The sequence below is a fragment of the Micromonospora sp. NPDC049004 genome (assembly GCF_040649315.1).
In the GTDB taxonomy this organism is placed as follows: domain Bacteria; phylum Actinomycetota; class Actinomycetes; order Mycobacteriales; family Micromonosporaceae; genus Micromonospora.
The window spans coordinates 1-55,816 of the sequence record NZ_JBEZFG010000007.1 but is presented as its reverse complement, the minus strand read 5'-3'; the positions used below and the strand labels follow the sequence as shown (position 1 = coordinate 55,816).

Genomic DNA, 55,816 nt, shown 5'->3' with positions numbered 1-55,816 from the left:
CATCCGCTCGCCGTAGTAGATGCGGGGCTGCTTGGCCGGGATCTGCTCGGTCTGCGAGGAGCACGCCTCCTGGGTCCGCTCGCCGAGGAAACCCGAGACGAAGAACGGCTGCCCGCCGCACACCACCTGGTTCGCCGGGGCGGCCACCAGGCCGTACCCGTGGGTGTAGACGGTGTGCCGGTTGATCCAGGTGTTCTGCTGGTCGGTCAGCTCGCCGTAGTTGATCTCCCGGACGCCGACGACGTAGTCGGAGGTCTTGCCGTTCACCCCGTACCTGTCGATGTCCAGCTTGGGGCCGAAGTCGTAGAAGCCGCGCACCTGCTGGAGCTGGGTGTACGTCTCGCTGACCAGCTGCGGGTCGAGCAGCCGCACGTTCGACACGACTGACGTGTCGGTGGCCAGGTTCGCCGGTGGGGTGAGGTTGCTCGCCGCGTACGGCGTGGTCTCGGTGGCGCCCAACCCGAACGCCGCACGAGTCGCGTCGATGCTGCGCTGGATGTACGGCGCCTCCTTGTCCTTGGCGCTCGGCTTCACCTCGAAGGTCTGCACCGCCCAGGGGTAGATGCCGCCGATCGCCACGGCGGAGACGCCGAGCAGAGCGAGCGAGATGCCCGGCCACACCAGGTTCCGCATCCAGGCGTTGGAGAACACGATGATCGCGATCGCCACGACGATCGAGATGTACGCCAGGATCTCCTTCGCCGGCAGCAGCGCGTTGACGTCGGCGTAGCCGGCGCCGTACAGCTTGGCGCCCTCGTTGTACTCCAGCAGCATCGCCCGGCGGTCCAGCACGTACGCCAGGGCCTTGAGCAGCACGAACACCGCGACGAGGGTGCTCAGGTGAGCGCGGGCCGCGTTGCTCATCCGGTCGCCGATGCCCTGGAGGCGGACCCCGCCGAAGAGGTAGTGCACCGCCAGCGCGCCGATCAGGGCCAGCACCACGGCGGTGAAGCCGACACCGAGCAGGTAGCGCCAGAACGGCAGCTGGAAGACGTAGAAGCCGATGTCGACTCCGAACTCCGGGTCCTTGACCCCGAAGTCACCGCCGTTGCGGAAGAGCAGCCACTGGTTCCACCGGCTCTGCGCGGACAGGCCGGCGAAGAGCCCGACCACGGCGGCGGTGAGCGCGATCCAGGTGCCGAGGCGCGGGCTGAGCGCCATCCGGTAACGCTCCAGGGTGGCCTGCTCCACCGAGTGCGGCCGCAGCCGCGGACGCAGCCGGTGCGCCAGCCACAGGTTGCCGCCGACGATCACCGCCATGGCGAGCCCGATGACGAGGAACAGCGTCAGCCGGGTGAGCAGCACACCGGTGAAGACCTCGGTGTAGCGGACCTCGTCGAACCAGAGCCAGTCCGTCCAGGCCTGGACACCCCAGCCGAGCAGGGTGAAGAGCACGAACACCCCGACCAGGACAGCGATGGTGACGCGGCCGCGCCGGCTCATCCTCGGCAGGGGGCTGCTGCTACGCATTACCACTGTTGGCTCCGCACGCTCGATGTGATCGGCTCCGATCAGGCACCCAGAGTACGGGGTGTTCCTGAGCGTGTCGGGGCACGGTCACACCGGTCAGCAGCGGGTCGGCTGACCACCGGCGCGCAACGTCTCCAGAGCGGTGAGCGCCTCGTCCAGCGAGCCCACCTTCAGCAACGGCAGGTCGGGCTGCGGGTTGCGGACCGCCTCGGCGCAGTTGTCCGCCGGCACCAGGAAGACCTTGGCCCCCGCCTGCTTCGCGCCGACCAGCTTCTGGGCGATCCCGCCGATCGGGCCGACAGTGCCCTCGTCGTCGATGGTGCCGGTGCCCGCGATGACCTTTCCGCCGGTGAGGTCGGCCGGGGTCAGCTTGTCCACGATGCCCAGGGCGAACATCAGGCCGGCGCTCGGGCCGCCGATGTCCCCCAGGTCGATGCCGAGCGTGAACGGGTGCGGCTGCTGCTGGTCGATCTCGACGCCGATCCGCGGCCGACCGTCCTGCTCACGGCTCGTCACCGTCGCGGTGGCCGCCGCGCCGTCGCGCGTGTAACCGATGCTCAGGGCCGTACCGGCCGGCTTGGCGCGGATCAGCTCGGTGACCTTGGCGGCCACCGGCACCGGCTTACCGTCGACCGAGGTGACCACGTCGCCGACCTTGAGCACCCCGGCGGACGGGCCGTCCGCCGCGACCGTCTTGATCACCACCTGCACGGGGAAGCCCAGCTCGCGCAGCGCGGCGGTCTCGGCGCTGGTCTGCGACACCTTGAAGTCCTCGGCGTTGCGCTGCTCGACCTGCTCCGTCGACTCCCCCGGCGGGTAGACCAGCTCGCGCGGCACCACCGCCTCGTCGTCGGAGAACCAGCCGGCGATGGCCGAGCGGAGCCGCACCGTCGGCTGCACGCCCACCGTCGTCAGCCGGAGCTGGCCGGCGGAGGTGGAGGTCTCCCGGCCGGTGACCTGGATGACCTCCTTACCGTCGGCCGTGCCGAGGGTGTTGACCGTCGGGCCCGGGCCGAGCACCACGTACGGGATCGGCACCCGGAGCACCCCGATGCTGAGCAGGGCGGTGAACAGGGCACCGAGCAGGACCGTCAGGCCGCGACGTCTCATGCGCCAGAGCGTACCGATTGCGTCGGGCCCACCCGACGGATGCGCCGCGCGACTTCGCCCTCAGCGCAACGCCAGCGGCGGCTACCTGGGGCGCGGCCCGCGTACCGTAGACGTCGTGCCTGATATTCCGTTCGGTTTCGCGCTCCCGGGTGGGCAACCACCAGACCCCAACGATCCCGCGCAGATGCAGCAGTTCATGTCGCAGTTGCAGCACCTGCTCTCCGCGCCGGGCAGCGGGCCGGTCAACTGGGACCTGGCCCGGCAGGTGGCGGCCAGCCAGCTCGCCGCCGCTGGCGACCCGGCGGTGTCGCCGTACGAGCGCAACGCGGTGGAGGAGGCGTTGCGCCTGGCCGACCTGTGGTTGGAGCCGGCGTCGTCCTGGCCGTCGGGCATCCAGTCCCCGGTCGCCTGGAACCGCAATGAGTGGATCTTCAAGACGCTCGACGTGTGGCGCAAGCTCTGCGACCCGGTGGCCAGCCGCATGGTCGGCGCGATGGGCGACCTGGTGCCGCCGGAGGCGCGCGCCCAGCTCGGCCCGATGCAGTCGATGGTGGCGACCCTCGGTGGCGCGCTCTTCGGCGGTCAGCTGGGGCAGGCCCTCGGCTCGCTCGCCGCGGAGGTGCTCTCCGCCGGTGACATCGGGCTGCCGCTCGGCCCGGCCGGCACGGCCGCGCTGATCCCGGCCAACATCCGCGCGTACGGCGAGGGCCTGGAGCTGCCCGAGGACGAGGTCCGTCTCTACGTGGCGCTGCGCGAGGCCGCCCACCAGCGGCTGTTCCAGCACGTCCCGTGGTTGCGCGGGCACGTTCTCAGCGCCGTGGAGATGTACGCCTCGGGCATCCGGGTCAACCGCGAGGCGATCGAGGAGGCGATGGGCCGCGTCGACCCGACCGACCCGGAGTCGATGCAGGCGATCGCCCTGGAAGGCATCTTCACCCCGGAGGACAGCCCGGCGCAGAAGGCCTCTCTGGCCCGGTTGGAGACCGCGCTGGCCCTGGTCGAGGGCTGGGTGTGCCACGTGGTGGACAGCGCGGCCAGTGACCGCCTGCCCAACGTCGTCCGGTTGGGCGAGGCGTTCCGTCGCCGCCGGGCCGCCGGCGGCCCCGCCGAGCAGACCTTCGCCGCGCTCGTCGGCCTGGAGCTGCGCCCCCGCCGGCTGCGCGAGGCGGCTGCCCTGTGGGCGGCGCTCACCCAGCACCGCGGCATCGAAGGCCGGGACGCCGTCTGGGGTCACCCGGACCTGCTCCCGTCGGACGACGACTTCGCCGACCCGGTGGCCTTCGCGATGAATGACATGGACCTGAGCGAGCTGGACAGCTTCGACTTCACCGCGCCCGGTGGCGCAAAGGAGAAGGCGCCGGGCCAGCCCGACGACACCGAGGGCGACACCAACACCGACGGCGACGGCAGCACCGACGGCGACAGCAAGGCCTGACGCGCGAGCCCGGGTGCCCGCGCCACGCGGTGGCGGGCACCCGGCCCATGTCCGCGCCAGGTTGCCCGGTCCGCAAGGCGGCTGATCGGGCGGGGTGCCCGGTTGCCTGGTCAGGCCGGACGGCCCGAGCCGGACAGCAACGCGCGGGTGGCCTCCCAGCCCTCGAAGGCCGGGTCCAGGCTGGCGAGGTCGGCCGGACCGCGCTGCCGCCGCCAACCGGCCGTGACTGCGACGTCCCCGGGCGCGGAAGCACCGGCCCGGGCGTCCGCCGGCATCGACGTGTCCAGGTCCAGCGGAGGCAACCACACCGGCACGGGCAGTCGTACGGCCACTCCGAGCAGACCGGGGCCGCCGCCCTCCACCGGCGCCACGGCGACCGACCGGGTGGTGAGCGGGCGCAGCAGCTTGCCGACGGTCAGCGCGGGCAGGTCGGGCACGTCAGCGGAGAGCACGGCAGCCTGGTCGTAGCCGTCCAACGCGGCGAACACGGCGTTCGGCGTCGGCTCGGCCACCTCGTGGACAGCGGTGCCGGGCCAGACCAGCGCGTCCGCCAGCGGACGGTCGGCCGGGGTCACCGCGACGGCGACGTCCACCTCGTTGAGGGTGGCGACCAGGTCAATGACGTCCTCGGCGAGCGCCGCCCGCCACTCCGCCCGGTCGACGCCGGGGGGCGACCAGTGCACCCGCCCGAGCATCACCACCACAACCCGCGCCATGACCCGACCCTAGCGCCCCGCCTCGGCCGACTCGATCCCGCCGCACGACCACCTGATCGGGTCCCCCCGGAAGTCGGGGTGTCCCGGTGGCCCGGATGCCCCGATTTCCCGAAACCCGAGTCGATCAACGTCGGCCAGCCCTCGCCCGGGCCGAATCTTGGACAGTTTCCGTTCGAAGCTGACGGAAACTGTCCAAGATTGCCAATCACGGCGCGCTGCAGCGCGCACGGCTGCGCCCGCACGGCCCGCCGCACAAACGGCCCGACGCACGCGCAGAGCGGCGCGCAGCCAGAGCGCGCGACCAGGGCGTACGCAGGCGGGGTGCTCGGGGGCGTCTGTCGATCAGGTGGGGACGGGGGCGCAGGAGGCGGCGGCGACGCCCTCCAGGTAGCCGCGGGCGCGCTCCGACTTGGGGTAGCGGCCGACCAGCGCCCAGAAGCGGGCGTTGTGGCTGGGCACGATGAGGTGCGTCAACTCGTGCAGCAGCACGTAGTCGATCACCCAGTCGGGCATGTCCTGGACGCGGTGCGAGATGCGGATGCTGCGGTCGGCGGGGGTGCAGGAGCCCCAGCGACCGTTCTGGTTGGTGACCCAGCGGACGCTGGCCGGCACCGCCTTCGCGCCGTACCCGCCGAGGTAGAGATCGATCAGCCGGTTGGCCCGGGCGACCAGCTCGTCGTCCGAGCGGGCGAGCCGGCCCTCGCGGGCGGCGAGTCGCGCCAACATGCGGTCGACCCACTCGCTCTCCTCGGCCCGGGAGAACTGGTCCGGGATGAGGACGACCACCCGCTCACCGTCACGGTACGCAGACACCGTGCGTCGCCGACGCTGGCTGCGCCGCACCTCGACGACCGGCTTACGCGTCCCCGCCATCACTGGCCCGCGCAGCCTCGGCTACGTGTCACGAAGGAAAGCTAATGCGTACTGACCAGGGGTCCGCAAGAGTCAACCGCACGACACGCGCCCAAAAAATGGTGTTTGGTCGCCCAGCGTCCCGAAAATTTCTTGGGCCGGTCGTCGCCGGGACGCCGCCGGGACGTCTCGTCACCCACCGTGTACGTCGTCGGCGCGGCACCGCGCGGGCTCCCCTCCACCGTAGGTGATCACTGTGCTCCGCGCTGCCTCGGGGGCACTCGCACGGGTGGCTGTGAGGGTTTGGTCGGCGTGTCCCCGCCAAACTGACTTATCCGACCTAATTCGCCATGCACACTCTCGACGTCGACTTGCTCACAGGCCGATGCACAGCTGACATGGAACTGCCCAGACCTGGGTAGGGTCCGCGGACCAGCGGTCACGAAGGTGACCGTGGAGTGAGACCCAGCGCCGGCGCCCCGTGTGGCCCGCCGCCGGGCACCCCGCCGGGACCGTATTGACCGGCGGACGAGACGAGGAGGGCACCGTGGCCGACCAGGCCCAGACCTACAACGGTTACTGCGTGAAGTGCAAGGAGAAGCGGGACTTCGAGGGGCACGTGGAGGTCTCGAAGACCGGAATGAACATGGCCAAGGGCAAGTGTCCGGTTTGCGGCACAACAGTGAACCGGATTCTCGGCAAGGCGAAGGTCTGACCGTACGGATCGACGGGGGCGGGACGGCCGTGGTGGCCGTCCCGCCCCCGTTGCGGTTCCGAAGAAGGGCCACTGCGGACGCCGGCCAGGCTGTCGGGTGGCGGACAACACGCCCGGTGGCCTGTGGATAACCCGCCAGATCCTGTGGACAAGGCTGGATACCGCCCCGGCCGCCTGTGGACAACGATCGACCGAGCGCAGGGATGCGGTCACGATTCGTCACCATGAGTCGTACCCCGCTGCCCCGCCCCACGCTTCTTCCCGGCCTCAGCCGGCTCTGGCGGGATCGGCACACCCTCCAGATCGGTGTCGGTCCGGGGCCCGCCGTGCTGGTGGAGCTGGCCAACCCGCGTACCGCCGCCCTGCTCGACCTGCTGGACGGCACCCGCAGCGAACGCGACGTGCTGACCCAGGCGCTCGCGGCCCAGGTCGGCACCGACGACGCGCGTACGCTGCTGGACGCCCTGCGCGCGGCGGGCCTGCTGGTGCCGGCGCACAGCCTGCTCCCCCGCGACCTGGCGGGACCGGTCCGGGCCCGGCTCGCCGCCGAGGCCGGTGCGCTGGCCCTGGCCGCGGCCCGGCTGCCCGGCACTCCCGCACAGGTTCTGCGTCGTCGGCGGGCGGCCCGGGTGCTGCTCACCGGCGCCGGTGCGCTCGGCGGACCGCTGGCGGTGGCGCTGGCCCAGGCCGGCGTCGGGCAGGTGATCCCGCACCTCACCGGCCCGGTACGGCCGATCGACCTGGTCGGTACGGGCATCCCCGCCACCGAGCTGGGCCGACCGCTGGCCCCGGCGATCCGGGCGGCGATCGAGCGTGTCGCGCCGGGTACCGGCACTCACCCGGTCCGGGCCGCCCGGGTGGATCTGGTGATCCAGCTCGGCACGGACCGTCCGCCCGCGCTGCTCGCCGCCGGTCTCGCCCAGCGCCGTCAACCGCACCTGCTGGTGACCCTGCGCGAGGGCGTACCCGTCATCGGGCCGTTGGTCCGACCACCCGCCGGACCCTGTCTGCGCTGCGTCGAGCTGCATCGCGCCGACCGCGACCCGGCCTGGCCGGGGCTCGCCGCCCAGCTCGCCGCGGCTGAGCCGATGGCCGCCGGCGCGACCGGCACCCTGCTCGCTGCCATCGGGTACGCGGTCGCGGAGGTCCTGGCGCACCTCGACGGCGGCCACCCCGAGACACTGGGTGGCGCCATGGAGATCACCGGGGCGGGCCGATTCCGCCGCCGGGGATGGCCGCCGCATCCGGCGTGCGGGTGTTCGTCGAGCCGGGTGTACGCACCAGCCCGGCCGCACAGCAGCAGCGGACCCCTCCGGTCGGTAACAATGGCGAAGTGACCGACATCCCGCGCCGGGCCGTGTCCCGGACCGCCAAGCTCGCCGCTCTGCCGCTCGGCTTCGCCGGCCGGACCGTCCTCGGCATGGGTAAGCGCGTCACCGGGCTCGCCTCCGACGTGATCTCCGCGGAGATCCAGCAGCGCACCGCCGAGCAGTTGTTCAGCGTGTTGGGCCAGCTCAAGGGCGGGGCGATGAAGTTCGGCCAGGCGTTGTCGGTCTTCGAGGCGGCCCTTCCGGAGGAGATCGCCGCGCCGTACCGGCAGGCCCTGACCAAACTTCAGGAGGCCGCGCCGCCGCTGCCGGCCGCGAGCGTGCACAAGGTGCTGGCCGAGCAGCTCGGCCCCGACTGGCGCGACAGGTTCGTCGAGTTCAACGACACCCCGGCTGCTGCGGCGAGCATCGGTCAGGTGCACCGGGCCCGGTGGCGTGAGCCGGGTTACGGCCCGTCCGGCGAGCCGAACAGCCGCGACGTGGCAGTCAAGATCCAGTACCCGGGTGCCGGCGACGCGCTGCTCGCCGACCTCAAGCAGCTCTCCCGGCTGGGCGGCATGTTCCGGGCGATCCAGCCCGGCCTCGACGTCAAGCCGCTGCTGGTCGAGCTGCGCGAGCGGATCACCGAGGAGTTGGACTACGAGCTCGAGGCCGAGTCGCAGCGCACCTTCGCCGCCGCGTACGCCGACGATCCGGAGATCTTCATCCCGGAGGTGGTCTCCGCCTCACCCCGGGTGCTGGTCACCGAGTGGGTGACGGGCACCCCGCTGGCGGACATCATCCGCGAGGGCACCGAGGAACAGCGGGACGAGGCCGGCCGCCTGATGGCCACATTGCACCTCTCCGCGCCCCAGCGGGCCGGTCTTCTGCACGCCGACCCGCACCCGGGAAACTTCCGGCTGCTGCCCGACGGCCGACTCGGGGTGATCGACTTCGGTGCGGTGGCCCGGATGCCCGAGGGCACGCCGGAGCCGATCGGCCTCATCGCCGGGCGGGCCCTGCGCGGCGACGCGGACGGGGTGGTGGCGGGACTGCGGGACGAGGGTTTCATCGGCCCCACCGACGAGATCGACGCCGAGGGGGTCCTCGACTTCCTCCGTCCGATGCTGGAACCCATCGCGGCCGACGGGTTCCGCTTCACCCGGGCGTGGCTGCGGGCCGAGGCGGGCCGGCTGGCCAGCCCTCGCTCCCCCACGTACCAGCTGAGCAGGCAGCTCAACCTGCCCCCGTCGTACCTGCTCATCCACCGGGTGACGCTCGGCTCGATCGGGGTGCTCTGCCAGTTGGAGGCCAAGGCGCCGTACCGCAGCATCCTGGAACGCTGGCTGCCGGGCTTCGCGCCGGTCGCCTGAGGATGTGCGGAAGGGCGGGTGCCGGTCGGCACCCGCCCTTCTGTGTGGGGTGGTACTAGAGAACGCCCAGGTCGCGCGCCGACTGGTTGCGGCTGTTCATGGCGACGGTACGGGCGGATCGGGTTGCCTCAGTGCTCGTGGTGGTACGACCGGCCTGAGGCCGGCGCATTCGAGCCCTGGTCAACGCTTCGTGGAGTAGTTGCATCTCGAAGGCTCCACTCGGAACGTTCAACATCGTTTTCTCACTCACTGCCGGTGTGCCACCGGCGTAGTTGGTACGGGTCGGGAACATGTCAGGCTGCCAGCCGGACCGCGCCACGCACCTCGGACAGCCCACTGGCCGCCAAGCGCGCCTCGGCCTCGACCCGGAGCTCGGCGTCACGAGCGACGTCCTCCTTGCGCGGACGGCCACGGGGCCGCTTGCGCGGAACGACCGCGCCACGCTCGAAGATCTCGCCGCCCCAGACGCCCCACGGCTCCGCTCGCTCCACCGCCCCGGCCAGGCACTCGACGCGCAGCGGGCAGTCCCCGCAGAGCGACTTGGCCAGCTCGAGCTCGGCAGGCGAGTCGGAGAACCACAGGTCGGGGTCGAACTTCCGGCAGGGCAGGTTCGCCTCCAGCTCGACGCTCACATCGAGGGGGGCCAACGCCAGACTCATCTCCCGGTCACCTCTCTCTCACTTCGATCTCGTGGATCGCATTCCGACGTACTTCGGCGGGGCAAAAAACTGAGGCCGCGGATCCCGGTAGCGGGTTCCGCGGCCTCGAGGTGAGCCGGTGTCTGAAGATCAGACCGGTCTACCTCGAGGTGGAACGCCGCGGACATCCGTGCGCTTCTTGGCGCCATCGATGTCCATGCCCGTGAAGCCACTGGTCCCCTCGACTCCGGCGATCGGCGCAACGGTCAGATTCAGCTCGGCCTGAACCTGGTGCACCTGCGGAACCGACGGTCGTGCGGCCGCAAGGGCCACCCGGACAGCCGACAGCGGAGCGTGGACAGACGGCATCGCCGTCAGACGCTCATAGGTGAAGATCTCCACGGTGGCCACCTCCCTCACGTTCCTCGAATCGACCGGACCAACCCCCGTGAGCAGCCGGAATGGCGCCGCTCGCGTGGTGTGTTCTGAGGCTATTCCTCGCCCGGGGGCGAGGGCAAACGAATTTACGACGAGATTTCGAAAGTTTTCTCCGGGCAGACGTCGTCCACCCCCGCGCCCTGCACGAGCGCCAGCACCGACTCCCCGTAGAGGCCCAGTTTGCGGGGGCCGATGCCGGCGATGGCGATCAACTCTTCCGGCCGGCCGGGACGCCGTTCGGCCAGCGCCGTCAACGTCGCGTCGGTGAACACCACGTACGCCGGGACCTTCTGCGCGCCGGCCACCCGCTGCCGCCACTCGCGTAGGCGTTCGTGCAGCTCATCGTCGATGTCAGACGGACAGGTGGGGCACCGACCCAGCTTGCGGTCGGGGCCGGCGAGCAGGGTGGCGCCGCAGATCCGGCAGGACACGATCTGCGTCCGGCGCCGTTCGGGACGGCGCGCGGGACCGGTGGAGGCGCCGGCCCGCTCGGTGCCGCCGGAGCGGTCCAGTTGGGGCAGGAACCGCGACGGCCGCCGGGCACGCCCGCCCGGCGAGCGTGCGGCGGCGTACGACAGCCAGAGCCACTGCCGCGCGCGGGTGATGCCGACGTAGAGCAGCCGGCGTTCCTCCTCGACCTGTTCGACGGTCTTGGCGTACGTGGTGGGCAGGGTTCCCTCGGCGAGGCCGATCAGGAAGACCGCGTCCCACTCCAGGCCCTTGGCCGAGTGCAGCGACGCCAGGGTGACCCCGTCCACCGTCGGCACGTGCTGCTGGGCGGCCCGGCGGGCCAGTTCCTCGGTGAAGTCGGTGAGGGTGACCGGACGCTCCACCGACGCCGCCTCGCCGATCGGCACCACCTCGGGGGTGGCCGCGTACTCCTCGGCGAGCTGGACCAGCGCGGACAGGGCCTCCCAGCGCTCGCGGGCGGCGCCACCGGCCGGGGGCGCGTCCGGGGCCCAGCCGACCGCGGTGAGCGCCTCGACCACCGCCGTCGGCAACGGGGTCTCCCCGGGGATCGAGCGGGTGGCCGACCGCAGGGCGACCATCGCCTGACGCACCTCGGTCCGCTCGAAGAACCGCTCCGCGCCCTGCACCACGTACGGCACGGCGGCCTCGGTGAGCGCCTTCTCGTACGCCTCGGACTGCGCGTTGACGCGGAACAGCACGGCGATCTCCTTCGCCGGGGTGCCCGCGTCGATCAGCGACCGGCAGCGCGCGGCCACCGCGTTCGCCTCGGCCGGCTCGTCGGTGAAGATCCGCAGGTCGGGTTCCGGTCCCGGGGGGCGCTGTCCGCTCAACTCCAGTCGCAGCCGCGCCTCGACGCCGCGGGCCTGGGAGATCACCGCGTTGGCCAGCCCGACGACCTGCGGGGTGGAGCGGTAGTCGCGGACCAGCCGGACCACCGTGGCGTTGCGGTGCCGGCGCGGGAAGTCGACAAGGTACGACGAGGTCGCCCCGGTGAACGAGTAGATCGTCTGGCTGGCGTCGCCGACCACTGTCAGGTCGTCGCGGCCGCCCAGCCAGGCGTCCAGCAACCGCTGCTGGAGCGGGTTGACGTCCTGGTACTCGTCGACCACGAAGTGCCGGTACTGACTGCGGACCTGCTCGCCGACGTCCCGGTGCTCCTCGATGCCCCACACGGCGGCGCGCAGCATGTCCTCGAAGTCGATCACCCCGTTGGAGCGCTTGAGCTGCTCGTACGCGGTGAACACCTCGGCGACCTTCGCCGGCTCGTGCGGCGTGTCCCGCAGCGCCCGGGCCGCCGACACGACGTAGTCCCCCGGCTCCACCAGCGACGACTTGGCCCACTCGATCTCGCCAGCCAGGTCCCGTGCGGCGGCCCGGTCGGTACGCAGGCCGACCCGGGCGGCGGCGAGGGTGACCAGGCGCACCTTGCTGTCCAGCAGCTCGGGCATGGCCCGGCCAGCCAGCAGGCGGGGGGCGAAGTACCGCACCTGGCGCAGCGCGGCGGAGTGAAACGTCCGCGCCTGGACACCGTGCGCCCCGAGGACTGTGAGCCGGTGTCGCATCTCGGCGGCTGCGCGGGCGGTGAAGGTGACGGCGAGCACATGCCGCGGGGAGATCTCCCCGGACAGCGCCCGGTGGGCGATCCGGGAGGTGATCGCGCGGGTCTTGCCGGTGCCGGCGCCGGCGAGGATGCAGACCGGGCCGGCGGGTGCGGTCACCGCGGAGCGCTGCTCCGGGTCCAGCCCGGCAAGGACGCCTTCCGACGCTGAGTGAACCACCACAACCAGGAATCATCTCAGCTCCTCCGGACGTTGTAGCGGACAGCCTCGGCTTGATCCGCAAGCCGGTGGTCAGAGGAGTTGGAGGATCCGACCATGCTGACGATGTATTCCACCCCCTGGTGCGGCTACTGCCACCGGTTGAAGTCGCAGCTCGACCGGGAGGGCATCGGGTACGAGGTGGTCGACATCGAGCGGGATCCGGAGGCCGCGGAGTTCGTGATGAGCGTCAACGGCGGCAACCAGACGGTGCCGACGCTGCGCTTCACCGACGGCAGCGCCCTGACCAACCCCTCGATCACCCAGGTCAAGCAGCACCTGGCGACCCTCAGCGCCTGACCCGGCCCGGGTCACCTCTGGACGAACGGCCGCCCACCTCCGGGCGGCCGTTCGTCGTGTCCGGCATCCGTCACCGTCGGGGCGGTCGCCGGGGCCCGGTGGCCACCGGCGCGTCGATGTCGGCGTCGACCGGGCGGCGCGGCGCTGGGAGGGTCGGACGGGTAGGCGGTGTGGGCCCATGACCGTCGGCCGGCGCGCTCAGGTGCCGGCCCCGCCAGAGGTAGACGCCAGCGGCAAGCGTGGCCACCCCGACCAGCAGGAACAGGGCCCGGTAGTCGAGGACGCCGACCAGCAGGGCGCCGGCGCCGATGGAGAGCGCCTGCGGGCCGCTGACCAGCGCCTGGGTGGCCGCCGCGACCCGTCCGACCAGCCCGGCGGGCGTACGTCGCTGGATCAGCGTCTGCAGGCCCACCATCGTCAACGGCAGCGAGACACCGGCCAGCAGCACCGCCACGACCCCCAGCCGCAGATCGGGGTACGCGAGCGCGAGCGCGGCCGGGGAGAAGAAGGCCACCCCGGCGGCCAGCGTGCCGATCTCGCCGAGTCGGCGGACCAGCGCCGGTGAGCAGATCCCACCGAACAGCCCGCCGACGCCCTGCACCATGACCAGCACGCCCACGAACGCGGCGTCCCGATCCAGACCCTGGTCGACATAGGCGAAGATCAGCGACTCGCTGAAACCCATCACCAGCGACCCGAGCCCGTAGCCGAGCAGGGCCCGGCGCAGCGCCGGCTCGCCGGTCAGGTGCCGCAGGCCGGCGCCCAGCTCGGCGGGCCACCGCAGCCGCGCGCTCGGCGGCGTCAGCGCCGGGCTCGGCACCGCGGTCACCACCAGGGCCGCGATCACGAAGCCGACCATGCCGATCCCGGCCAGCGCCCACCCGCCGAGCGCCGCGTAGAGCGCCGCGCCGACCAGCGGGCCGACCAGCCGCAGCCCCTGGCGTACGGTCTGCAGCACGCCGTTCGCCTCGGCGAGCAGCTCCACCGGCACCAACTGCCGGATCAACCCGCTGAGTGCCGCGCCGAGCGTGATGGACGACAGCCCGTAGAGGGCCGCCACCAGGTAGACGAGCCAGACGTCGCCCGCGTCGCGGACGGTGAACAACGGGACCAGCAGCAGCGCGGTGACCACGTTCGCGGTCACGAAGAAGGGCCGCCGCGGGTACCTGTCGACGAACCAACCGACCAGCGGCGCCAACGTCATCGGGGCGATGACGGCGAAGATGATGCCGCCGGCGAGCCCGTTGGAGCCGGTCAGGTCCTTGACCCAGATGGCGAGTGCGAGCAGCAGGATCGACTCGGCGGTCATGCTGGCCAGCAGGCCGCCGAACAGCAGGCGGAAGTCGGGTCGGCGCAGGACGGTGCGCATGGGGTCCCTCCGGCGGGGTGGCGTGCCCGGCTGGGCGCGTTCGACGGGGCTGGGACCAGGGGTCCGTCGTCGTCCGGCGTATCCGTGGTCCATTTTTCGACAAGACACGCCCCCGCCGGAACCTCCGACGCCGGTCGCGCCGTCCATACTGACCGTGGGGGGCGAATTTCATACAGTTACCGTCGCGTCTGCGGCGGTCGACGGGAAAGAGGACACTGTGCCTCCTGCCGCACCCAGCCCGATCATGCGTCGCCGACGGTTGGGCATCGAACTGCGCAGTCTGCGCGAAGCCGCGGGCCTCACCGGTGACCAGGTTATCGAACGGATCGGTTGGGCGTCCGCGTCCAAACTGTCCCGCCTGGAGAACGGCCGCAGCCGACCGGACCCGCAGGATGTCGGCGTTCTGCTCGACCTCTACGGGGCCGACACCGCGTCGCGCGAGGAGTTGCTCGGGATCGCCGGCGAGGCCGGTGACATGCGCGGTTGGTTGAAGAACTTTCCGGTGATGACGCAGCAGCAGCGCAGTTGGGCTGAACTGGAGGCGGGCTGCGCGGAGATCTCCGAGTACAACCCGGTCCTGGTGCCGGGTCTCCTGCAGACCGCCGGGTACGCGAAGGTCCGGATCGTCTCGGCCCGCCAGGTGAGCGAGGGCGCCGGCGAACCGGAGCCGGCCGACGAGCCGGAGACCGAGGTGCAGGCCCGGTTGGCCCGGCAGACGCTGCTGACCCGCGAACCGCACGCGCCGAGCTACACCGCAGTGCTGGAGGAGGCGGCCCTCGGCCGCCGCGCCGGCCCACCCGAGGTGCTGCACGAGCAGCTGCACCAGCTGTGCGACCTTGCCCTGCTGCCCAACGTGACGCTGCATCTGCTTCCACGGGACACCCAGATCGGCGATTGGTACCTTCCGCCGACCGCCTTCTCCCTCTATCGGTTCGCCGATCCGCTCGATCCGGAGACATTGGCCATCGAAGGGGGGTTCACCGACGTCATGTCGACCGAGGCAATCACGCTAAATCGCTATAAAGTGGTGTTCGAGTGGCTATGCACGGCGGCACTAGACGCCTCGGACACCCTCTCCTGGCTGATCGAGGCGACGGGACGGCTGACCGGGGCGACGCCCCCATCCACAGTGGCGTTCGGGCCGGCAACGGCGCCGACCCAACGCCGCCGGGCCTCGGGGCGACTGACGGATCGGTGATCCACGGGGGACCCTCCGTCGGGGCGTGCGGCACCACTCGTCCCATCGGATCGGTTCACATCAGGAGCAGAGCCATGAACGACATCCACAACACGCCGTCCGTCTCCGCCAGCTCGTTGGCGGACGCCCCGTGGCGTAAAAGCACCCGCAGCCAGACCTCCAACTGCGTGGAGGTCGCCCCTCTGGGCACCGGCCCGTCGGCTGTCGCGCTGCGCGACAGCAAGGACCGGGGCGGTCCGGTGCTGCTCTTCAACCGGGCCGGGTGGCTCGGTTTCATCGGCGGAGCAAAGACGGGCCAGTTCGATCTGAACTGATCCTCCCGACCGGGGCGGGGCCGTTGGCATGATGCCGGCGGCCCCGTCGCCCTTTCGGTGGCAACCCCGCTGACCAGGCATCCGCCGATCGGACGAGGCTCGAAACCAATAGGCGCGTTTCACTTGCTGGGATGAACACGGGGCGTAACATGGCCCACGGGAACGTGGAACTTCCACACTGGCTCATTCGTCGCGGTTCATCCGGAGACCCTTATGCGGTTCCTGATCGTTCGCACCGACATCCGCACCGTCGCCGACGGGGACATCGCCGCCGCCTGGGCGGACGGCCATCGCCTCCGCGACGAGACGACCACGCCGGAACCGCGCCGGCAGACCGTGCACGCCGAGGACCGGGACGCCGCGTTGCTGCTGGCCCGAGCCCTGTCGACGGTCGGCGCGGTGCGCGCCGGCAAGCAACGGGTCAAGGTCCTGCCACTCGGCGAGCCGCGGCCCGCCTTCCGGCGCAGACCCGGGCGCACCGGCACCTGACCCCGGACGTCCGTCGTGGTCGGCTCGGCTCCCCCGCCGCGTCAATCGCTCCCGCCGACCACGACGGCCCGTGTTCCCGGCCCGTGACCGCCGCGGCAACGGTGGCCACGGGCCGGGACCGTGCTCAATGGTCGGCGTCCACCCAGCCATCCAGCCAGCGGTGGATGAGGAACAACGCGATCGACGACGGTGGCGGCAGGATCAGCCGCGCCCCGTCCCCCACGTCCACGGTCCTCCCCGCACCCGCGGCCCCGATCTCCGCGCGGCTGAACCACCTGGCGTACGCGATCTCGGACGGGTCGACCTGCACCGGATCCGCCGGGTCCGCGCTGGCCAGGAAGCCCAGCATCAGTGAGCCCGGGAACGGCCAGGCCTGGCTGCCGACGTACCTGATCCGCTCGACGGAGATGCCCACCTCCTCACGGACCTCGCGCAGCACGGCGGCCTCGGCGGACTCCCCCGGCTCGACGTACCCGGCCAGGCAGGAGTAGCGCCGACCACCCGGGGTGCCCGGCCAGCCGGCGTTGTTGCCGAGCAGGCAGCGGCCCTCGGGGCCGTCGACGCCGTCGTGCACCAGCACGATCATCGCCGGGTCGGTACGCGGCCAGATCCGCCCGCCGTCACGATCCACCCGGGACCAGCCGGCCTCGTCCATCACTGTCGGCGCTCCGGTCGCCGTCGAGTAGCCGTGCCGGGTGTGCCAGTTGAGCAGCGCGAGCGCCGTGGTGAAGATGCCCGCCTCCCGGTCGCCGAGCAGGTGGCCCACCTCGCGCAGGTTGACCGGCCGGGTGCCCGGCACCGTCGGCAGCGGCGCATCGAGCGCGAAGACCGGCACCCCGTCCGGCTCGACACCGAGGAACATCGCCGTCGACTCGGCGCCGGTCGGCACGTCGGCCGCGCCGAACAGCACCAGCGCGGGAGGCGACACGTCGGTACGGGCGAGCGTCCGCCCGCCGTCGGTCGAGTCGAGCAGCAGGATCCGGCCGCGCAGCCACGCCTCGGTCAGCCACTGCGCGTCGCCCCGCCGGTGGGCGGCGCGATCCAGCGTGGACCGCGCCAGCGGCGGCGCCGTCTCCCCGCTCACGTCAGCGCTCCGCCGCAGGCAGACACCCGGACCGGCGGGCCGTGGCGGTGCCTCACGGCTGCACCGGTTCGGTGTGGACCGGCGTCAGCGCGGCCAGCCCCGGGGTGATCCGCTCGGCGTCGCCGAGCACGACCACCGCCGCACGAGCCGGCGCCAGATAGTGGGCGGCAGCCCGCGCCACGTCGTCGACCGTCGCCTTCGCCAGGCGGGCCGCGTACTCCGCGAGGAACTCCAGCCGCAGGCCGTTCCCGGCGTACGCGCTGGTCAGCGCGGCCAGACCGGCCTGGGTGGACATGCCGAGCTGGAGGGTGCCCAGGGCGTACTGGCGGGCCTGCTCCAGCTCCTCCGGCTTCGGCGGCAGCGACGCCAGCCGGCCCAGCTCGTACGTCGTCTCCAGCAGCGCCGGGCCAGTGACCTCGGTGGCCACCTCGGCGCCGGCGACCAGAACCGACCCGGCCACCGAGTGCTCGATCACCGAGTGCGGGCCGTACGTGTAGCCCTTGTCCTCGCGGATGTTCTCCACCCAGCGGGACGAGAAGTAGCCCCCGAAGATCAGGTTGGCGAGTTGCAGCGGCGCGTGGTCCGGGTCGGTACGCGGCACGGCGGGCAGCGCGACCCGCAGCGAGGACTGCACCGAGCCGGGCCGGTCGACAAGCAGCAGCGGCCCCGGCTCCAGCGGCGGGGTGGCCGGCAGGGTAGCCGTATGCCCGGCGCCGGCCCACCCATCGAGCGCCCGCTCGGCCGCGTCCAGCGCCTTTTCCGGCTGTACGTCGCCGACCACCACCAGCTGCGCCCCGGCGGGGTGCACCCGCTCGGCGTGCAGGCTGCGCAGGGCCGCCGGCCGGACGGCACGGATCTGGTCCGGTTCGGGGGTCTGCGTCGCGTACGGGTGTCGCCCGTAGATCCGCTTCAGCAGCGCCTCCCGGGCCAGGTGCGCCGGCTGGCTCTGGGCGACCTGGATCCGATCGATCAGCCGGTCCCGCTCGGCGGCGACCTCGTCGCTGGGGTAACTGGCGCCGGTCAGCACCTCGGCCAGCAGCTCCAGCATCCGGTCCAGGCCGGTGACCAGGCCGGCGCCGGAGAGCATCAGCCGGTCCGGGTCGACGCCCGCGGACAGTCCGCCGCCCACCTTCTGCAGCTCGGCGGCCAACTGCACGCTGGTCATCGACTCGGTGCCGGAGAGCATGGTCTGTGAGAGCATCGCGCCGCGCGCGAGGTGGGCGCGGCCGAACGGCACCCAGAGCCGCAGCTCGACCAGGGGCACCGCCGGCCGGCGTACGGCGATCACGGTGAGCCCGTTGCGCAGCGTGCGTTCGGCCTGCTTGGGCACCTTGAGTTTGCGGGTGGGGCCGAGCGGGGGCAGCGTACGCGGGGCGGTGCTGGCGGTGGTGGTCACTGTGTCACCTTCGTTCGCGACTGCGGGGCTCGCAGAACCGGCTCACTCCTCGCGCTCACCGGGCGCCTCCGGGGATGACCTCGACGGCGGCGCGGCGCTCCGGGCGCAGGGTGGCCGCGGCGGCCCGGACCTGCTCCTCGGTGACGTCGCCGACCAGTCGGGGCAGGTCGTTGAGCAGGCCCGGCTCGCCGCGTTGCTGTTCCAGAACGGCCATCCGTAGCGCCCGGCCGAGCACCGCGTCGGTGTCGCGCAGCAGGTGGGTGGCCATCCGGGCCTGGGTGCGGGCCAGCTCGCCGTCGGTCAGCCCGTCGGTGGCCAGCCGGTCCAGCTCCTCGTCGATGGTGCGCAGCACCTTGTCCACGTCGCCGCCGGGCGGCAGGTGCGCCTGGAGCAGCAGCGCGGTGGGGTCGCGGACGTCGAACGGGTCGCCCATGAAGCCGAGGTAGCCGCCGAGGCTGGTCACCGTGCGGTCGCGCTGGACCAGTCGTTCGACCAGCCGGGACGCGTCGCCGTCGGTGAGCACCTCGGCCAGCACCACGTACGGCAGGTAGCCGGCGAAGTCGCCGACCGGGTCGGGCACCCGCCAGGCGCCGGCCACCGCCGGCAGCGGCGCCAGGGCATCGGTGTACGAGCTGCGCCGCTCGGCGGTCAGGTCGGGCTCGGTGAAGTCCGGCCGGCGCGGTGCGGGACGGGACGGGACGTCGCCGAAGTGCCGGGTGACCAGCTCGGTCGCCTCGGCCACGTCGATGTCACCGCTGACGGCCAGCACCGCGTTGCCGCTGGCGTAGTAGCGGCGGAAGAAGTCGGCGGCGTCCGCGACAGTGGCCGACTCCAGGTCGTCGAACGAGCCGTAGCCGTCGTGCGCGTTCGGGAACGTGTCGAACATGACCGGCGGCAGGGTCAGCCAGGGAAAGCCGCCGTACGGCCGGTTGAGGACGTTGACCCGGATCTCCTCCTTGACCACGTCGACCTGGTTGCGCAGGGTCTCCTCGGTCAGTCGGGGCCCGCGCATCCGGTCCGCCTCCAGGAACAGCGCGCGCTCCAGCGCGTTGCTCGGCAGCGTCTCGAAGTAGTCGGTGTAGTCCAGGTGGGTGGAGCCGTTGAACGTGCCGCCGGCACCCTGCACGTGCCGGAAGTGGGCCAGTTTCTCCAGGTTCTCCGAGCCCTGGAACATCAGGTGCTCGAAGAGGTGGGCGAAGCCGGTGCGCCCCTGGGGCTCGGAGCGGATGCCGACGTCGTAGACCACCGCCACCCCGATCACCGGGGCACTGCGATCGGGGGTCAGGACCACCCGCAGGCCGTTGTCGAGGGTGAACCGCTCGACCGGGTACTTCGTCGCTGGAATTCTGGATCTCCGCGCCGCCACGGGATCGACCCTAGCGCGTCGGCATCCCCGCCACCGGCGACCTACCGGAGCCGCGGCCACAGAGACCGGGAGAGGGCGTGCGCCGCGTACGGGACTGCGACCGGCTCGGCCGTGACGGCCGCGTCCCGGGCCGGTGGGGAGCGGACGGCCTGCGGTACGGCGACAATGGGGGGATGAAGCGAGACGTACGCCTGATGCGGTTGACCGGGGCGCGCGCGAACGGCGCAGCGGCGACGGGCGCGGCGACCACCGGCGCGCGGGCGACAGGCGCGGCGGCCACCGGCGCGGTTGCGCTCGGCGCCCTCGCCGTGGGCGCGCTGGCCGTCGGGGCCGTGGCCGTCGGGGCGCTGACAATCGGGCGGCTGGCGATCCGCCGGGCGGTGGTGCGGGAGCTGCGCGTCGGTCGGCTGGAGATCGACGAGCTGGTGGTCCGCAACCGACCCTCCTCCGAGGGATGACAGGGGTCGGCACACGGACGACGTCGGCGCGTACTCGTCGATGCGTCCACCACCTCGACGTGGCTGCCGCAAGCGTCCGCGCCTGACGCGCGCGACCTGCTTGGCCTAGCAAGCAGGTAGGAAATGCCGACATATCTGAGACGCACCATCCCGCCATGTGGATGGGTCTTGACGCTGCACGCGGCCTGGCCCAGTCTTCCTACCAAGTAAGTAGGAATACTGCGGATTGGATGGACGATGAGACGGCTCCCCCTGCGCCGGTTGGTCACCCTGGCCACCCTCGCCGCCCTCGGCGCGGCGACCCTGGGCAGCACCGCCGCGTGCGGCGACGACAGCGAGGGCGCGGGGGGCGGTTCCGGCCCGGTGACCCTGCGGCTCGGCTACTTCCCCAACATCACTCACGCGCCGGCCGTCGTCGGCGTGGAGAAGGGCATCTTCGCCGAGAAGCTCGGCGCAGACGTCAAGCTGGACCCGAAGACCTTCAACGCCGGCCCGGCCGCCATCGAGGCCGTCTTCTCCGGCGCGCTGGACGCGACGTACATCGGCCCGAACCCCACAGTGAACGCGTTCTCCAAGTCCAAGGGCGAGGCCGTCCGGGTCATCTCCGGCGCCGCCTCCGGAGGCGTGGCGCTTGTCGTCAAGCCCGGCATCAACGGCCCGCAGGACCTCAAGGGCAAGAAGGTCGCCACCCCGCAGCTCGGCAACACCCAAGACGTGGCGGTCCGCTACTGGCTCAAGCAGCAGGGGCTGACCACCACCAAGGAGGGCGGTGGCGACGTCAAGATCGTGCCGCAGGAGAACGCCCAGACGGTGGAGACCTTCTCCAGCGGCGCGATCGACGCCGCCTGGGTGCCCGAGCCGTTCGTCTCCCGGCTGGTCAACGCCGGCGGCAAGGTGCTCGTCGACGAGCGCGACCTGTGGCCGGACAAGAAGTTCGTCATCACCAACCTGCTGGTCAGCACGAAGTTCCTCAAGGCACACCCGGACGTGGTGCAGAAGCTGGTCGACGGCCAGGTGGCCGCGAACGAGTTCGTCAACACCAAGCCGGACGAGGCCCAGCAGGCCATCTCCGACGCCATCGGCAAGATCACCGGCAAGCCGCTGGACCTCAAGCTGATCAAGCAGGCGTGGCCGACGTTGGAGTTCACCAACGACCCGATCCCCACCTCCCTCAAGGCCGGTCTCGACCACGCCGTCGAGGTCAAGCTGACCGAGCCGGTGGACCTCAAGGGCCTGTACGACCTGACGTACCTCAACAAGTCGCTCAAGGCGGCCGGCAAGCCCGAGGTCACCCAGCCATGACGTCGACCACGACGACACCGGAGAGCGCGACCACCGCTGTCGCGCTCTCCGGTGTGACCAAGGTGTACGGACGCGGGCCGAGCGCGGTGCTGGCCCTGGACGGGGTCTCCCTGGACGTGGCGCCGGGTGAGTTCGTGTGCCTCGTCGGCGCGTCCGGCTGCGGCAAGAGCACCCTGCTCAACCTGGTCGCCGGCCTGGACCGGCCCAGCGGCGGGCAGATCGGCATCGCCGGCGACGCCAATCCGGGGCTGATGTTCCAGGAGCCGGCGCTCTTCCCCTGGCTGACCGTCGAGGCCAACGTCGAGGTGCCGCTGAAGCTGCGCGGGCTGCCCCGCGCCGAGCGCCGCGAGCGGGTCGCCGAGCTGCTGCGCACGGTGCACCTCGCCGAGTTCGGCCGCAAGCGTCCACACGAGCTGTCCGGCGGAATGCGGCAGCGGGTCGCGCTGGCCCGCACGCTGGCCCTGGACACGCCGGTGCTGCTGATGGACGAGCCGTTCGGCGCGCTGGACGCCATGACCCGCGACATCCTGCACGACGAACTGGAACGGATCTGGTCCGAGCGCCGGCTCTCGGTGCTCTTCGTCACGCACAACGTCCGCGAGGCCGCCCGCCTGGCCGACCGGATCATCCTGCTCTCCAGCCGGCCCGGCCGGATCATCTACTCCACCGAAGTGGACATCCCACGGCCACGGCGGATCGACTCGCCCGAGGTCGCCGCGATCGCCGCCGAGGTCACCGAACGGCTCCGCACGGAGGTAGGCCGCCATGGCCAGTGACACCCTCACCAGCACGGCACGCAGCGACGCGGAGATCTCCGGCCTGGACGCGCTGGAGATCGCCGGACGGGAGAAGGAGGTATCCCGCGGCACCCGGCTCTGGGCGGCCACCTGGCCCAAGCTCGCCGCGCTGGCCATCGTGCTCCTGGCCTGGCAGGTGGTGGTCTGGTCGGGCTGGAAACCGCCGTACTCCCTGCCGGGCCCGCTGGTCGTGGGTCGCGAGTTGGCGACCCAGGCCCAGGGTCCGCAGCTCTGGGAGGGCCTGGCCACCACGCTGCGCCGCGCGGCCGTCGGGTACGTCTTCTCGGTAGCTGTCGGCCTGCTGCTGGGCCTCGCGGTGGCCCGCTCCCGGGTGCTGCGCGCCGCCATCGGCTCGATGATCACCGCGTTGCAGACCATGCCGTCGATCGCCTGGTTCCCGCTGGCCATCCTGCTGTTCGAGCTGAGCGAGAAGGCGATCTTCTTCGTGGTGGTGCTCGGCGCCGCGCCGTCCATCGCCAACGGCGTGATCTCCGGTGTGGACTACGTACCGCCGCTGCTGCTGCGCGCCGGACGCAACCTGGGCGCGCGGGGGCTCAACCTCTACCGGTACGTGATCGCACCGGCCGCCCTGCCGGCGATCGTCGCGGGCCTCAAGCAGGGTTGGGCGTTCTCCTGGCGGAGTCTGATGGCCGGCGAGCTGATCGTCGTCGGCATCTCGCAGACGTCGCTGGGCGCCCAGCTCACCTACTCGCGGGAGCTGTCCGACGCGCCGTGGCTACTCTCCACAATGATCGTCATCCTGGTGCTGGGCCTCGTCGTGGACGCGGCCTTCGGCGCGGCCGACAAGGCGATCCGCCGTCGCTGGGGCGTACTGGACCAGGCTGGTCAGTGACGTGTACGTCTCCGCGCGCAGCGACTACGCGCTCCGGGCGATGCTGGCCGTCGCTGCCGCCGTACGCGGCGGCGACGCGGGCGGTGGTGGCGCTGGCGGCGGTGGCGCTGGCGCTGGCGGTGGTGGCGCTGGCGGTGGTGGCGCTGCCGGTGGTGGCGCGGGCGAGTTGGTGAAGGCGGGCAGCCTCGCCGAGGCGCAGGAGATCCCGCTCAGCTTCCTGCAGGGCATCCTGCTCGACCTGCGCCGGGCCGGCCTGCTGCACAGCCACCGCGGCGCCGAGGGCGGATACACGCTGACCCGGCCAGCCGAGGAGATCACCGTCGGCGATGTGCTGCGCGCGGTAGGTGGCTCGCTGACCACGGTACGCGGGCTGCCGGCCGAACGCGCCGGCTACCACGGGGTGGCCGCCGGGCTCACCGACGTCTGGCTGGCCGTGCACGGGGCGATCGCCACAGTCGTCGACAGCACCACCCTGGCAAACCTGCTAACCCACAACCAAACCCCCACCCCCTAACCACCCAGGCCCCGCACCCCGGGCCCCGACCCCGACCCCGACCCCGCGATCTTGCACTTTCTGTCGCGACAAAGGGGATGTATCGCAACGAATCAACGACAGGAAATGCAAGATCGGCGCGGTCGTGGCGGCGTGGCTCGTGGGCGGTGTGGTCGGGTCGGTGCCCCGCCGACCCGACCACACCTCGTACCGATCCTGACCGGGCCTGCCCCTGGGCCGGCACCGGTCGGCCGGTCGCTGCTCAGCCCCGGTGCTCGACCATCGGGCCGGAGCCCGGATCGTCGGGACTGTGCAGCTCCACCAGACCGGCGGGAGCATTGCCCCCCGCGGTGGCATGCCAGGGCGCGAACGCCGCGACCATCGCGAGCAGCAACCCGGCGAGCCCGACCGCGGCCACCAGGATCAGTTCGCGCAGCGCCCCCGAGCCGGCTTCGCCCGCCATGGTCACCCCTCCCACACCGGGCCCCCCGCCCGGCTTCCCCCGGTGGCCAGCTTCGACCACACCGGGCCGGGGCACAGTCGGCCAGCCGACCAAGCCGCGGCTGATATTCGACTCGTCCGGCGGCCGGGCGGTGCGGTTCATCGACCGCCACGACAGTCGAGGAGGCCGATCCGGGGCGCGACCCGGACCACCCCGCACACAAACCGACCCGCCCAGCCGAAGCGGGGCGGGTCGGTGACGTGCGTGGAGCGTCAGACGGTACGCGGGCGGCGCGGGCGACGGGACCGACCCGACGCGCGGTGGGCCGGGCGGGCGCCGCCGTCGGTGGCCGAGCCACCGGCTGCGCGTCCCCGACTGACAGCCACCGGCGGGGCGGCGATCGTCACCGGCACACCGGACGGCTCACGCGCCCCGGTGACCCGGACCAGCGCCTCGTCACCCGGGCGCACCTGGACCGACTGCGGCCGGATGCCGGCGGTGGCCATCAGCCGGGACACGTCCCGGCGCTGCTCGGGCAGGACGAGGGTGACCACGGAGCCGGACTCGCCGGCGCGGGCCGTCCGACCGCCCCGGTGCAGGTAGTCCTTCGCCTCGGTCGGCGGGTCCACGTTGACGACCATGTCGAGGCCGTCGACGTGGATGCCCCGGGCCGCCACGTCCGTGGCGACCAGGGCGGTCACCTGGCCGTTGCGGAACTGCTCCAGGATGCGGGTGCGCTGCGGCTGCGACTTGCCACCGTGCAGCGCGGCGGCGCGTACACCCTTGGAGAGCAACTGGCGCGCGAGCCGGTCCGCGCGGTGCTTGGTGCCCATGAAGAGGATGGTGCGACCCTCGCGGGCGGCGATCCGGGTCAGCGCGTCGGGCTTGTCGAGCGCGTCGACGTGCAGTACGTGGTGGGTCATCGCGGTGACCGTGGCGGTGCCCGGGTCGACCGAGTGGGTGACCGGGCTGCTGAGGAAGCGGCGGACCAGCCGGTCCACGCCGCCGTCCAGGGTGGCGGAGAAGAGCATCCGCTGACCCTGCGGGGCGACCTGCTCCAGCAGCTTGGTCACCTGCGGCAGGAAGCCCATGTCGGCCATCTGGTCGGCCTCGTCCAGCACGGTGATCTCGACCTGGTCGAGCCGGGCGTCGCCACGGTTGATCAGGTCGTGCAGCCGGCCGGGAGTCGCCACGACCACCTCGGCGCCGGCGCGCAGCGCGTCCGCCTGGCGCTGCAACGACAACCCGCCGACGACTGTGGCGCAGCGCAGGCCGACGGCGCGGGCGTACGGAGCCAGTGCGGTGGTCACCTGCTGCGCCAGCTCGCGGGTCGGCACCAGCACCAGGGCCAGCGGGCGACCCGGCCGGGCCTTGCGGCCGGCGGTGCGCGAGAGCAGGGGAAGCCCGAAGGCGAGCGTCTTACCCGAGCCGGTACGACCCCGGCCGAGCACGTCCCGGCCCGCGAGCGAGTCCGGAAGAGTGGCCGACTGGATCGGGAACGGCTCGGTGATGCCCTGTGCGGTCAGCGCGCTCAGCAGCGCCGGCGCCAGACCGGTATGGGCGAAAGACGGAATAACTGTGGTCACGCAGAAGCCTTCCTCGACGCGGCACGTGTCGAGGGAGGGCGCCGAAGTCGGCGCTGTCAACCGGCGGCGCAGGGCAGCCAGGACTCACAAGCACGAACCGATTGGAGTACGGGCCGGCCCGCCGCCGGGCCGCCGCCTGCGGAGGCAGGCGACGGCGAGGCGGGCCGGTCCCGTCACCGTCACACCCGGAGGGCGCGACAGGTAATGCTGACCGATCCGAAGATCAGAGCGGGCGGATGTTCTCCGCCTGCGGGCCCTTCTGGCCCTGGGTCACCTCGAACTCGACCCGCTGGTTCTCGTCCAGGCTCCGGTAGCCGGAGGACTGGATCGCCGAGAAGTGGGCGAAGACGTCAGCGCCGCCGCCGTCCGGGGTGATGAAGCCGAAGCCCTTGTCAGCGTTGAACCACTTCACGGTGCCAATAGCCATGTGTTTCGTCTCCTTGACGGAACGTCGGACTCGCACTTGTTGCGTGCCCGAAGAGGAGCGCTCCGCGCGGGGATGCGCGAATCGCCTGTCGCTTCTGGTCGCCCCGCCCGGAGAACTCCGGACACAACAAAGAGCGCCTGGGGCCACAATCCCGCCAGGCGCACACAGAGTCTCTGGTAACCAAAACTGCAACCCGGTCAACGTATCATGGTTTTCCCGCGAGCGGTCAATCTTGGGCGGAATCTTCGGGCAACTGGCTGATCATGGCCGTGAGCCCGGTCACATCCAGCAGGTCGGCGGGCCGAACGGTCGTGCCGTGGCGGACGTAGTGGAAGGCCGCGCCCACCCGGTCGACCGGCACGCCAGCCAGCTCCGCCCAGGCCAACCGGTACACGGCCAACTGCACGGCGGCCACCTCCGCCGCCGGCCCGGTCGGCTGCGCGCCGGTCTTCCAGTCGACCACGTCGAACCGCCCACCCGGCCGGGCGAAGACCGCGTCCATCCGCCCCCGCACCACCACTCCGGCGATGACCGTGGCGAACGGCACCTCCACCTCCACCGGTGACCGGTCGGCCCACTCGCTGGCCAGGAACCGCTCCTGCAACTCGACAAGCGCCTCGTCCGGCGCGGCGTCCGCGTCGGCCGCACCGGGCAGCTCGTCCAGGTCGAGCAGACGGTCGGCACCGAAGCGCTGCTCCAACCAGGCATGGAACGCGGTGCCGCGACGGGCGTACGGGTTCGGCTCGGTCGGCACCGGACGGCGCAGCGTACGGGCCAGCCCGGCCGGGTCACGCCGCAACGCCACCAGCTGGGTGACGCTCAACTGCCCGGGCAGGGCCACCTCGACCGCGCCGGACAGCCTGGTCAGCTCGGCCCGCTCGGCCAGCAGCAGATCCGCCTCACGCCGCCAGCGCGCCACCTCCGGATCGGGCTCCGGATCGGCCGCCGGACCGATCGGCGTGGCGACCACCGGTCCCACCGGCCCGACAGCCACCGACGCCGGACCGTCCGTCATCAGGCGGCGCACCAGCCCGGCCGCCTCGGCCAACGCCGGCCGGCGACCACCCAGCGGGTCGGCCGGCCACTCCGCGCGCAGCACCACCTCGGCCGTCGGGTTCGTGGCGTCCGGGGTGGGCTCCGGCGCCCACGCGTCGACCAGGTGCCCCGAGCCGCCGTCCAGGCAGGCGTCGTACACCTCGCGAAGGAAGACCGACGGACCCCGCGGCCGCTTCGTGCCCTCCCCCCACCAGTAGCCGGAGCACAGCAACAGCCGGCGCGGGCGAGTGACCGCCACGTACGTCAGCCGGCGCTCCTCCCGCTCGTCGTGGGCCCGCCAGGCGTCGGTGAAGTCGGCCACCGCCCGGGCCACCGCCCGCTGGTCGGCGGCGTCGTCGAGCGCCAGCTCCGGCAACCCGTCGGCGTCGCCGCGCAGCGGGAACGGCAGCACGCCGAGCCCGCCCAGCCAGTGGTCGGAGTTGCGCACCGGCCCGGGCCACGACCCACGGCACAGCCCGGCCACCGCCACCACGTCCCACTCCAGACCCTTGGCGGCGTGCGCGGTGACCACCTGCACCGCGCCCTCCACGACCTCGACCTCGCCCGGGGCGAGACCGCGCTCCTCGTCCTCGGCGGCGGCCAGGTAGGACAGGAAGCCGGACAGCGTCGCGCCGGGCGTCTCTCCGCTGAAACGGGCCGCCACGTCGCCGAGGGCGTCCAGGTGCCCCCGGGCCAGGCCGGCGTCGCCAGCGCCGTCGCGGCCGGCACGCACCGCGACCTCCACGTCCAGGCCGATGGTCCGCTCGATGTCCGCGATCAGATCCGGCAGGGCCTGGTCCAGGCGGTAGCGCAACAGCGCCAACTCCATGCCGTACGCCCGCAGCCGCGCGAACCCCTCCGCCGAGTACGCCTGCGCCGGGCCGAGGTCGGCCAACGCCTCCACCAGGGTCGCCTCGTCCAGCAGGTCGGGGGTGATGTCCGAGGTGTCGTCGGCGGCCACCTGCCGTCGGGCGTTGGCGATGGCCCGGGCCCGCCGGTGCAGCGCCACCAGGTCACGCGGCCCGATCCGCCAGCGGGCGCCGGTGAGCAGCCGCAGCAGCGCGGCCCCGTCGGTCGGGTCGGCAAGCACGCGCAGCGTGCACACCACGTCGCGGACCTCGGGAGTGTCCAGCAGACCGCCGAGGCCCACCACCTCCACCGGCAGGCCGCGCTCGCGCAACGCCGACTCGATCGCCGGGATCTGGCTGCGGACCCGGACCAGCACCGCTGTCGTCGGGCGCTGCGCCACCGGGATGTGCTCCGGCGCCGCGCCGGGCATCCGGGCCGCGCCGCGCCAGGCGGCGAGCACACTGTCGGCGATCCACGCCGCCTCGTCGGCGTACGTGGGCAGCAGCGCGCAGTGCACAGTGCCACCGGCCGCGCCGCCGGGGCTGCGGTGCGGGATCGGGTCGCGGACGGTCAGCGCCGAGCGCAGCTCCGGCACCCGGGCACCGGCCGCGCGCAACGGCGTGGACAGGGCGTTCGCCACCCGGAGGATCTCCGGCCGGTTACGCCAGCTGGTGGTGAGCCCGAGCGCCGGGGCCGGCTCACCGTCAGCGCGGGCGAACTCGGTGGGGAACCGGTCCAGGGTGCCCGCGCTGGCGCCCCGCCAGCCGTAGATGGACTGGCACGGGTCACCCACCGCCGTCACCGGATGCCCGCCACCGAACAGCGCGTTGAGCAGCACCACCTGCGCGTGGCTCGTGTCCTGGTACTCGTCGAGCAGCACCACTCGGAAGCGGTCCCGCTCGATCTCGCCGACCCCCGGGTGATCCCGGGCCACCCGCGCCGCCCGGGCGAGCTGGTCGGCGAAGTCCATCGCCTCGAAGTCCTCCTTGCGCCGCGCGTACGCCCGCACCAGCGGCAGCAGGCGCAGCCGGGTCTGTTGCAGGGCGAGCGCCTTGCGCACGTCGGCGTACACCCGGCCCGGCCGCGACTGCACCTCGGCGAAGAACCGGCCGGTCCAGGCGGCCAGCTGGTCCGGCGCGACCAGGTGCTCGTCCAGCTCACCGGCGAGCGCCAGCACCGCGTCGGTGATGGTGCTCGGCATCCGGTCCACCTCGGACATGTCGCCGTCGTAGTTGCGCACCAGCAGGTCCACCAACTGCCACCGGGACGCCTCGGTGAGCAGCCGGGTGGACGGCTCGTAGCCGGCCCGCAGACCGTGCTCGGTGACGATCCGCCCGGCGTACGAGTGGTAGGTGGAGACGGTGGGCTCACCCGCGAGCGGGTCGTCCAGCGGGTCGCAGCCCTGCCGGCCGAGCCGGCGGATCAGCTGGTCGAGCCGGGTGCGGACCCGGTGGGCCAGTTCGCCGGCAGCCTTGCGGGTGAACGTCAGTCCGAGGATCTGCTCGGGGCGCACGTACGAGTTGGCCACCAACCAGACCACCCGCGCGGCCATCGTCTCGGTCTTGCCGGACCCGGCCCCCGCCACCACCAGCAGCGGCTCCACCGGAGCGGCGATGATCGCGGCCTGTTCCCGGGTGGGCGCCGGCAGCCGCAGCAGTTTGGCCAGCTCCACCGGGGTGTACCGGGGCCCGGAGTCCGCCAGCCGGGGCGCCGGCGCGGGGCCCGCGCCGAACAGGGTGGGCTGGGTCATGGATTCTCCGGACGTCGGACGGTCGGCGGCTCGACCACCTGGCGCCCCTGCCCGGAGACCGGGCAGCTGGTGCGCACCGGGCAGACCCGGCACTTCGAGTTGGCCACCGCGGCGAACGTGGCGGCTGCCATCGTATCGGCGGTCCGCCGGACCAGCGCGGTCGCCCAGCCGGCCGCGGGCCCTTCGCCGGCCGCCGGCTGATTCTGCTCCCGGGCGTCCTTCGCGGACGTGCCGAGCTGCACCAGCGCCGCGCCGCCGGACTCGTCGCCGAACTCGGCGAACGCACCCGCCTCCACCGCCGCCTGGTACGCGCCGAGTTGCGGATGCTCGGCCAGTTCGGAGCCGGTCACCGCCGTCGACTTGCCGGTCTTGAGGTCGATCACCACCAGCCGGCCGGCGTCGTCGACCTCCAGCCGGTCGACCCGCCCGGTCAGGTCCACCGGTCGCTGCGGATCGTCCAGGCGGACCGCGAACTCGTGTTCGATGGCGAGCAGCCGGCGCGGGTTGGTGGCCAGCCAGCGCAGCAGCTTGTCGACCATCGCCTCGGCGCGCTCCCGCTCCGGGCCGGCCATCCACCGGGCCGCCAGCTCGATCGCGTCGAACCGGGCGGCCACGTAGTCGAGCAGCGCGCCCCGGTCGGCGCTGGCGTCCTCGGCGAGCATCGCGGCGGCGTGCACCAGGTTGCCCACGCCCTGCGCGGTGCTGGTCGGGCCGCTGCCCCCGTGCCGTTCCAGCAGCCAGCGCAGGCTGCACCGCAGCGCGCTCTCCATCGCCGACGGCGTGACCCGCACCGGCGCCCCCTCGTCGACCAGCGGCCGGTCGTCGGAGAGGCCGCGCAACCCCCACCAGTCGTCGGGGTGCGCGCCGGGAACCCCTGCGGCGGCGAGCCGCGCCAGCTCGGCCGCCGCCGCGCGCCGCCGGGCCGCCGGTGCGGCCGGGTCGGTGATGGCGGTACGCAGTTCGGCGACCAGCGCCGGCAGGGTGAGCGCCCGCGGCGGCCGGGTGACCGGCAGCGCGCCGGGCTGGTCCGGCTCGTCGTCATCCGCGCCATCGGCGGCGTCGTTGCCGGCCGCCGGCGCTGCCACCCGAGCCGGTCCGCCGTTACCGACCACGCCGCCACCTGCCGCGCCGTCACCAGTGCCGCCGCCAGTCGCGCCGCCACCAGTGCCGCCACCGGTCGCGCCGCCACCAGTCGCGCCGCCACCGGTCGCGCCGTCGGCGGACGGGGTGTCGTCAGGTGCGCCGGCGCTCGGGCCACCGCTCGGCGGGCCGGTGCGCGGGCCGGGTGTGCCCGGCGGCGCGGTCGGCGGGCCGGGCGTGCCCGGCGGCGTGCTTGGGCCCAGTTCGTGCAGGAATCGGCTGGGCTGCTCCTCGTGGTCGTCGCCGCCGACCGCCGCCGACGCCACGGCGCTGACCAGCAGGCGGTGGCGGGCACGGCTGATGGCGACGTGGAAGAGCCGGCGCTCCTCGTCCAGCAGAGCCGAGGTCTGGCCCACCACGTTCGCCGCCCGGGCCCCGCCGACGGACCGGCCGGCCAGCACGTCGACCAGCCGTTCGGACCCGAGCAGGCTGCCGCGCAGGCGCAGGTCCGGCCAGATGCCCTCCTGCACCCCGGCGATCGCGACCAGGTCCCACTCCAGGCCCTTCGCGGCGTGCGCGGTGAGCAGTCGTACGGCAGCGCCCCGGTCGGCGGTCGGCGCGATGGTGTCCGCCGGCAGGTCCTGGGCGAGCACGTGGTCGAGGAAGACCTCGGTACGCGCGCCGGGCAGCCGGTCGGTGAAGCGGGCCGCCGCGTCGAAGAGCACCAGCACGGCGTCCAGGTCCCGGTCGGCGGCCTCGGCTCGCCGGCGTCGGGCCAGGTCGCCCTCCCCGGCCGCCGGCCGTCCCTGGGCGATCGCGCCGGCCCAGCGTTCCGCCAGCCCACTGGCGTCCCAGACCTCCCACAGCACGGTCTCGGCGGTCGCGCCGGGTTGGGCCGCGGCGTCCCGGGCGGTGGCGAGCAGCCCGGCCACCGCCTGCGCCGGCTCCGCCCACCGCCGGTCGATGCCGGCCAGGTCCGTCGGGTCGCGCAGCGCCTCGACGATCAGCTCCCCGGACGGGCGGCGGTCACCCCCGGCCAGCGCCAGGGCGCGCAGGCCCTGACGCAGTCGCCGTTCGGCGAGCGGATCCGCGCCGCCCAGCGGCGAGTGCAGCAGCGCGACGGCCGCCTCCTCGTCGAGCCGGGCCGGTTCCAGTGCGCAGCGCAGCAGGAGCAGCAGCGGGGCCACCGCTGGTTGCAGGTGCAGGGGCAGGTCCTCGCCGTGCACCACGGTCGGCACGCCGGCGCCGTGCAGCGCGCGTTGCAGGCTGGGCAACTGCAACGCCGTGGACCGCACCAGGACCGCCATCCGCGACCACGGGACGCCGTCGAGCAGGTGCGCGGCGCGCAGCGCGTGGGCCAGCCAGGCGGCCTCGCTGGTCGCCGACCGGAACGTGTGCACCTCGACCACACCGGCCGGGGCGTCCGGCAGTGGGCGCAGCCGGCGGTGCGCCATCGGACCGCGCAGCCGGCGACCCAGCTGGGCCATCGCGGAAAGCAGGACCGGGCCGGCCCGGTACGACGTGCTCAGCAGCACCTGTGCGGCCGGTGCGCCGGAGGCCGTCCGGAAACGGTGCCCGAACGTGGTCACCCCGGCCGGGTCCGCACCACGGAAGGCGTACGTGGAGGAGTCGGGGTCGGCGAACGCGACGAGCGACTTGCCCCCGCCGGCGATGACCGAGAGCAGTTCGAGCTGGGCGGGATCGGTGTCGGCCAGTTCGTCGACGTACACGTGGGCGAGGCGGCGGCGCTCGGCGGCCAGCAGCTCCTCGTCGTCGCGCAGCAGACCGGTGGCGGCCCGGACCAGCTCGGCCGGGTCGTACGCGATCGAGCCCCGGTTGCTGACGTCGCGCAGCGCGAGCACCGAGACGTACTCCCGCAGGAAGCGGGCGGCGGCCGGCCAGTCGGCGCGGCCGAGCTTCTCGCCCAGCCGGGCCAGGTCGGCCGGGCCGACCCCGCGCTCGGCGGCGCGCATGAGCAGGTCGCGCAACTGGCCGGCGAAGGCCCGGGTCCGCAGTGCCGGGCGCAGGTCGTCCGGCCAACCGACCGGGTCGTCCTCGGGCTCCTCGCCCACCACGTCCAGCAGCTCGCGGATGATCAGATCCTGCTCGGGGCCGGTGAGCAGCCGGGGCGACGGCTCGCCGCGTTCGGCGGCGGCCCGGCGCAGCAGACCGAAGGCGTACGCCGGGAAGGTGCGCACCAGCGGCTCGCGCAGCACCCGGTAGCCGTCCTGCGCGACCCGGGCCTCGATGCGTTGGCGCAGCGCGGTGGCGCCGCGGCGACCGAAGGTCAGCACGAGGATCCGTTCGGGATCGACCCCCTCGGCGACCCGGGCGGCGACCGACTCGACGAGGGTGCTGGTCTTGCCGGTGCCGGGACCGCCGAGCACCAGCATCGGCCCGTCGGTGTGCGCGACGACCTCCTGCTGGACGGGATCGACACGCCAGCGGAGGCTCGCCGGCCCGGGTGTGCCGGCGGCCTCGACCGCATCGGCGACGGCACCGTCGCCACTCGGCACAGCGACGCCGCCGTCCGGCGCGGCCCCGTCCCCTCGCGCCGGCCCCTCGGACCGCCGCACCAACCGGTACGCCTGCATCACCAAATCCCATCACCCCCCTACGACACCAACCCACCCCAGCCGCGCTGGTCATGGGAGGTGGCGGCACGACACGCCGACGGCCCTGCCGCCACCTCTCATGACCGACCGGGTGGGACCCGGAGTCAGGGTAGGTGGGACTCCAGAGCTTTGACCGCTTCGGGGACCGTGGCGACCACGGTCAGCAGATTGCGCCCGGCGGGTTTGAGGAAATTCTGGTCGGTGATGGTGGCCAGCCAGTCCAGCAGCGGCCGGTAGAAGCCGTCCGCGTCGATCAGCACCATCGGCTTGGTGTGCAGGGCGAGGGTGGCGGTGGTCCAGACCTCGAACAGCTCGTCCAGCGTGCCCAGCCCGCCCGGCAGGGCGAGGAACGCGTCCGACCTGTCGATCATCAGGGTCTTGCGGCTGGCCATCGAGTCGGTGACCAGCAGCTCGTCCGAGGCCAGGTCGGCGACCTCCAGATCGACGAGCGCCTGCGGGATGACGCCCACGGTGCGCCCGCCGGCGGCCCGCGCGCCGTCGACCACCGCGCCCATCATGCCGACGCAACCGCCGCCGCTGACCAACGTGTGACCGCGCCGGGCCAGCTCCGCGCCGGTCTCGGTGGCGAGGTCGAGCCAGCGTCGGTCGAGGGTGCGGGACGAGGCGCAGAAGACGCAGACGGCCGCCATCAGCTCTCCCGGGGCCGGTCGGGGGCCTGCTCGGCGGCGGCCTGCTGGTCGGCGCCGGTACGCGCCACTGCCTCGTCGCGGACCGCCTCCTGCTCGACGGAGAGCGCCGCCTCGGCCTCGACGATGTGGCGGACGGCCGCGTTGACGTCGTCGGTGAGGCAGATCAGGTCCAGGTCGACCGGGCCGATCTTGCCGCTGGCGGCCATGGTGTCGCGCAGCCAGTCCAGCAGTCCCTGCCAGTAGGCGACGCCCATCAGCACGACCGGGAACCGGGTGACCTTGCCGGTCTGCACGAGGGTGAGCGCCTCGAACAGCTCGTCCATGGTGCCGAAGCCACCGGGCAGCACCACGAACGCCTGCGCGTACTTGACGAACATGGTCTTGCGGGCGAAGAAGTAGCGGAAGTCGATGGCCAGGTCGACCCAGTCGTTGATGCCCTGCTCGAACGGCAGCTCGATGCCGAGCCCGACGGAGAGCCCGCCGGCCTCGGTGGCGCCCCGGTTGGCGGCCTCCATCACTCCCGGGCCACCCCCGGTGATGACCGCGTAACCGGCCCGCGCGAGCGCGCCACCCATCTCCTCGGCGAGCCGGCACTCGGCCGTGTCCGGGCCGCTGCGGGCCGAGCCGAAGACGCTGACCGCCGGCGGCAGGTCGGCGAGGGTGTCGAAGCCCTCGACGAACTCGGAGAGGATGCGCAGCGCCCGCCAGGCGTCCCTGGTCTTCCAGTCCCCGCGCCCGCGCGAGTCCAGCAGCCGCTGGTCGGCGGTGCTGCTCGGGATCGCCCCCCGGCGCAGCGTGACGGCGCCCCGGTGCCGCTCCTGCCCCGGGCCGCGGCCGGCCTCCCGCCCGTTGTTCTGGCTCATGAGGCAACCGTAGTGGAGCCGCACACGCCGGGTGTGCGGGGCGGGGACGCCGAGAAATAGTTCGCGATCATGGGCAACTATTTGGCTTCCCCGTACGTCTTACTATTCACATACCGGGTATGCCCGGGCGCGCGCCTTCGGGGGAGGAGACAGCGTGATCAGCAACAGCGAGATGATCCGGATCCGTCGACAGATGCAGCGACGGATCCACGACGTGGTGGCCGAGCGCCGCCGCGCCCGTGACCTCGACCCCGCCCTGTCGCCCGCCGCCTCCGGATCCGGAGCCGATCAAGAGGTTCGCGCCGCCGACAACGGGCCCGGCTGACGCGAACCTCTTGATCGCCGGAAACACTGCCGACCGGCCAGCCCGCAATGGGCCCGACCAGGTCAGGCCGGGGCGAGCCAGCGGTGCAGCGTCGCCGCGCCGTCCCGGATCTTGCTGATCTCGACGTGCTCGTCGGGGTGGTGGGCGAGGTTCGGGTCGCCCGGGCCGAAGTTCAGCGCGGGGATCCCCATCGCCGCGAACCGGGCCACATCCGTCCAGCCCAGCTTGCCGATCGGCGCGGCGCCGACCGCCGCCAGGAACTCCTTCGCCGGGGCCGCCTCCAGCCCCGGGGCGGCACCCGCCGCGGTGTCGGTCACCCGCACCTCGAAGCCGTCGAACACCTCACGCAGGTGCGCCTCCGCCTCAGCGGGGGTGCGGTCCGGAGCGAACCGGTAGTTGACCTCGATCTCGCAGTGGTCCGGGACCACGTTGCCGGCCACACCACCGTTGATCCGTACCGCGTTCATGCCCTCGCGGTAGTCGCAGCCGTCGATGGTGACCCGGCGTGCCTCGTACGTCTGGAGACGACGCAGCACCTCCCCGGCCGCGTGGATCGCGTTCACGCCGTGCCAGGAGCGCGCCGAGTGGGCGCGTACGCCGGTCGTGGTGACCACCGACCGCATGGTGCCCTGGCAGCCCGCCTCGACGATGCCGTACGTCGGCTCCAGCAGCACCGCGAAGTCCGCTTCCAGCCACTCCGGGAACGCCTGCGCGACGAGGTTGAGCCCGTTGTAGCGCGACTCGATCTCCTCGGCCTCGTAGAAGAAGTACGTCACGTCGTAGCGCGGGTTGGGCAGCGTCACGGCCAGGTGCAGGGCGTACGCGACGCCGGACTTCATGTCGGAGGTTCCGCAGCCGTACATCAGGTCGCCGCGCATTGTCGACGGGAAGTTGTTGTTCAACGGCACCGTGTCCAGGTGACCGGCGAGCACGACGCGCTGCGACCGGCCGAGGTCGGTGCGCGCCATCACGGTGTTGCCGTGCCGGTGCGTGGACAGGTGCGGTACGCCCCGCAGCACCTCCTCGACGAAGTCGGCGATGGCCTTCTCGTTGAGGGACACGGACTCTATGTCGACCAGTACGCGGGTCAGCTGCACCGGATCGGCGAGGACCTCGGGGGTCAGCGGGTTCTCCATGGTTCGCACGGTACCTTCAGGTCTGTCAGTGCGAGGAGCGAGCCGAGGCCGGCCTGGCCGCGACCGAGAGGTGTAACAGTGACGTCCGCAGATTCCGCCTGGGGCATCGGCTTGGCCACCGTCACCGCCGACGGGCAGGTGCTCGACACCTGGTATCCGACCGGGAAGCTGGGCCTGGGTGAGCTGCCGCTGGTAGCCGGCGAGGGCGAGTCGGACGTGCTGGACCTGCCGCCGGGCGCGCTGGGCGACCGGGCGCTGCCCGGTCTGCGTACCGAGCAGGTGGTCACCGTGATCGGCTCGCTGGACGACCCGATCAAGGACGCGTCCGACGCGTACCTCCGGTTGCACCTGCTGTCGCACCGCCTGGTGCGGCCCAACCAGCTCAACCTCGACGGCATCTTCGGCAAGCTCGCCAACGTGGCCTGGACGTCCGCCGGGCCGTGCCCGCCGGAGCGGGTGGACGAGCTGCGGGTGATCGAGCGGGCCGCCGGCCGGCACCTGGCGGTGTACGGGGTGGACAAGTTCCCCCGGATGACCGACTACGTGGTGCCCTCCGGTGTGCGGATCGCCGACGCCGACCGGGTCCGCCTGGGCGCGCACCTGGCCGCCGGCACCACAGTGATGCACGAGGGCTTCGTCAACTACAACGCCGGCACCGTCGGCACCTCGATGGTCGAGGGGCGGATCGTGCAGGGCGTGCTGGTCGGCGACGGCTCCGACATCGGCGGCGGCGCCTCGATCATGGGCACGCTCTCCGGTGGCGGCACCGAGAAGGTGAGCATCGGCGAGCGGAGCCTGATCGGCGCGAACGCCGGTGTCGGCATCTCGCTCGGCGACGACTGCGTGGTCGAGGCCGGCTGCTACATCACCGCCGCGTCGAAGATCACCCTCCCGGACGGTCGCGTGGTCAAGGCCCGCGACCTGTCCGGCGTCGACGGCCTGCTGTTCTGGCGCAACTCGGTGACCGGCGCGCTGGAGGCCCGCCCGCGCACCGGCCGGGGCATCGAACTGAACGCCGCCCTGCACGCCAACGACTGACGTCCCCGCCGGGTCCGCGGCGCTGCGCCGCGGACCCCGCGGGGGTACGCCTCAGCGCAACCGGTACGCCTGGATGATCCGTTCGGTCACCGTGTTGCCGGCGGCGTCCCGGGCGGTGGCCCGCAGGGACACGTGGCCGGGTGCCGCCCGATGCCGGACGGTGGCCGTCCAGCCGTGGCCGCCGTGCCGGACCCGGGCGGGTTGCCAGGTACGCCCGCCGTCGTAGGAGACGTCCACCCGCAGCCCGGTCACGCGCGATCCGGGGACACCGGGCTGCGGCTGCACCTGCACCGGGATGACCAGACTCCGACCGGCCGCTGCGGCGTTGTTCCCGTCCAGCGGAGGCGCGAACCGGATCGCCGACACCTGCAGTGGTCGGTAGTCGTCGCCGGGCACGTGCCCGGACCGGAACGTCCACGTCGCCCCGACCTCGGTGCTCAGGTCGGTGAAGCTGCGCTTCGCCGACACCTCCAGCCGATAGTTCGCTACGCCGGGCGGCACCGTGAACTGGCCGTAACCCGGCTCGGTCAGCTCGTCGACCAGGACGCCGTCGCGGTAGAGGGCGGTCCGGCCGGCGTCCGTGATCGACCCGCCGGCGTGGCCGTCGGCGTCGCTGTGCAGCGGAAGGCTCACCAGGATCTCGTCACCGAGGCGGGTGACGCCCTGGCCCGGCCAGCGCGGCGCGGGGAAGGACGGCCCGTACGGCGCGCTGTTCCAGGTCTCCCGGACGTGCCGGCCGGCCCGGTACGCCTTCGGTTCGGCCTCCAGCACCGCCTTGGTGTCGAGCCACCCCTCGTCGGTGGGTACACCGAACGTCAGCTCGGAGGACCAGCGCAGACCGTTGGTGTTGTAGTGCTCGACGCGTTGCCCGGGCACGGCGGTGGGCAGGACCGTAGCCCAGCCACCCAGGTCCGGTTCGAGGTGCGGGAAGACCACCCGCTCGGAGAGCATGCCGGGGTAGCCACCCCGGAACTCGTGGGTGACCGTGGCCAGGTCCCGAGCGCGGTAGGTCTTGTCGAAACCAGTCGGCATCCTCCCGGGGATCTTCTCGCTGAGCGCGTACAGGTAGGGGCTGCTGGCCACCTCCGGCTTGCGCCACTGGCTGCTCACCGTGCCGAAGAACCGTGCGCCGGAGACCACCCGGCCGAGGTGCCCGGTGGCCAGCCCGGTGAAGTCCAACCCGAGCAGACCGAAGCCGTAGGAGCTGTCGTCCGCGCCGATGAAGTTCGCGCCGATGTCCACCAGATCCGGGACTGCCGTCCGCTCCGGGATGGTCGTCCGCACCGGCCGTGCCTTGCGGGCGTCGACGGTGACTGTGGTGTCCCCGTCGAACACCAGCTCCGGCTGGACCAGTTGGGCAGCGACGTCGTCTCCGAAGACGATGCTGGCCAGCGCGTAGCGACCCTTCGGCACGCGGACCTCGACGGTGCCGTCCGGGTCGTACAGGTTGCGACTGCCGAGGGTGTCCAGGTCGATCAGCGTTGTGACGTGGTCGCCGGCTGCCGCACCGCTGGCGTCGAGGTGCCGGACGGTGAGCTGGTAGCTCTCCACCTCCCGGTTCACCGCTATCGGGGTGACCGCCACGGCGGCGCCGGAGCGGGCCATGATGCGGCCGGTCCAGTAGCCGTCCGTCCCGATGCGGGTGTCCACTGTGACAGTGGTGCCCGCCGTGCCGCCAGCGGGCACGGTGACCTGGCCCGCCCCGAGGGAGAACATGCCGGCCGGAGCCGGTTGGCCGTCCGGGCCGGTCACCTCCAGGGTCAGGTCGAGGGTGAGGGGGGCCGGACCGTCGTTGTGCCAGTCGACCTGCCGGGCGACCGGGGTGTCGTCATTGTGCGGCCAGGCCGGCTGACCGAACGAAACGCTGACCGGGGTGCTGGTCACCCGCTCGGTGATCGCATGGGCCACGTCGACCCGGCCGGCGCCCTGCTGGAAGGCGGTCTGCTCCGGGTGCGGCTTGGCCGAGGCCATCAGGGTCGCCTTGAGCTGGGCCGCCGCCCAACCCGTGTGCTGCTGGGCGAGCAGCGCCACCGCGCCGGTGACGTGCGGCGCGGCCATCGAGGTGCCGGAGAGCGCGAGGTATCCCTCCCCCACCGGCTCGCCGATCTGCGCGCCCTTGGCACGGGCGGCGACGATGTCGACCCCGGGGGCGGTCAGGTCCGGCTTCAGCCCGCCGTCGCCCACCCTTGGGCCACGGCTGGAGAAGTCCGCGAGGGCGTCGTCGCGGTCTACCGCGCCGACGGTGAGCGCCGCGTCGGCGCTGCCCGGCGAGCCGATCGAGCCGTCCGTGCCGTCGTTGCCGGCGGAGAGGACGAAGAGCGTGCCGGTCTGCGCGGTCAGCGACTCGACGGCCGCCTCCAACGGGTCGACGTCCGGTGTGTCGGTGCCGCCCAGGCTCATGTTGATCACATCGGCGTGCTGGTCGGCGGCCGCCCACTGCATGCCGGCCAGGATCGCCGACTCCATGCAGCCGCCCTCCTCGCAGACCTTGCCGTTGAGCAGCGTGGCGTCCGGAGCGACACCGTGGTACTTGCCACCGGAGGCGGCGCCACTACCCGCGATGATCGAGGCGACGTGCGTGCCGTGGCCGACGGTGTCGTCGGTGTCGGTGGCCTCGGTGAAGTTCCGCGCCTCGGCGATCCGACCGCTCAGGTCGGGGTGGCTGGCGTCGATCCCGGTGTCCAGCACCGCCACGCGGACGCCCCGACCGGTGAAGCCGGCCTCGTACGCGGCCGGGGCGCCGATCTGCGGCACGCTGTGGTCGAGGGTGACCTGACGACGACCGTCGAGCCAGATCCGGTCGGCGCCCCCCGCCGTGCCGACCCGGGCACCGACGCCGGTGAGCGCCGCCCAGAGCGTGGTGGCCTGCTGCTTGTCGGCGGTCGCGGCGAACCCGCCGATGGCCGGCAACTCCGCCGTGACGGTCAGCCCGGCCGGTGCCGCGGAGCGTTTCCGGGCGCCCGCGTCGCCGGTGACCAGCACCGGCAGAGCGTTGCGGCGGGCGTCGTCGTAGCCGGCGTCGATCAGCCCGGTCACGTCGAACAACCGCCTGTCGACCCGGCCGGCGCGAACCAGGGGCAGGGCGTCCTGCGGCAGCACCGTGAGGTGGCCACGGTCACGGGTGGTGATGAACCGCTGGTGCGTACGCCCCGGACCGGGGCGTACGGAGGCGGACCCGGAGTCGGTGACGGTGACCCGGTCTCCGGTGAGCAGGGTGACTGTGGTCGTGGACGCGGCGCGCGGGGCGGCGCCCGTGGTGGCGTTGGTGGCCTTGGTGGCGCTGGCGGGTGGTTGAGCCGCGGCGATCACCGGAGTGCCCAGCACGAGGGCTGCGGCGGCGATGGCTGCGGTCATTCTGCTGCGTCGATGCAACGGATCCTCCTTGGTGGAGCGTTGTAACCAGAAGAGACGCATTGACCACCGACAGTATTACATACCGAGTATGCATAAAAGAGGGCCAGAATATGACGGACCTGCCAACGGATGGCAGGTCAGCGGGCATCATCGACCGGGTGACCTCCATGAAGGACAAGATGCTCGCGGGTGAGCCCTACCTCGCCGACGATCCCGAGCTCATCGCCGACCTGGACCGGGCCGCCCGGTTGATGGAACGCTTCAACACCAGCCCCGCGGCGGATCCGGCGCAGCGGCTCGCGGCCCTGCGCGACCTGCTCGGCGAGCTCGGTGAGGGCACCTGGGTCCGTCCACCGTTCTACTGCGACTACGGCCGGCAGATCCGGATCGGCCCCCGCAGCTTCGTCAACTACAACGCGGTCTTCCTCGACGTCGCGGCGATCACCCTCGGCGCGGACGTCCAGGTCGGACCGAACGTGCAGCTCCTCACCCCGACCCACCCGGTGGAACCCGACCCGCGCCGCGACAAGTGGGAGGCCGCCAAACCGATCACCATCGGCGACAATGTGTGGCTCGGCGGCGGCGCGATAGTGCTCGCGGGAGTGACGATCGGCGCGAACACCGTCGTCGGCGCCGGAGCGGTGGTGACCCGCGACCTGCCCGCCAACGTGGTCGCGGTCGGCAACCCGGCCCGACCGGTCCGCGACCTCGACTAGGAGACCAGCATGGGAACGATCCACATCGACCTGTTCGCGACACTCGACCTGGTCGGTCAGGCGCCGGGTGGTCCCGACGAGGACCCGGAGGGCTTCCCGTACGGAGGCTGGCAGGCGCCGCTGTTCGACGAGACGGGCGGCCAGCAGGTCATGGAGGGCATGCAGGGCATGGACGCGCTGCTGCTGGGCCGCCGGACGTACGACATCTTCGCCGGCTACTGGCCGAAGCAGGGCGAGGGGGTCGACGGCGACATCGCCACCCTGTTCAACCGCATCCCGAAGTACGTCGCCTCGCGGGGCAACCCGGATCTGGGCTGGGCCGGCTCGACCCAGCTGGGCCCCGACCTGGGCAGCGCCGTACGCGAGCTGCGGGACAGGCACGAGAAGATCCACGTGATCGGGAGCCTGAACCTGGTCCAGACGCTCCTTCGCGAACGCCTCTTCGACCGGCTCAACCTGTGGATCTTCCCGATCGTGCTGGGCGTCGGCAAGAAGGTGTTCGACGGCGGGGCCGTACCGGCCAACCTGACCCTCGTCGAGCCGCCCGCCACCTCCGCCAAGGGCGCGGTGCTCCTGCGGTACCGGCTCGATGAGGGAACGCCCACCACCGGGGACATGACCCGCGACGACCGCGGCGAGCAGTGACGACTGCCGTTCAGGTCACCGGCGGGTCGGGCAGGCGGACCACCAGGTCGGCCCGGTCGGCAGTGGGGACGACGCGGGCCGCGTTGGCCTCGTCGCTGCCCAACGCCCAGGCCCGCGCCTGCTCCGGCGACCGCCCGTACGCCTCGTGCCGAGCGGTCAACCGGCGCTGGCGCAGCTCGACGTCCAGGTCGAGGAACCACGCCTCGTGCAGCAGCGTCCGGACCTCCTGCCACGGAAAGTCCGGCACCAGCAGGTAGTTGCCCTCGGTCACCACCAGGCGCACCGACGGCGGCACCTCGATCGCCCCGGCCACCGGCTCCTCGATCTCGCGGCGGAACTCCGGCGCGTACACCGAGGTCGGCTCCAGCCGGCGCAACCGGCGCAGCAGTGACACGTACCCGTTGGCGTCGAAGGTGTCGACCGCGCCCTTGCGGTCGGCGCGGCCCAACCGGACCAGCTCCGACTGGGCCAGGTGGAAGCCGTCCATCGGCACCAGCCGGGCGCTCGGCCCGACCTCGGCGACGATCCGCTCGGCCAGGGTGGACTTGCCGGCGCCGGGCGCCCCGGTGATGCCGAGCAGTTGCCGCGGGCCGGCGTCGGCAAGTGACCGCGCCCGCGCCACCAACTCCTCGACGGCCAGCACCCGGGCCGGTGGCATCAGCCCAGCACCGGATCGCTGATCGTGAACCGGGCCTGCACCGCCGCCTGCACGGTCTGCGGCCGCGGATCCAGCTCCAGCTCGGGTGCCCCGCCGCCGGCGCCCCCGACGTCGAAGGCCGCGCGGGCGAACATCGGCCGGTCCCCCGGGCCGGAGTCGGCCAGCTCGATCAACGCGGTGACGCGGGCGCCGAGCGCCTCGGCGTACTCCCGGGCGCGCAGCAGCGCGTCGCTGATCGCCGCGTGCCGCGCCTCGCGGTACGCCGGGCTGTCCGGACGCAGCTCCCACCAGGGGCCGGCCACCTCGACCTGGTCCTGGTCGGCCAGCCGGAGCATCAGCTCGCCCAGAGCGGTGAAGTCGGTGACGGTGACCGTCGTGGTGACGCTGCCGAGCCAGCCCACGACACGCTCACCCGAGCGCTTGGTCTGCGGCCGGACCCACAGGTCGCCGGCCTCCCGCCGGGCCACCGCCGGCTCCGAGGCGTCCAGCAGCACCCGGACGGCGGCCGCCCGCTCGGCGAGCTGCGTCAGCGTCGCCTCCCGATCCCGGCCGCGCGCCGTCACGGTGACCGCGAACCGCGCCAACTCGGGCGGCACCTCCCGGGTCGCCTCGCCGCGCACCTGCACCACCGGGCCGTCCGTCGCCATGCCTGCCAGCCTAGTCAGGCACCGGCAGCCACGCTGGGTAGGAGACGACGTCCGAGCCGATCCGGCAGCCCGTCAGATGGCCGCCGGCGTCGCCCAACCCGCGCAGCCAGGCCACCTCGACGGCATGGTCGCCGCCGGCCGGGAACTCGCGGTCCGCCGGGGCGAACCGGCGGCCCCGCAACGCCGACCGCGCCGCCCCGGCCTGCGCGTACCCGGCGGTGAGCGCGGGCGCGTCGCCGGCACTCAGCGCGCCGGCCAACTCGTCCAGCAGCACCCGGACCTCGGCCAGCTCGCGCAGGACCCGTTCGCGGTTGCCGAGCAGCATGTTCGCCGTCCGCTCGGCAGGTGTGCCGGCGACCCGGGTGCCGTCGGAGAAGCTGCCCGCGGCCAGCGCCAGCACGGCGTCGCGCAGCGGCGACCGCTGCACCGCCCCGGCCAGCGCGCCGGCCAACAGGTGCGGCACGTGCGACGCGAGCGCGGCCACCGAGTCGTGCGCCGGCGCGGACATCGGCACCACCCGGGCCTCGAACAGCTCGACCAGCAGCCCGGTCAGCCAGCGGAAGGCGAGCGTCGCGGCACCCGTCGCCGGGCAGAGCACCCAGGCCGCACCGGTGAGCAGCGCCGGGGAGGCCGCCGTCAGGCCTGCGGACTCCGCGCCCGCCATCGGGTGCCCGGGTACGAAACGGTCGGTGAGCCCCAGCCGGTCGGCGGCCGCGGCCACCTCGACCTTGGTGCTGCCGACGTCGGTGAGCACACAACCCGGCGCGGTCAGGTCGGCCACCTGGGCCAGCGTCCGGGGCAGGGTGGGCAGCGGACCGCAGAGGAAGACCACGTCCCGGCCGGCGACGGCCTGCTCGATGGTGGCCGGAGCCGTCACACCGCGCTCCCGGGCCCGTTCCCGCGTCACCGGGTCCGGATCCCACCCGGCGACGTCCAGGCCGGCGTCGGCGAGACGCAGCAGCAGCGAACCACCGATCAGACCGGTGCCGAGCACCGCCGCCCGCACGTTGGCGTACCGTCCGGTGCCGCCGTCGGTCATGGCCGGCCGCCCGGGGTCAGGCCCGCAGCCGGCCGGCGACCGCTGCGACGTGCTCGTCGGACTCGGTCAGCGCCACCCGGACGTACCGCTGGGCGGAGGGGCCGTAGAAGACACCGGCAGCGACCAGGATGCCGCGCCGAGCCAGCCAGTCGACAGTCTCCCAGCAGTCCTCGTCGCGGGTGAGCCAGAGGTAGAGACCCGCCTCCGAGTGCTCGATCGTGAAGCCGGCGCCGGTGAAGGCGGCGGACAGCACCTCGCGCCGGGCGCGGTAGCGCTCCCGCTGCTCGACGGCGTGCTCCTCGTCCTGGAGGGCGGCCACCATCGCGGCCTGCACCGGCGCGGGCACGATCATGCCGGCGTGCTTGCGCACCTTCAACAGCTCGGCGACGAGCGCCGGGTCACCTGCCACGAACCCGGCCCGGTAGCCGGCGAGGTTGGACCGCTTGGACAGCGAGTGCACGGCGAGCACTCCGGTGTAGTCGCCGCCGCAGACCTGCGGGGACAGCACCGAGACCGGCTCGGCCGACCAGCCCAGGGGCAGGTAGCACTCGTCGCTGGCGACAACCGCGCCGCGCTCCCGGGCCCAGTCGACGACCTTGCGCAGATGCGCCGCGGGCAGCACCCGCCCGGTCGGGTTACCTGGCGAGTTGACCCAGACCAGCCGGACGCGCGAGGTCGGCCCGACAGCGGTGAGCGAGTCGGCGCGGACCACTGTCGCGCCGGCCAGCCGGGCCCCGTCCTCGTACGTCGGGTAGGCGATCGACGGCACGACCACCACGTCGCCGGGACCGATGCCGAGCAGGGTCGGCAGCCAGGCGACCAGCTCCTTGGAGCCGATGGTCGGCAGGACGCCGAGACCGTCGACGCCAGCGCCACAGGCCCGGGCGACCCACGCCGCTATCGCGTCGCGCAGCGCCGGGGTGCCGGCGGTCAGCGGGTAACCCGGGGCGTTGGACGCGTCCGCCAACGCCTGCCGGATCACCGCCGGAACCGGGTCGACAGGCGTGCCCATGGAGAGGTTGATCAGGCCCTCCGGATGCGCCGCGGCCAGCGTGGCCGCGGCGTCCAGGGTGTCCCAGGTGAACTCGGGCAGCCGTGCCGAAACCGGCGCGGGCCGGTTCAGTGGCCCTCGCCGCGCGGCGGCTGCGCGGCGACGAAGGTGGCGTCCTTCTCCACCTTGCCGATCTTCGAGGCGCCGCCGGGCGAGCCGAGCTCCTCGAAGAACTCGTAGTTCGCACCGGTGTAGTCCTTCCACTGCTCGGGGACGTCGTCCTCGTAGAAGATCGCCTCCACCGGGCAGACCGGCTCACAGGCACCACAGTCGACGCACTCGTCGGGGTGGATGTAGAGCATCCGATTGCCCTCGTAAATGCAGTCGACCGGGCACTCCTCGATGCATGCCTTGTCGAGCACATCCACGCACGGCTCGGCGATGATGTAGGTCACCGGTCTTCTCCTCCGCAAGACGCGCCGCGATCTCCCGCGACGGTAAGAGCCTAGTATCTCGCCGGGGAGGGGGTCGATCGTGCTCCGACAGCAGGATGTGGGACACCGGATCGTGGTCCGCCGGATTGTGGGGATTCGCGAAGGCCGCCCGCTGTTTTCTGACGCCCTCGGCGAGCTGGTGGAGTTGAGCGAGACTCATCTCACCCTCGCCACGGCGCAGGGCCCGCTGCGGGTTCCGGTGGCGCAGGTGCACCGGGCCAAGCGGGTGCCGCCGACCCGCCGGCCGACCGCCGCCGCGGTGGTGGCGCTCGAACGGGCCGCCGACGAGGCTTGGCCGGCGCCGACGCGCGGCCGGCTCGGCGACTGGCTGCTGCGCTCGGCCGAGGGCTGGACCGGCCGGGCCAACTCGGCACTGCCGATCGGCGATCCGGACCGACCGCTGCCGGCGGCGGTGGACGCGGTCGAGCGCTGGTACGCCGACCGGGGCCGGCCGGCGATGATCAACACGCCGTTGCCGCTCGCCGCGCCGGTCGGCGCCGAGCTGGACGAACGCGGCTGGGACAGCCGCCCACCGACACTCGTGCAGACCGCGCCGCTCCCCCTGGCGACGCCCGCCGCCCGTACCCCGGGCGTGTCGACGGCCGAGCCGGGCGGGACCGTCGGCGGGCCGCGCGTTGGCGTCGGTGCGCAGCGTTCCGAGCTCGGCCGGCCGGGCATCGCGGTCGGCGAGCCGGGCGGTGCGGTGGTCGAGGTGGTGACCGCGCCGAGCGCGGACTGGCTCGCGGTCGCCGCCGGCCGCAAGGGTGGTCTGCCGGACGCCGCCCGGCACGTGCTCACCGCGGTGGACCAGGTCCGGTTCGCCCACGGGTACGTCGACGGCACGCTGGTGGCGATCGGCCGGGGCACGGTGACCGGCGAGGGCCGCTGGTTGGGCCTCAGCCTGATCGAGGTGCTGCCGGCGCTACGTCGGCAGGGGCTGGCCCGCCGCGTGATCGGCGAGCTGGCCGCCTGGGGCGCCGCTGCCGGCGCGACACACGCGTTTCTCCAGGTGGAGCAGCACAACGCCGCTGCGGTGGCGCTCTACCGGACGCTCGGCTTCACCACCCACCACACCTACCTGACCCGGGTAGCCCCAGCCTGACCGACCCGCACCCTCCCCGTTCGCCGATCTTGCACTTTCTGCCGCGGCGCACTGGGGCATTCCGCCCGTATCGACGACCGAAAGTGCAAGATCGGCGGGGGGCGTCAGCGGCGGACCACGCGGCGGGGCTTGGCCGCCTTGACCTCGGCGTACCGCTTGAGCTGCTGAGAGCGGTGGTCGAGACCGAGGGCGGTCGCGACCAGGTATCCGATCATGGTCCCGAGGCCGGTGGCGAGCAGGTAGAGCCAGATCTGGGCGAAGAACGTGCCCGCGCCGTCGGCGAACGGGTTGTGACCGACCACCAGCGGGCCGACCAGCACGGTCAGGGCCATGGCCACCAGCACCACGACCGCCACGTCGCCCGCCCACACGGCCAGCGGCCGCGCGCGTCCCCAGCGGAAGGCGATCGCGGCCATGGTCAATCCGATCACCACGAACATCACCAGCGACACCCGGTCGGCCGCGGCGTCGTCACCGTCGAAAGCGAACCGGGTGACCAGCCGGGCGACCAGGTTGACCGCGAACAGCCCTCCCGCGAGCACCCCGATGGTCCGCCACCGTCTGTCCATCGCACGACCTCCTGCCGTACGCCCCGTCTGCGGGGCCACATCCCTGGCAGGAATATCTACCACCCGTAGCTGTGTGGCGTCACCAACGACCGAGCGTGGGCGGCGGGGCGAGGATCTGCCGGAAACCCATCACGGCGAACGTCATCGCGCCGGCCACGATCATCGCCAGGCCGACCCAGTTGTCACCGGCCAGCAGCAGATCGCCCTCGGTGGTGCGGATGGCGGCCACCGCCATCAGGGCGAACCACGGCACCGCCGGCAGCGCCACCGCCCAGCGACGGCCGACCGCCTCGTGCGCGAACCAGCTCAGCACGATGTTGGCGCCGACGGCGAGCAGTGCCGAGACCCCGATGAGCTGCCCACCGACCCGGAGGGTGGCGAGCAGCAGCTCCAGCACACCGGTCACGACCCCCGCCACCATCACGACGACCGCGCCGGCCAGCCGCAGACCCAGGTCCAGCAGTCGCGGCGGTGGCCCCGCCTCGGGCGGGGTGTCCTGGTCGTTCACTACCGACATCGGCGCGGCGGGGAGCGTCACCGGAGACCGGCCGCCGCGACCGGGGACCGGTCCACGGGAACCTCCGAGGGCAGCCCGGCGAAGAGGTCGTCCTCCCAGCCGTACGGGCCGACGCCCGGGCCCTTCGCACCGACCGCGAGGGTGAAGAACTCCACGCCCATGAACTCGCCCCCGAAGTTGCCGGCGATCGAGTAGAGCCAGGAGGTGGCCGGGATCTGGGTGGCGTGCGCCCGCATCGCCGCCTCCTTGGCCGCGTGCTGGTCGGTGCCGTCGATCCGGGCGGCGATCTGGTCGTCCGGGGTGCCGAAGGGCAGCTCGGCCAGGTCTCGGATGCCGGCGAACGGGTTGTCCGAGGATTCGGCGAAGTGCGCCATGCCGGCCTCCAGCACGCTGAGCGGCATCGCCGTCCAGTAGACCTTCGCCGGGGCGCAGCCCTCGACGGCGGCCAGCTCGACGGCGCGCATCGCCACCCGGTGCGCCTGGATGTGGTCGGGGTGGCCGTAGAAGCCGTTCGGGTCGTACGTGATGAGCACCTGGGGGCGTACCTCCCGCATGACCTCCACCAGGTGCCCGGCGGCCTCGTCGAGGTCGGCCTGCCAGAAGGCGCGGGGGTGGTCGTTCGTCGCGAGGCCCATCATCCCCGAGTCGCGGTAACGGCCGGCGCCACCGAGGAAACGGTGGTCGCTGACGCCGAGCGCGGCGCAGGCGGCGGCCAGCTCGGCGATCCGGTACCCGCCGAGCTGGTCGGCCTCCGCGGCGGCGAGCTGCGCGAGGGCCGGTACGTGGATCTCGCCCTCCTCGCCGAGGGTGCAGGTCACCAGCGTGACGTGTGCGCCGGCGGCGGCGTAGTGGGCCATGGTCGAGCCGGTGCCGATCGACTCGTCGTCGGGGTGCGCGTGGACCAGCAGCAGGCGGCGGTCGGGCAACGTCGTCACGACGGTCACTCTAACTGGCGGTTCTCTCCCCGGGTCGTCGACGCGTCCGCCCAGGTCGGCCACATCACGCCCGGCGCGGCTCTACGATTTGGCCTGTGGACTTTCCGGAGCTGGCCGCCCGCACCCGCCGGTTCAGCCACGGTGCGCCGCGCGCCGTCTCCGTGGCCGAAGACGGCTCCCGGGTGATCTTCCTGCGCTCCGCCGGCCCGGAGGATCCGGCGGACGCGCTCTGGCTGCTGGACGTGGCGACCGGCGAGGAACGCCTGGTGGCCGACCCGGCGACCCTGCTGGGCGCCGAGGGGGACGTGCGGGCGCTCTCCCCGGGTGAGCGGGCGCTGCGGGAACGGCTGCGGCTCACCGCCGCCGGCATCGGCTCGTACGCGTTGGACGCCGCCGGCCGGATCGCGGTGTTCGCGCTGGCCGGTCGGCTGTTCCGGGCCGATCTGGTGCACGGTGACGTGGTGGAGGTGGCCGCCGTCGGTCCGGTGCTGGATCCTCGACCGGATCCGACCGGGGAACGCCTGGCGTACGTGACCGACGCGGCCGGTGGCGTGCGCCGGGGTGAGCTGCGCGTCATCGAGGCCGATGGCACGGACACCCTGCTGGCCGGCGAGGACGCCGGAGTGAGCTGGGGTCTGGCCGAGCACATCGCGGCTGAGGAGTTCGGCAGGTACCGGGGCTACTGGTGGGCCCCGGACGGGCGGATGGTGCTCGCCGCCCGGGTGGACGAGTCTCGGCTGGACCGCTGGCACCTGCACGACCCGGCCGAGCCGGCCAGCCCGCCGACGGCCGTCGCGTATCCCCGGGCCGGCGGCCCGAACGCCGAGGTCAGCCTGCACCTGCTGGACCTGGACGACGGCTGGGTCGACGTGCACTGGGACCGCGAGACCTACCCGTACCTGACCGGGGTGAGCTGGGGCGAGGGCAGCCCGCTGATCACCGTGCTGCGCCGCTCGCAGCAGCACGGCCTGGTGCTCGCGGTGGACCCGCGCACCGGTGAGACGCAGGTGCACGCCGAGCTGGCCGATCCGCGCTGGGTGGAGCCGATCGCCGGCACACCTGCCCACCTGCCCGACGGCCGGGTGCTGGTCGGCGGCGAACTGGCCCACGACGGGTACGACGCCCGCTGCCTGTTCGCCGACGGCACCCTGCTCACACCCCCGTCGCTGTACGTGCGGCGGGTGGTGGGCCGGCTGCCGGCCGTCAGCGGTCCCGCCGACCTGCTGGTCGAGGCGAGTGACGGCGAGCCGAGCGAGCGGCACCTGTTCCGGGTCCGTACGACAATCGGGGGCGGGGTGGACGCCCGGCGGCTCACCACCGACTCGGGCTGGCACACCGCTGCCGTCGGCGGGGACGTCCTGGTGGTGGGGACCGCCTCGCTGGACCATGCCGGGGTGCGGTGGACGGTGTCGCGCGGCGGGCAGGAGCTGGCCGATCTGCGGTCACTGGCCGCCAACCCGCCGTACTCTCCGCTGCCCCTGCTGGAGCGGGTGACCGACCGGCGGCTGCCGGCGGCGGTGCTCTACCCCGACAACCATGTGACGGGCCGGCGGCTGCCGGTGCTGCTGGACATCTACGGCGGTCCGGGACACCAGGAGGTGGTGGCGGCCCGGGCCGCGTGGCTGGAGCGGCAGTGGTGGGCCGACGCCGGGTTCGCGGTGGTCACGATCGACAACCGGGGTACGCCGGGCGTGGCGCCGTCGTTCGAGAAGGCGATCCACCGGCGGGTCGCCGACGTGATCCTGACCGACCAGATCGACGCGCTGACCGCGCTCGCCGGCAAGCATCCGGACCTGGACCTGGGCCGGGTGGGGGTGCGCGGCTGGTCGTTCGGCGGGTGGCTGGCCGGGTTGGCGGTGTTGCGCCACCCGGAGCTGTTCAAGTGCGGGATCGCGGGCGCACCGGTGACCGACTGGGCGCTGTACGACACCGCGTACACCGAGCGCTATCTCGGCCTGCCGGAGGACGGCATGGACGTGTACGCGCACCACTCGCTGATCGAGTTGGCGGCGGAGCCGGTCACCGGGCCGGACCAGGCCCGCCCGTTGCTGCTGGTGCACGGCCTGGCCGACGACAACGTGGTGGCCGCGCACACGCTCCGGCTCTCCGCGGCCCTGCTGAGCACCGGCCGCCCGCACGCCGTGCTGCCGCTGACCGGCGCCACCCACATGGCCGCGAACGGCACCGCCGAGCGGCTGCTGCCGCTGGAGCTCGACTTCCTCCGCACCCACCTGTGAGGTCGGGTCCGCCGCAACGAGGTCGTCGCCTCAGGCGCTCAGCTGCTGGCTGAGGAACAGGGCGGCGCGGTCGAGCGCATGGTCCGCCTCGTCGAGTTGACCGACGAAGGACTGGAACACGTGCGGTACCCCGGCCGTGATGTCGAGGATGACGTCGACCTCGGCGTCACGGGCGCGTTCGGCGAGCCGTACCGAATCGTCGAGCAGCAGTTCGTTGGTTCCCACCTGCAGCAGCAGCGGCGGGAAGCCGGTCAGATCGGCCAGGACCGCCGGGGCGAGCAGCTCCTGGTTCGGATCCTGCCCGCCGAGGTACAGCGCGCCCGTGTGAGCCATGCTCTCGCTGGTGAAGAGGGGGTCGACACCGGCCTTGGTCGTCATGCTCGCGCCCGTGCGGGTGTGGTCGAGACCGGGTGAGAACGCGACGATGGCGCCGGGCATCGGCAGTCCGGCCCTCCTCGCGGCGAGCGTGGTCGTCACGGACAGGCCACCACCTGCCGAGTCGCCGGCGAAGGCGATGGACTGTGGGTTCACCCCGGCGTCCAGCAGCGCCTGGTACGCGTTGAGGCAGTCCTCGATCGCGGCGGGGAACGGGTGTTCCGGCGCGAGCCGGTAGTCCAGTGACAGCGCGCGGAATCCGGTCCGGAGGACCAGGCTGGCGGTCAGCCCCATCGCCGTCCGCGGAGAGCCGACGGAGAACGAGCCGCCGTGGAAGTACAGGATGGTGCCCGGACGTGTCTCGCCCTCCGGTTCCACGAGCACCGCGGCCCGTTCGCCGAGCGTCGTGTCGGACGTGCGCACCTTCGGTACCGGGAACATCGCCATCAGCTCCGCGAAGTCGCGGCGCATCTGCTCGATCGGGAGTGGGGTGAAGCCCTGCGAGCCGCGCCGCAGCATGGCGTCGATGGCTGCGCGCTGTGCCTTGCTCATGGTGGTACTCCTTCGAGGCCCTGCCGTAATCTACATGCCGTGGAAGATAATTTACCTGCCACGGCATGCAATGACCCTGCGACGGCGGCAACTGCGACGTTCTTCAGTGATCTGGTCCGGTGCGAGACCCGCCTCTACAACATGCTGAACGACCTGCAGCGGAGCCGACACGGGATCGCGGCATCGCAGTTCGAGTTCCTGCGCCATCTACGCGCGCACCCGGGCGCACGCGTCGCCGACCTCGCCGAGTTCTTCGCCATCGGCGTCGGCGCGACAAGCAAAGGTGTCGACCGCCTGGAGGGACGGGGGTGGGTCAGGCGCATCCCCAACCCCGCGGACCGACGCTCCTCGCTGCTGGAACTTACCGACGCCGGCCGCGCCCTCGTCGACGACGCGGAGAGCACCTTCGCGACCATCACCGAACTCATCCAGGCAGCACTCGGACCCGCACAGTTCGACGCCGCGGCGGACGCGCTGCGGATGCTGCGGACCGCCCTCGAACGCGACAAGATCGGCAACCCGGTCGGCTGACCGTCTGCGGCTTCTGGGCGCAGGCGTCGTCCTCATCGGCGTGCGCCGCGGGCACCTCGACGACGAAGGTCCCCTTCCGACAGCCCTGTCGGAAGGGGACCTTCCTGCCCGGTCTCGGATCCGCGCGCGGTGTGGCGCGGAAAGCGGTCAGCCCTTGGGGCTGGGGCCGAAACGGTTGGCTCCGGGCGTGCCGTCCTGCACGAAGAACACGATCAGGACGATGGCGCCCACGAGCGGCACCAGGCCGATCAGCACCCACCACCCCGTCCGGTCGGTGTCGTGCAGGCGCCGCACCGCGACAGCGAGCGTCGGCAGCAGCAGCACCAGGGAGGCGATAAGACCGATGACACCGCTCGTCGAACCGTCCACGAAGGTCAATCCGAGAGCGCTGTCCAGAATGGCCGCGACAATACCGACGAGGATGGAGAACAGAGCGAACCACCAGTACTCAGACCGGCGGGCCCGACCCGTGAAACCGACGTACTGACTGAAGACCGATTTGATGGCGGCACCGAAGGACATGACTATCTCCCGTTTGCGAGGGGCTTTCAAGGTCATCGCGAAGGCAGCCAAACAGATCGATGTGACGGGGTCAACGGCCGAGCGGCCGAGGCGCAGTAGCCGCAGCGCCCACAAAACCAGCCGGGGCGCGGCTTCGGCCGCCGGGCAGGGACAATGCGACGATGTCGGACCTCACGAAGCCACTCGGCTACCGCCTCATCACCGGACGAGATGACGCCGAATTCTGCGCCCGCGTCAGCGCGCTCCTCGATCAGGGCTATCGGCTGCACGGCTCGCCGGCGCTGACCTTCGACGGCGAACGCGTCATCGCCGCCCAGGCGGTGGTGCTGCCGCGCTCCGTCGGCCCGGAGGCGGCCACTGGCTGATCCGCACCTACGGCTCGTGCCGCCGGCCGGTCGCCGCTCTTCGCGGCGCAGGAATCGGCGCGGTCGACCCGGTCAGTCGATGCCTTCGATGATGCGGAAGTCGCGCTCCACGCCGTCGGAGAGGGCGGCCAGCGCCTCCTGGTAGGCCTCGCTCTCGTGTGCCGCGACGGCCTGTTCGAAGCTGTCGAACTCGACCAGGATGGTGCGCTCGGCGATTCCGGCGTCATGTGCGACGACCCGACCACCGCGGGCAAGGGTCCGCCCGCCCCCGGCCGCGACCGCTGAAGCGGCCAGCTTGTTGTAGGCAGCCAGCTTCTCCGGGTCGGGAATGGTGCGGTAGGCACTGACCCAGTAGCCCTTGGCCACGGAACCCCAGTGTTCTTTGCGAGACCGACCGGGACAGGGGCGCGGTGGTGTCAGGCTACCCGCCGGGTCGGTACCGAGTGGGTCGCGGTGGCTTCGTAGGCGGCGGTGTGGTCGCTGCGGTATCAGGCCCGCAGGGAGACCGACGGTGGCCAGCGATGTGTGCGCCACTCGTTCCAGGTCGCGAATCCAGCCGGCGGGTCGTCAATGGGTTCGCTGCCGTCCAGCTCACCTGGCGTGGGGATGTCGATGCTGGCAGTCCACTCGGCGAGTTCCTCGTCGGACATGGGCCATGTCGTGTGTGGCGCTTCGGCCTGGCGCTCATCGATTCGTCTGCGCTGCTCGGCAGGGGCGAGTTCGAAGTAGCGCAGCTGCACCGTCGCGCCCAGGTCCGCAGCGGCCTGCCGTAGGGCGGAGCGCTCGTCGCGACTCCACAGACCGTAGTCGATCACCACATTGTTGCCGAGTTCGAGAGCTCGCAGCCCGATCTCGATGAGCCGTCCCTCGATCACGTCCTGAGCCGCTGGCGGATTCTCGGGACCGTAGAGCGCCTTCACCCACTCGTCCTTCGTCAGGCGAAGGGCCCTGCACTCGACCTCCATACGCCGGGCATCTGTGGTCTTCCCGGTGCACGGCAGGCCCACCGTCAGAAACAGCGTTGGAGTCATCATCACCCGCTTCCGTCGGGAGAGCGCCTCGGCGATCCCCGTGACCCTCGGACGCAGCGCGAGCCGGCAGCCGGCGGCGTCGCGGTCGTGTCAGTCGTCCTCGATGCGGCCGGTCGTGGGGTCGACCATGGCCAGGAAGTCGCGAATGTTCTCCCGGTGCTCCTCGACCGACAGGCCGGCGGTGGGACTCATGCCGAAGCCGTAGCCGGGGTTCGGCCCGCTGAGCCACGTGTAGTCGGTGCCATCGCAGTCGTTCGGGCGAAGAGCGAACGTCTCGCCATCGACGTCGAGCGTGCGCGATGCGGCGTCGGCGGTGCCTTCGGTCTCGGGACGCAGGCCGGGAACGGCCTGCGCGGGGGTGCCCCGGTCGCCGATGCCGTCATCTGGGTAGCTCTCCGCCATGTGCCCATCTTCGTGGAACTGCCGGCCCGCCGCACCGATCCGCCACTGTCGGCGCCGGATCGCGGGCTACCTGGGCGACCACGTGCCGGACGGCTGGCCGGTAGCTGATCTCGGCGGGGGGCGATGCGCTCGGCCCCTACCAGGACCCGGGCCGCGTGGGCTGGGTCGTCCATTTGGAGGTACGCGCGCGCCGCGTCGATCAGGTGCGCGCCGCGGTGCTCGACCGGCAGCCAACGCCACCCATCCCTCGCGATCGCCTTCTCGTGCCGAGTGGCCGCTTCCGGCCCGTCGCCCAACTCCACCGCGGCGGCGACCGCGCCACCTCGACAGCCGCCGGCCCGAACGCCGTCCGATAGTGGTCGTGCCCGTCGCCCAGCTCGGCGGCCTCGTCCGGCAGGCGACAGGCCATTCGGTCGTCACCCGCCCTGGCGGCCGCTTCTCGCTAATCGAGACTCGCAATCTTGGACAGTTTCCGTTAGGACGGCGGGCTCAACCGGTGGTTGCAACACCGAGTAGCTGGGCCATTTTCTCACCGGGGGTGGCCCAGCCGAGGGTCATGCGGGGGCGGTCGTTGAGT

Annotated in this window: 54 protein-coding genes (1 of these 54 cut by a window edge); 21 read left to right on the top strand and 33 right to left on the bottom strand. The window is 72.6% G+C overall.

Features of this window, described 5'->3' with window-relative positions:
* Both AB0B97_RS21350 and AB0B97_RS21345 read right to left on the bottom strand, forming a co-directional pair.
* A protein-coding gene (locus AB0B97_RS21350; protein ID WP_357495806.1) for a UPF0182 family protein crosses the window boundary here: on the bottom strand, positions 1 to 1,470 show its start. Its footprint begins 1,518 nt before the window's first position; only the first 1,470 of its 2,988 coding nucleotides appear in the window; its start codon is at positions 1,468 to 1,470; its stop codon lies off the left edge, out of view.
* 96 nt (positions 1,471 to 1,566) lie between these two features.
* Complete coding sequence (locus AB0B97_RS21345) at positions 1,567 to 2,580, bottom strand: PDZ domain-containing protein (protein ID WP_357495804.1); 1,014 nt, start codon at positions 2,578 to 2,580, stop codon at positions 1,567 to 1,569.
* Positions 2,581 to 2,695: 115 nt separating this feature from the next.
* Here AB0B97_RS21345 and AB0B97_RS21340 point away from each other — a divergent pair, with 115 nt between their 5' ends.
* The gene (locus tag AB0B97_RS21340) at positions 2,696 to 4,015 is read left to right on the top strand and encodes a zinc-dependent metalloprotease (RefSeq protein WP_357495802.1); all 1,320 of its coding nucleotides are present in this window, start codon (positions 2,696 to 2,698) and stop codon (positions 4,013 to 4,015) included.
* 110 nt (positions 4,016 to 4,125) lie between these two features.
* On the opposite strand, the gene AB0B97_RS21335 is transcribed toward AB0B97_RS21340, so the two are convergent.
* Together AB0B97_RS21335 and AB0B97_RS21330 are read right to left on the bottom strand one after the other, a co-directional pair.
* Positions 4,126 to 4,731 carry a hypothetical protein gene (locus AB0B97_RS21335; protein WP_357495800.1) on the bottom strand — a complete coding sequence of 202 codons (606 nt, stop codon included), beginning with the start codon at positions 4,729 to 4,731 and terminating at the stop codon, positions 4,126 to 4,128.
* Between the two features lie 342 nt (positions 4,732 to 5,073).
* Entirely contained in the window at positions 5,074 to 5,604 is a 531-nt protein-coding gene (locus AB0B97_RS21330; protein ID WP_234587656.1) for a M48 family metallopeptidase, read from the bottom strand.
* A 526-nt stretch (positions 5,605 to 6,130) separates the two neighbouring features.
* Here AB0B97_RS21330 and AB0B97_RS21325 point away from each other — a divergent pair.
* The 3 genes from AB0B97_RS21325 (at position 6,131) to AB0B97_RS21315 (ending at position 8,978) form a co-directional block, all read left to right on the top strand.
* Entirely contained in the window at positions 6,131 to 6,298 is a 168-nt protein-coding gene (locus tag AB0B97_RS21325) for a DUF5679 domain-containing protein (RefSeq protein WP_007464795.1), read from the top strand.
* 224 nt (positions 6,299 to 6,522) lie between these two features.
* On the top strand, positions 6,523 to 7,635 hold the full coding sequence (locus AB0B97_RS21320; protein ID WP_357495798.1) for a hypothetical protein: 1,113 nt from the start codon (positions 6,523 to 6,525) through the stop codon (positions 7,633 to 7,635).
* On the top strand, positions 7,632 to 8,978 hold the full coding sequence (locus AB0B97_RS21315) for an AarF/ABC1/UbiB kinase family protein (RefSeq protein WP_234587657.1): 1,347 nt from the start codon (positions 7,632 to 7,634) through the stop codon (positions 8,976 to 8,978). The genes AB0B97_RS21320 and AB0B97_RS21315 overlap by 4 nt, the downstream gene beginning before the upstream one ends.
* A 293-nt stretch (positions 8,979 to 9,271) precedes the next feature.
* On the opposite strand, the gene AB0B97_RS21310 is transcribed toward AB0B97_RS21315, so the two are convergent.
* The 3 genes from AB0B97_RS21310 to AB0B97_RS21300 all read right to left on the bottom strand — a co-directional run bounded on the left by AB0B97_RS21310 (position 9,272) and on the right by AB0B97_RS21300 (position 12,306).
* Positions 9,272 to 9,637, bottom strand: a complete 366-nt coding sequence (locus AB0B97_RS21310) for a WhiB family transcriptional regulator (protein WP_007464802.1) — start codon at positions 9,635 to 9,637, stop codon at positions 9,272 to 9,274.
* Between the two features lie 129 nt (positions 9,638 to 9,766).
* The gene (locus AB0B97_RS21305) at positions 9,767 to 10,018 is read right to left on the bottom strand and encodes a hypothetical protein (RefSeq protein ID WP_357495795.1); all 252 of its coding nucleotides are present in this window, start codon (positions 10,016 to 10,018) and stop codon (positions 9,767 to 9,769) included.
* A gap of 122 nt (positions 10,019 to 10,140) precedes the next feature.
* Positions 10,141 to 12,306: an ATP-dependent DNA helicase UvrD2 gene (locus AB0B97_RS21300; RefSeq protein ID WP_357495793.1), complete on the bottom strand. Its 2,166-nt coding sequence runs from the start codon at positions 12,304 to 12,306 to the stop codon at positions 10,141 to 10,143.
* 93 nt (positions 12,307 to 12,399) lie between these two features.
* On the opposite strand from AB0B97_RS21300, the gene AB0B97_RS21295 reads away from it, so the two are divergent.
* The gene (locus tag AB0B97_RS21295; protein WP_234587660.1) at positions 12,400 to 12,642 is read left to right on the top strand and encodes a mycoredoxin; all 243 of its coding nucleotides are present in this window, start codon (positions 12,400 to 12,402) and stop codon (positions 12,640 to 12,642) included.
* 70 nt (positions 12,643 to 12,712) lie between these two features.
* Here AB0B97_RS21295 and AB0B97_RS21290 read toward each other — a convergent pair whose 3' ends face one another.
* Positions 12,713 to 14,011, bottom strand: coding sequence for an MFS transporter (locus AB0B97_RS21290; protein WP_357495791.1), 1,299 nt, complete (start codon positions 14,009 to 14,011; stop codon positions 12,713 to 12,715).
* A 217-nt stretch (positions 14,012 to 14,228) separates the two neighbouring features.
* On the opposite strand from AB0B97_RS21290, the gene AB0B97_RS21285 reads away from it, so the two are divergent.
* The 3 genes from AB0B97_RS21285 (at position 14,229) to AB0B97_RS21275 (ending at position 16,012) form a co-directional block, all read left to right on the top strand.
* Entirely contained in the window at positions 14,229 to 15,209 is a 981-nt protein-coding gene (locus AB0B97_RS21285) for a helix-turn-helix transcriptional regulator (RefSeq protein WP_234587664.1), read from the top strand.
* A 74-nt stretch (positions 15,210 to 15,283) separates the two neighbouring features.
* Positions 15,284 to 15,523: a DUF397 domain-containing protein gene (locus AB0B97_RS21280; RefSeq protein WP_234587666.1), complete on the top strand. Its 240-nt coding sequence runs from the start codon at positions 15,284 to 15,286 to the stop codon at positions 15,521 to 15,523.
* Positions 15,524 to 15,736: 213 nt separating this feature from the next.
* Positions 15,737 to 16,012, top strand: coding sequence for a hypothetical protein (locus tag AB0B97_RS21275; protein ID WP_234587668.1), 276 nt, complete (start codon positions 15,737 to 15,739; stop codon positions 16,010 to 16,012).
* A gap of 124 nt (positions 16,013 to 16,136) precedes the next feature.
* On the opposite strand, the gene nudC is transcribed toward AB0B97_RS21275, so the two are convergent.
* Genes nudC through AB0B97_RS21260 form a run of 3 tightly spaced genes read right to left on the bottom strand, consistent with a single transcriptional unit; the run spans position 16,137 to position 19,858 of the window.
* Positions 16,137 to 17,096 (bottom strand): NAD(+) diphosphatase, encoded by a 960-nt coding sequence (gene nudC, locus AB0B97_RS21270; protein ID WP_357495788.1) that lies wholly within the window; start codon positions 17,094 to 17,096, stop codon positions 16,137 to 16,139.
* A 52-nt stretch (positions 17,097 to 17,148) separates the two neighbouring features.
* Positions 17,149 to 18,492: a pitrilysin family protein gene (locus AB0B97_RS21265; protein ID WP_357495786.1), complete on the bottom strand. Its 1,344-nt coding sequence runs from the start codon at positions 18,490 to 18,492 to the stop codon at positions 17,149 to 17,151.
* Positions 18,493 to 18,547: 55 nt separating this feature from the next.
* Entirely contained in the window at positions 18,548 to 19,858 is a 1,311-nt protein-coding gene (locus AB0B97_RS21260; RefSeq protein ID WP_357495784.1) for a pitrilysin family protein, read from the bottom strand.
* Between the two features lie 173 nt (positions 19,859 to 20,031).
* On the opposite strand from AB0B97_RS21260, the gene AB0B97_RS21255 reads away from it, so the two are divergent.
* The 5 genes from AB0B97_RS21255 (at position 20,032) to AB0B97_RS21235 (ending at position 23,782) form a co-directional block, all read left to right on the top strand.
* Positions 20,032 to 20,316, top strand: coding sequence for a hypothetical protein (locus AB0B97_RS21255; protein ID WP_357495782.1), 285 nt, complete (start codon positions 20,032 to 20,034; stop codon positions 20,314 to 20,316).
* A 237-nt stretch (positions 20,317 to 20,553) separates the two neighbouring features.
* Positions 20,554 to 21,618 (top strand): ABC transporter substrate-binding protein, encoded by a 1,065-nt coding sequence (locus tag AB0B97_RS21250; protein WP_357495780.1) that lies wholly within the window; start codon positions 20,554 to 20,556, stop codon positions 21,616 to 21,618.
* Positions 21,615 to 22,394: an ABC transporter ATP-binding protein gene (locus AB0B97_RS21245; protein WP_357495778.1), complete on the top strand. Its 780-nt coding sequence runs from the start codon at positions 21,615 to 21,617 to the stop codon at positions 22,392 to 22,394. The genes AB0B97_RS21250 and AB0B97_RS21245 overlap by 4 nt, the downstream gene beginning before the upstream one ends.
* Entirely contained in the window at positions 22,384 to 23,268 is an 885-nt protein-coding gene (locus AB0B97_RS21240) for an ABC transporter permease (RefSeq protein WP_234587683.1), read from the top strand. The genes AB0B97_RS21245 and AB0B97_RS21240 overlap by 11 nt, the downstream gene beginning before the upstream one ends.
* A 1-nt stretch (position 23,269) precedes the next feature.
* Positions 23,270 to 23,782: an Rrf2 family transcriptional regulator gene (locus AB0B97_RS21235; RefSeq protein ID WP_357495776.1), complete on the top strand. Its 513-nt coding sequence runs from the start codon at positions 23,270 to 23,272 to the stop codon at positions 23,780 to 23,782.
* Positions 23,783 to 24,023: 241 nt separating this feature from the next.
* Here AB0B97_RS21235 and AB0B97_RS21230 read toward each other — a convergent pair whose 3' ends face one another.
* The 7 genes from AB0B97_RS21230 to AB0B97_RS21200 form a co-directional block, all read right to left on the bottom strand.
* Entirely contained in the window at positions 24,024 to 24,224 is a 201-nt protein-coding gene (locus AB0B97_RS21230; RefSeq protein ID WP_357495774.1) for a hypothetical protein, read from the bottom strand.
* Positions 24,225 to 24,475: 251 nt separating this feature from the next.
* Positions 24,476 to 25,789 carry a DEAD/DEAH box helicase gene (locus AB0B97_RS21225; RefSeq protein WP_234587689.1) on the bottom strand — a complete coding sequence of 438 codons (1,314 nt, stop codon included), beginning with the start codon at positions 25,787 to 25,789 and terminating at the stop codon, positions 24,476 to 24,478.
* A gap of 223 nt (positions 25,790 to 26,012) precedes the next feature.
* A complete protein-coding gene (locus AB0B97_RS21220; RefSeq protein WP_007464836.1) occupies positions 26,013 to 26,216 on the bottom strand; it encodes a cold-shock protein in 204 nt (67 codons plus the stop codon).
* A 226-nt stretch (positions 26,217 to 26,442) separates the two neighbouring features.
* Entirely contained in the window at positions 26,443 to 29,850 is a 3,408-nt protein-coding gene (locus AB0B97_RS21215; protein WP_357495771.1) for an ATP-dependent DNA helicase, read from the bottom strand.
* Entirely contained in the window at positions 29,847 to 33,524 is a 3,678-nt protein-coding gene (locus AB0B97_RS21210) for an ATP-dependent DNA helicase (RefSeq protein WP_357495769.1), read from the bottom strand. Before AB0B97_RS21210 ends, AB0B97_RS21215 begins: the two co-directional genes overlap by 4 nt.
* A gap of 125 nt (positions 33,525 to 33,649) precedes the next feature.
* The gene (locus AB0B97_RS21205; RefSeq protein WP_357495767.1) at positions 33,650 to 34,195 is read right to left on the bottom strand and encodes a TIGR00730 family Rossman fold protein; all 546 of its coding nucleotides are present in this window, start codon (positions 34,193 to 34,195) and stop codon (positions 33,650 to 33,652) included.
* Positions 34,195 to 35,058, bottom strand: a complete 864-nt coding sequence (locus AB0B97_RS21200) for a TIGR00730 family Rossman fold protein (RefSeq protein ID WP_357495765.1) — start codon at positions 35,056 to 35,058, stop codon at positions 34,195 to 34,197. Before AB0B97_RS21200 ends, AB0B97_RS21205 begins: the two co-directional genes overlap by 1 nt.
* A 154-nt stretch (positions 35,059 to 35,212) precedes the next feature.
* On the opposite strand from AB0B97_RS21200, the gene AB0B97_RS21195 reads away from it, so the two are divergent.
* Entirely contained in the window at positions 35,213 to 35,383 is a 171-nt protein-coding gene (locus AB0B97_RS21195; protein ID WP_357495763.1) for a hypothetical protein, read from the top strand.
* Between the two features lie 62 nt (positions 35,384 to 35,445).
* Here the strand turns inward: AB0B97_RS21195 and dapE are convergent, their stop codons facing one another.
* Positions 35,446 to 36,519 carry a succinyl-diaminopimelate desuccinylase gene (dapE, locus tag AB0B97_RS21190; protein WP_234583811.1) on the bottom strand — a complete coding sequence of 358 codons (1,074 nt, stop codon included), beginning with the start codon at positions 36,517 to 36,519 and terminating at the stop codon, positions 35,446 to 35,448.
* A gap of 78 nt (positions 36,520 to 36,597) precedes the next feature.
* On the opposite strand from dapE, the gene dapD reads away from it, so the two are divergent.
* Positions 36,598 to 37,557 carry a 2,3,4,5-tetrahydropyridine-2,6-dicarboxylate N-succinyltransferase gene (gene dapD, locus AB0B97_RS21185; protein ID WP_357495761.1) on the top strand — a complete coding sequence of 320 codons (960 nt, stop codon included), beginning with the start codon at positions 36,598 to 36,600 and terminating at the stop codon, positions 37,555 to 37,557.
* 51 nt (positions 37,558 to 37,608) lie between these two features.
* Here dapD and AB0B97_RS21180 read toward each other — a convergent pair whose 3' ends face one another.
* Positions 37,609 to 40,911 (bottom strand): S8 family serine peptidase, encoded by a 3,303-nt coding sequence (locus tag AB0B97_RS21180; RefSeq protein WP_357495759.1) that lies wholly within the window; start codon positions 40,909 to 40,911, stop codon positions 37,609 to 37,611.
* A 158-nt stretch (positions 40,912 to 41,069) separates the two neighbouring features.
* On the opposite strand from AB0B97_RS21180, the gene AB0B97_RS21175 reads away from it, so the two are divergent.
* Entirely contained in the window at positions 41,070 to 41,627 is a 558-nt protein-coding gene (locus tag AB0B97_RS21175; protein WP_357495757.1) for a sugar O-acetyltransferase, read from the top strand.
* Between the two features lie 9 nt (positions 41,628 to 41,636).
* Entirely contained in the window at positions 41,637 to 42,272 is a 636-nt protein-coding gene (locus AB0B97_RS21170; RefSeq protein WP_357495755.1) for a dihydrofolate reductase family protein, read from the top strand.
* Positions 42,273 to 42,282: 10 nt separating this feature from the next.
* Here the strand turns inward: AB0B97_RS21170 and AB0B97_RS21165 are convergent, their stop codons facing one another.
* From AB0B97_RS21165 to fdxA, 5 genes are read right to left on the bottom strand one after another with little or no spacing between them, the layout of a single operon-like run.
* Positions 42,283 to 42,930: a nucleoside/nucleotide kinase family protein gene (locus tag AB0B97_RS21165; protein WP_357495753.1), complete on the bottom strand. Its 648-nt coding sequence runs from the start codon at positions 42,928 to 42,930 to the stop codon at positions 42,283 to 42,285.
* Positions 42,930 to 43,577, bottom strand: a complete 648-nt coding sequence (locus tag AB0B97_RS21160; protein WP_357495751.1) for an SIMPL domain-containing protein — start codon at positions 43,575 to 43,577, stop codon at positions 42,930 to 42,932. The genes AB0B97_RS21165 and AB0B97_RS21160 overlap by 1 nt, the downstream gene beginning before the upstream one ends.
* A 10-nt stretch (positions 43,578 to 43,587) precedes the next feature.
* Positions 43,588 to 44,616, bottom strand: coding sequence for a prephenate dehydrogenase/arogenate dehydrogenase family protein (locus AB0B97_RS21155; RefSeq protein ID WP_357495749.1), 1,029 nt, complete (start codon positions 44,614 to 44,616; stop codon positions 43,588 to 43,590).
* 16 nt (positions 44,617 to 44,632) lie between these two features.
* On the bottom strand, positions 44,633 to 45,739 hold the full coding sequence (gene dapC, locus AB0B97_RS21150) for a succinyldiaminopimelate transaminase (RefSeq protein ID WP_357496235.1): 1,107 nt from the start codon (positions 45,737 to 45,739) through the stop codon (positions 44,633 to 44,635).
* Positions 45,736 to 46,062 (bottom strand): ferredoxin, encoded by a 327-nt coding sequence (gene fdxA / locus AB0B97_RS21145; RefSeq protein ID WP_091422126.1) that lies wholly within the window; start codon positions 46,060 to 46,062, stop codon positions 45,736 to 45,738. Before fdxA ends, dapC begins: the two co-directional genes overlap by 4 nt.
* 79 nt (positions 46,063 to 46,141) lie before the next feature.
* Between fdxA and AB0B97_RS21140 the strand changes: the two genes are divergently transcribed.
* The gene (locus tag AB0B97_RS21140; protein ID WP_357495747.1) at positions 46,142 to 47,203 is read left to right on the top strand and encodes a GNAT family N-acetyltransferase; all 1,062 of its coding nucleotides are present in this window, start codon (positions 46,142 to 46,144) and stop codon (positions 47,201 to 47,203) included.
* A gap of 104 nt (positions 47,204 to 47,307) precedes the next feature.
* On the opposite strand, the gene AB0B97_RS21135 is transcribed toward AB0B97_RS21140, so the two are convergent.
* The 3 genes from AB0B97_RS21135 to mshB form a co-directional block, all read right to left on the bottom strand.
* Entirely contained in the window at positions 47,308 to 47,772 is a 465-nt protein-coding gene (locus AB0B97_RS21135; RefSeq protein WP_357495745.1) for a hypothetical protein, read from the bottom strand.
* 79 nt (positions 47,773 to 47,851) lie between these two features.
* On the bottom strand, positions 47,852 to 48,289 hold the full coding sequence (locus tag AB0B97_RS21130; protein ID WP_234583822.1) for a hypothetical protein: 438 nt from the start codon (positions 48,287 to 48,289) through the stop codon (positions 47,852 to 47,854).
* Positions 48,290 to 48,306: 17 nt separating this feature from the next.
* Positions 48,307 to 49,233 (bottom strand): N-acetyl-1-D-myo-inositol-2-amino-2-deoxy-alpha-D-glucopyranoside deacetylase, encoded by a 927-nt coding sequence (gene mshB, locus AB0B97_RS21125; protein WP_357495743.1) that lies wholly within the window; start codon positions 49,231 to 49,233, stop codon positions 48,307 to 48,309.
* Positions 49,234 to 49,319: 86 nt separating this feature from the next.
* On the opposite strand from mshB, the gene AB0B97_RS21120 reads away from it, so the two are divergent.
* Entirely contained in the window at positions 49,320 to 51,461 is a 2,142-nt protein-coding gene (locus tag AB0B97_RS21120; protein WP_357495741.1) for a prolyl oligopeptidase family serine peptidase, read from the top strand.
* A gap of 30 nt (positions 51,462 to 51,491) precedes the next feature.
* Here the strand turns inward: AB0B97_RS21120 and AB0B97_RS21115 are convergent, their stop codons facing one another.
* Positions 51,492 to 52,388: an alpha/beta hydrolase gene (locus AB0B97_RS21115; RefSeq protein ID WP_357495739.1), complete on the bottom strand. Its 897-nt coding sequence runs from the start codon at positions 52,386 to 52,388 to the stop codon at positions 51,492 to 51,494.
* Between the two features lie 141 nt (positions 52,389 to 52,529).
* Between AB0B97_RS21115 and AB0B97_RS21110 the strand changes: the two genes are divergently transcribed.
* Positions 52,530 to 52,919 (top strand): MarR family transcriptional regulator, encoded by a 390-nt coding sequence (locus tag AB0B97_RS21110; protein WP_357495737.1) that lies wholly within the window; start codon positions 52,530 to 52,532, stop codon positions 52,917 to 52,919.
* 147 nt (positions 52,920 to 53,066) lie between these two features.
* On the opposite strand, the gene AB0B97_RS21105 is transcribed toward AB0B97_RS21110, so the two are convergent.
* A complete protein-coding gene (locus AB0B97_RS21105; RefSeq protein WP_357495735.1) occupies positions 53,067 to 53,441 on the bottom strand; it encodes a DUF805 domain-containing protein in 375 nt (124 codons plus the stop codon).
* A 161-nt stretch (positions 53,442 to 53,602) separates the two neighbouring features.
* Between AB0B97_RS21105 and AB0B97_RS21100 the strand changes: the two genes are divergently transcribed.
* Positions 53,603 to 53,806 (top strand): DUF1737 domain-containing protein, encoded by a 204-nt coding sequence (locus tag AB0B97_RS21100; RefSeq protein ID WP_357495733.1) that lies wholly within the window; start codon positions 53,603 to 53,605, stop codon positions 53,804 to 53,806.
* 72 nt (positions 53,807 to 53,878) lie between these two features.
* Here AB0B97_RS21100 and AB0B97_RS21095 read toward each other — a convergent pair whose 3' ends face one another.
* The 3 genes from AB0B97_RS21095 to AB0B97_RS21085 all read right to left on the bottom strand — a co-directional run bounded on the left by AB0B97_RS21095 (position 53,879) and on the right by AB0B97_RS21085 (position 55,239).
* Positions 53,879 to 54,172 (bottom strand): DUF1330 domain-containing protein, encoded by a 294-nt coding sequence (locus tag AB0B97_RS21095; protein ID WP_357495731.1) that lies wholly within the window; start codon positions 54,170 to 54,172, stop codon positions 53,879 to 53,881.
* A 122-nt stretch (positions 54,173 to 54,294) separates the two neighbouring features.
* A complete protein-coding gene (locus tag AB0B97_RS21090; RefSeq protein WP_357496233.1) occupies positions 54,295 to 54,837 on the bottom strand; it encodes an ATP-binding protein in 543 nt (180 codons plus the stop codon).
* A 90-nt stretch (positions 54,838 to 54,927) separates the two neighbouring features.
* Positions 54,928 to 55,239, bottom strand: a complete 312-nt coding sequence (locus AB0B97_RS21085) for a hypothetical protein (RefSeq protein WP_357495729.1) — start codon at positions 55,237 to 55,239, stop codon at positions 54,928 to 54,930.
* Between the last annotated feature and the right edge of the window lie 577 nt (positions 55,240 to 55,816).

Bases quoted from the DNA above. Each gene is read 5' to 3' on its own strand.
- AB0B97_RS21115 (WP_357495739.1), bottom strand. From the start codon at position 52,388: ATGAGCAAGGCACAGCGCGCAGCCATCGACGCCATGCTGCGGCGCGGC.
- AB0B97_RS21180 (WP_357495759.1), bottom strand. From the start codon at position 40,911: ATGACCGCAGCCATCGCCGCCGCAGCCCTCGTGCTGGGCACTCCGGTG.
- AB0B97_RS21205 (WP_357495767.1), bottom strand. From the start codon at position 34,195: ATGGCGGCCGTCTGCGTCTTCTGCGCCTCGTCCCGCACCCTCGACCGA.
- AB0B97_RS21250 (WP_357495780.1), top strand. From the start codon at position 20,554: ATGAGACGGCTCCCCCTGCGCCGGTTGGTCACCCTGGCCACCCTCGCC.
- AB0B97_RS21295 (WP_234587660.1), top strand. From the start codon at position 12,400: ATGCTGACGATGTATTCCACCCCCTGGTGCGGCTACTGCCACCGGTTG.
- AB0B97_RS21165 (WP_357495753.1), bottom strand. From the start codon at position 42,930: ATGCCACCGGCCCGGGTGCTGGCCGTCGAGGAGTTGGTGGCGCGGGCG.
- AB0B97_RS21335 (WP_357495800.1), bottom strand. From the start codon at position 4,731: ATGGCGCGGGTTGTGGTGGTGATGCTCGGGCGGGTGCACTGGTCGCCC.
- AB0B97_RS21160 (WP_357495751.1), bottom strand. From the start codon at position 43,577: ATGGCGACGGACGGCCCGGTGGTGCAGGTGCGCGGCGAGGCGACCCGG.
- AB0B97_RS21155 (WP_357495749.1), bottom strand. From the start codon at position 44,616: ATGACCGACGGCGGCACCGGACGGTACGCCAACGTGCGGGCGGCGGTG.
- AB0B97_RS21345 (WP_357495804.1), bottom strand. From the start codon at position 2,580: ATGAGACGTCGCGGCCTGACGGTCCTGCTCGGTGCCCTGTTCACCGCC.
- AB0B97_RS21135 (WP_357495745.1), bottom strand. From the start codon at position 47,772: ATGGACAGACGGTGGCGGACCATCGGGGTGCTCGCGGGAGGGCTGTTC.
- AB0B97_RS21330 (WP_234587656.1), bottom strand. From the start codon at position 5,604: ATGGCGGGGACGCGTAAGCCGGTCGTCGAGGTGCGGCGCAGCCAGCGT.
- AB0B97_RS21215 (WP_357495771.1), bottom strand. From the start codon at position 29,850: ATGACCCAGCCCACCCTGTTCGGCGCGGGCCCCGCGCCGGCGCCCCGG.
- AB0B97_RS21290 (WP_357495791.1), bottom strand. From the start codon at position 14,011: ATGCGCACCGTCCTGCGCCGACCCGACTTCCGCCTGCTGTTCGGCGGC.
- AB0B97_RS21090 (WP_357496233.1), bottom strand. From the start codon at position 54,837: ATGACTCCAACGCTGTTTCTGACGGTGGGCCTGCCGTGCACCGGGAAG.
- AB0B97_RS21220 (WP_007464836.1), bottom strand. From the start codon at position 26,216: ATGGCTATTGGCACCGTGAAGTGGTTCAACGCTGACAAGGGCTTCGGC.
- AB0B97_RS21110 (WP_357495737.1), top strand. From the start codon at position 52,530: ATGCTGAACGACCTGCAGCGGAGCCGACACGGGATCGCGGCATCGCAG.
- AB0B97_RS21320 (WP_357495798.1), top strand. From the start codon at position 6,523: ATGAGTCGTACCCCGCTGCCCCGCCCCACGCTTCTTCCCGGCCTCAGC.
- AB0B97_RS21245 (WP_357495778.1), top strand. From the start codon at position 21,615: ATGACGTCGACCACGACGACACCGGAGAGCGCGACCACCGCTGTCGCG.
- AB0B97_RS21130 (WP_234583822.1), bottom strand. From the start codon at position 48,289: ATGTCGGTAGTGAACGACCAGGACACCCCGCCCGAGGCGGGGCCACCG.
- AB0B97_RS21200 (WP_357495765.1), bottom strand. From the start codon at position 35,058: ATGAGCCAGAACAACGGGCGGGAGGCCGGCCGCGGCCCGGGGCAGGAG.
- AB0B97_RS21210 (WP_357495769.1), bottom strand. From the start codon at position 33,524: ATGCAGGCGTACCGGTTGGTGCGGCGGTCCGAGGGGCCGGCGCGAGGG.
- AB0B97_RS21100 (WP_357495733.1), top strand. From the start codon at position 53,603: ATGTCGGACCTCACGAAGCCACTCGGCTACCGCCTCATCACCGGACGA.
- dapE (WP_234583811.1), bottom strand. From the start codon at position 36,519: ATGGAGAACCCGCTGACCCCCGAGGTCCTCGCCGATCCGGTGCAGCTG.
- AB0B97_RS21310 (WP_007464802.1), bottom strand. From the start codon at position 9,637: ATGAGTCTGGCGTTGGCCCCCCTCGATGTGAGCGTCGAGCTGGAGGCG.
- AB0B97_RS21280 (WP_234587666.1), top strand. From the start codon at position 15,284: ATGAACGACATCCACAACACGCCGTCCGTCTCCGCCAGCTCGTTGGCG.
- AB0B97_RS21105 (WP_357495735.1), bottom strand. From the start codon at position 53,441: ATGTCCTTCGGTGCCGCCATCAAATCGGTCTTCAGTCAGTACGTCGGT.
- AB0B97_RS21240 (WP_234587683.1), top strand. From the start codon at position 22,384: ATGGCCAGTGACACCCTCACCAGCACGGCACGCAGCGACGCGGAGATC.
- AB0B97_RS21085 (WP_357495729.1), bottom strand. From the start codon at position 55,239: ATGGCGGAGAGCTACCCAGATGACGGCATCGGCGACCGGGGCACCCCC.
- AB0B97_RS21255 (WP_357495782.1), top strand. From the start codon at position 20,032: ATGAAGCGAGACGTACGCCTGATGCGGTTGACCGGGGCGCGCGCGAAC.
- AB0B97_RS21230 (WP_357495774.1), bottom strand. From the start codon at position 24,224: ATGGCGGGCGAAGCCGGCTCGGGGGCGCTGCGCGAACTGATCCTGGTG.
- AB0B97_RS21275 (WP_234587668.1), top strand. From the start codon at position 15,737: ATGCGGTTCCTGATCGTTCGCACCGACATCCGCACCGTCGCCGACGGG.
- AB0B97_RS21170 (WP_357495755.1), top strand. From the start codon at position 41,637: ATGGGAACGATCCACATCGACCTGTTCGCGACACTCGACCTGGTCGGT.